The following is a 57,671-nucleotide window of genomic DNA, read 5'->3' as shown; positions in this document are numbered from 1 at the left end:
CCGCGCCCACGGCCGTCAGGGAGGCGCCGCCGGCTATGACGGCCGCCGCGGCTATGCGGGCGACACGCAGCCGCGTGTTGCGCTTGCTCATGAGTCAAGTACCCCCAGTAGATGTCTGCTTCGGGCTGCGCAGGCAGGGTGAGGGTTGTCACTGGAGGGAATCTTCAACGCTCGCCCCCGTGCGCTGACGCCTCAAACATGCGCATGCCGCGCAACACCCTCGCGGCTTTCCCCGGCACCGTCAAGGTCATTAAGCACACAATGTGCCAATTACCCCAGAGTGCCCGGTACTTCTCCACAGGTCTGTGACATGAACAGCGTCACAGCGGCTCAAGCCGCCGTCTTCTCCCGGGACTTGCGCCAGCGGATGCCCGCCTCGATGAAGCCGTCGATGTCGCCGTCGAGGACGCCCTGGGGGTTGCCGACCTCGTGGTCGGTGCGGAGGTCCTTGACCATCTGGTAGGGGTGCAGGACGTACGAACGCATCTGGTTTCCCCAGGAGTTGCCGCCGTCGCTCTTGCCGAGGGAGTCCATCAGGGCCTGCTCCTCCTGGCGGCGGCGTTCGAGCAGCTTGGCCTGGAGGACGTTCATGGCGCTGGCCTTGTTCTGGATCTGCGAGCGCTCGTTCTGGCAGGAGACGACGATGCCGGTGGGGATGTGGGTGATGCGCACCGCGGAGTCCGTGGTGTTGACACCCTGGCCGCCGGGGCCCGAGGCGCGGTAGACGTCGACGCGCAGCTCCGACTCGTCGATCTCGACGTGGTCGCTCTGCTCGACGACCGGCAGGACCTCGACGCCGGCGAAGGAGGTCTGGCGGCGGCCCTGGTTGTCGAAGGGGGAGATCCGCACCAGTCGGTGGGTGCCCTGCTCGACGGAGAGGGTGCCGTAGGCGTAGGGGGCCTTGACGACGAAGGTGGTCGACTTGATGCCGGCCTCCTCAGCGAACGAGGTCTCGTAGATCTCGGTCGCGTAGCCGTGGCGCTCGGCCCAGCGCAGGTACATCCGCTGGAGCTGCTCGGCGAAGTCCGCGGCGTCGACGCCGCCGGCCTCGGCGCGGATGTTGACCAGGGCCTCGCGGGCGTCGTACTCGCCCGACAGCAGGGTCCTGACCTCCATCTCGTCCAGCGACTTGCGGACCTCTTCCAGCTCGGCCTCGGCCTCGGCGCGGGTGTCCGCGTCGTCCTCGGCCTCGGCGAGCTCGAAGAGCACCCCGAGGTCGTCGATACGGCCGCGCAGCGTCTCGACCTTGCGCAGCTCGGCCTGCAGGTGGGAGAGCCGGCTGGTGATCTTCTGCGCGTTCTCCGGGTCGTCCCACAGGGACGGCACGGCGGCCTGCTCCTCAAGCGCGGCGATGTCGTTCCGCATCCGGTCGAGGTCGAGGACGGCCTCGATCGACCCCATGGTCGAGGACAGGGATTTCAGTTCTTCGGATACATCGACGATTGCCACGGGTCCAGCCTACCGGCTGGCCGAAACCTACCGCCCCGGTCGGCACCGGGCGGGCGGTGTCAGGCCTCGCGCCGGGGCCGGGGGCCGGTCATACCGAGGCTGTCGCCCGGCTGAGGGTGCCGGACGGTGTGCGGGTGAAGATCTCCAGCGTGTGCGGTGTGGCGGCCGCCGCGCCCAGCGCGGTGGCGGTGCCGGGCAGCGGGGCGGCCGACCAGTCGGCGTCGGGGGCGACCGCGGCCTGGCCGCCGGGCGCGAAGGCGTAGAGGCGGCCGCCCGCGGCGACCGCGTCGGGGCGGGCACTGGCGTCCAGGCCGCGGACGACGGTGGCGGGCCGCCAGGCGCCTGCGGAGCAGGGCAGCTGCAGGACGGCGCCGTCCGCCTTGCGCACGACGAACGCGTCGAGGGTGCCGCGGGCCCTGGAGACCAGGGCGGGGGCGGCGGTGATACGGCCCGCGGTGGGCACGACGGCCCAGGCGTTCCAGCGGCTGCCGACCAGGGAGGCGGTGACGAGGTCGCCGCCGACCCTGCCGACCAGGTCGATCCTGCCGGGCTCGGAGGACGCGGCGGCGGGGGCGGCGTCGAAGTGGGTGCGCTCGTCGACCTGGGACCAGGAGTTCCAGTGGGTGCCGGTCATGGTCCTGCGGTAGAGCAGGCCGTCGGTGCCGACCGCGAACAGGTCGATGTGCCCGGCCTTGGCGGAGACCGCGGCGGGGTCGTCGGCGACGCTTATCCCGCCGAGCTTGTGCCACGGGCCGTAGCCGGAGCCGTCGCGGACCACGTACCAGATGTTCTTGTCCTGGCCGCGGGCGAAGACGTAGGTGGCACCGTCGGCGACGAGCGCGCGCGGGCCGCCGACCAGCGGGACCCCGGCGGCGGGGACGCCCTGGAAGGCGGACCAGTGCGGCAGCGCGATCGGCTGCCCGGTACGGCTCTGCGGGGCGTCGGCGCCCGCGGTGGGGGCGGCGGGGGTGGTGGCCCTGTGCGTGGTCGCGGGGGCCGTGTCGGTCGGGGGCGGGGCGTCGTCGCGTGACGTGCCGGGGCCTGCGGAGCCTGATGACCCCGCCGAGGCGATGCTCCAGCCGCCGATGCCGGCCACGGCGAGCGCGGCGGCGGCCGCGGCGGCGAACCGGATCCGGCGCTGCCGCACGGCGTCGGACACCGCGCGGTGCCGCGGGCTGGCCGGCCGCCCGGGCGCGGAGGCGCGGCCCTTGGCGGCGGCGCGGGAGGAGGCGCCGAAGCCGGCCAGTTCCTCCGCGGTGGGCAGTTTGATGCTGGTGTGGGTGTCCCGGCTGGAGTCGGGGGCCGCGCCCCGCACCAGCGGAACCGCGCCCCTCCTGCGGTCGCGGCCCGGCGGCGCGGCGGGGGCGGCAGGAGGCGCGACGGGCGGCGGCTCCTCGTCCCCCTCGCCGTACCCGCCCTCGTCGCCCCCGTCACCGGGCGCGGCCACGTCCAGCGCGGGCAGTCCCGCGAGCCGGGGCAGCAGGTCGCGGAGCCTGGCGGCCAGCTCGCCCGCGGTGAGCCGGGAGGCGGGCGCCTTGGCGAGGCAGGCGGTCAGGATCCGCTCCAGCTCGGCGGGCAGGCCCGGCAGCGGCTGTACGGCCTCGGTGACGTGCCGCCGCAGGACGGCGCCCGGGTGGCCGCCGCCGAAGGGTGTGAAGCCGCCCAGCAGTTCGTAGAGCACGGTGGCGAGGGCGTAGATGTCGACCGAGGCGCGCGGCGGCAGGCCCTCGATGATCTCTGGGGCCAGGTAGTCGGGGGTGCCGATGATCCGGGTGGCGCGGGTGCGGCGCGGGGAGTCGACGAGGCGGGCGATGCCGAAGTCGGTGAGCAGCGCGGGCGGCGCCCCGCCGGGGCCGGCGGGGGCGGCGGAGTCGAGCAGGACGTTCTCCGGCTTGACGTCGCGGTGGACGACGCCCGCGGCGTGCGCGGCGGTCAGCCCGTCGGCGACGTCCGCGGCGATGGCCACGGCGGCCTCGGGGGCGAGCCGGCGTTCGCGTTCAAGTCGGGAGCGCAGGTCGGTGCCGCGGACCAGGTCCATCACCAGGGCGAGGTCGGCGCCGTCGACCACCAGGTCGCGGATGCCGACGATGTGCGGGTCGTCAAGCGACAGCAGGGCGGTGCGCTCCTGCACGAAACGGCCGACCAGGTCCCGGTCGGAGGCCAGGTCCTCGCGCAGGAGTTTGATGGCGACAGGGCCCTCGGGGCCGTCACCGAGCCACACCGTGCCCGCGGATCCCCGCCCGAGCACCTGGTGGGCGGTGTAGCGGCTGCCGATCTTCCTGGCCAAGGCTTGCTCCGACTCCTCCGGCGGTCCGTCGCGTGGGCGACCAAGCGTTGGCGACAAAGCTACGCGGATCGGGGGCCGTTCGGGGTACGGGAGGCCGGTGAGTAGGCGTTCTGCACGAGAAATCACCCTTCGGAAGTCGACAAATCCCCAAGGTGGCCGCCGGAACGGGCGCGCGAAGGGGTCCGCCGTACGCGGGCGGGGGTGCGTACGGGCGTACGAAACCAGGGCGGGTGCGGCACGGGACGGGCGGGACGAAGGGGACTCACGGTGCGCCCGTCCCGCCTGCTCCCGGTGCGGCCGATCCCGGTACGCCGGATCCCGGTGCCGCCGCACCGGCTGGGGTGACTCCCGGCGGGGTGACTCCCGGTCAGCCGTTGCCGGTGAGCCCGTTGCCGGGCAGGCCGCCGGTGAGGCCCTTCAGGTCGGGCGTGTTGTTCAGGTCGGGGGTGTTGCTGCCCTGGCCACCGCCGGAGTCGCCGGTGATCGAGGAGAGCTTGTCCCACGCCGAATGGGCCCAACTCGACGTCGCGTCCCACAGGTTGCGCGTGCTGTCGACCCAGTCGGGCAGCGGGGTGGTGTACCAGATGACGACGAAGAGCACGATGATCACCAGGATCACCGTCAGGCAGCCCTTGAGGCAGCCGAGGCCCGGGATCTTGACCGGGTTGGCGCTGCCCCGCCGCGGCTCCCGCTGCCGCGGCTCGGGAGCCGGGGCCGGCGGGCGCTGCTGGGGCTCGTAGCGTTGCGGCTGCGGCTGCTGCCTGGGCTCGTAGGCCTGCGCGGGCCTGGACTGCTGCCGCGGCTGCTGCTGAGGCTGCTGCTGGCGCGGCTGCTGCGAGGGTCCCTGCTGCTGCGGATAGCCGTAGCCCTGGCCGCCGCCCTGCTGCTGGTACTGCTGCTGCTGCTGCGGGTAGCCGTACCCCTGGCCTTGGCCCTGTGCCTGTCCCTGGCCCTGCGCGCCGGGCCTGCCCTGGTCCGGCTGGCTCGGCTGGCCCGGCTGGCGGCGGGGGCGGCGGAAGAGCGGGTCCATCTCCGGCGGCAGGTAGCGCGCCTCGGTCTGGTCGTTGCGCTGCCGGGCCGCGCTGAGCTGCGACTCCCAGGGGTGCGGGCCCTGCGCCTGCGCGGGCTGCGGGTGGCCGCCCGGCACCGGCGGCAGGATGCGGGTGCCGTCGGCGGCGGGCCGCTCGGAGCGGTCGCCGCCCGAGGGCAGCACGCTGGTCGCGGCGTTCGGGTCGTAGGAGCCGCCGCCCTGGCCGGAGGGCAGCACCTGGGTGGGGTCGGCGTCGCCGTGCCCGGCGCCCTGCGGGCCCTGGCCGGTGCCGGGCACCAGCGTGGGCGTCTCGTCGGGGGCCAGCAGCGCGCCCACGCCGAGTGCCGCCTCGGCCGCCGCGGGGCTGGCGTGCACGCCGACGCCCGCCGCGACCACCCGCAGCGCGCGGGCCAGGCTGTCGGCGCTCGGCCGCTGTGCGGGCTCCTTGCGCAGGCAGCGCTCGATGACCGTCCACAGCGGTTCCGGCACGGTGCTGGGGCGGCGCGGCTGCTGGTTGAGATGGGCCTGGAGCACCTCGATGGCGTTCTCGCCGTGGAAGGGGGTGCGCCCGGTGACCAGCTCGTACAGCAGGATCCCGGCGCCGTAGACGTCGACGGCGGAGGTCTGCGGGCGGCCCTGGGCGGACTCGGGCGCGACGTAGGCGGGTGTGCCGACGAACTCGTGGGTCCTGGTGACGCCCGGCGAGTCGGCGAGGCGGGCGATGCCGAAGTCGGTGAGCATCGGGTGCATCCGCTCGCTGCCGTCCTCGCCGGTGTGGGTGGCGAGCAGCACGTTGGCGGGCTTGAGGTCGCGGTGCACGACGCCGTCGGCGTGGCTGGCGGACAGCGCGTCGGCGACGGCCGCCGTCAGCAGGGAGGCGGCGACCGGGGTGAAGGGGCCGTTCTCGCGCAGGTAGCGGTGCAGGTCGGGACCGTCGATGAGGTCCATCACCAGGGCGAGCAGATCGCCCTCGACGACGAGGTCGCGGACCCGCACGATGTGCGGGTGGCGCAGCCGGAGCAGCACCGACCGCTCGCGCAGGAAGCGCATCACCACGTCGGGGTCGCCGGCCAGCTCTTCCTTGAGCACCTTGACCGCGACGGTGGTGCCCGCCTCGTCGCGCACCTGGGCACGCCAGACGGTGCCCGTGGCGCCGCGTCCGAGCGGCTCCTCCAGGAGGTACTTGCTGCCTACCGGCCGCACGTCATGCGCTCCCTGCTCCGTAGTGACCGGGCCCTCGCGGTGCCCGATTCCGGCCAAGCGTAGTGCCGTGCGGCGGACAGTGGCCGGACAGCGCCGCCGGGATTCCCGGGTAGGACGCCGCGGAGGGGTCCGCGGTTGCGTGGCCGCGGGCCCGTCACCGGTGGGACGCCTTCCGCCGGGCCGCCGCACGGGCCTCGCAGGAAACCGCCGCCGGTCCGGCTCGGGCAGGGGCGCTGTCCTGCCCGTGAACGCTCGGCGGCCCGCCGTCGATCCCCCGCCCGGGGACCGCGTGGCGGCCGCGGAACGGCCGGATCAGGTCACTTCGGGCCCGGCCGCGGCCGGTGGGCCTGAGGTGAGTGCCAGGTGAGTGGCCCGTTCCGCGGCAGGGCAAGATCAACGGGGGCGGTACCGGCGTCGGGATGTCGGTGGCGAGTGGGAGGATGCACCCCGTACGGTCCGGTGGGGCGGCGGGGGGCGGTCCTGCCGCTCGTGCCTGCGCGCCGCCGGAAGCGTCCGGTCCGGTACGCGGTCGGTCAGGTGTCAGTGTCAACGCGCTCGTGCGCGGTCCGGGAGGGGTCTTCCCGCCGCGTGCCCGGGCAGAAGGGACCGCGGACGAGATGCAGATCCGGCTGACCGTCCTCGGGCCGCGCAGCGGCCGGGCAGCCCGCGGCAGTGACGTGCTCGTCACCGCGCCCGCGGGCACCGTGCTGGGCTCGGTGGCCGGCGCGCTCGCCTCCGCCGCGGGCTCCGGGCAGCCGGGCCGCTCCGCCGGGTCCTCCGTGGCGCTGTACGTGGGGCAGGAACGCGTGGCACCCACCGCCGTGCTCGGGGTGCCCCCGCTGGTCGACGGCGCCGTCCTGTCGCTGCACGCCTCCACCGGCCGGCCAGGCGAGCCGCACGACCACGGGCAGTACGGCAGCTTCGGGGAGTACGGCCGCCCGTCCGCCGACGTCGCACGGCTGCTGGTGGTCGGCGGGCCCGACGCGGGCGGCGTCCACCTGCTGCCCGGCGGCAGGGCCACGATCGGGCGCTCGGCCGACGCGGACGTACCGCTGGACGACCCGGACGTCTCGCGGCTGCACTGCGAGGTGGCCTTCGGCCCCGACGGCGGGCTCACCGTCGCCGATCTGGGCTCCACGAACGGTACGACGCTGGGCGGCCGCCCGGTCGGCCCGCAGCCGGTGCCGCTGCCCCCCGGCGCGCTGCTGCACCTGGGCGAGTCCACGCTCAGGCTCGAACCTTCCGGCTCGGCCGCCCCGGCTCCGCTGCCGGCAGAGCCCGACTCCGACGGGCACCTGCGGGTGTCGCTGCGCGACGCCCCGTGGCCCGAGGCCGCGACCAGGACCCACGCGGCGGTGCCGGCGCAGCGGGACGGTTCACAGCCGCCCGCGGCGCCGCACGACGTCCACGCCCTTCCCGGGCAGCCGGGCGGCGGCGGCCAGGAGGCCGGGCCTGCCCGCGCCGACCGCAGGCCGCCCGGCGACGGCAGCGGCGGATCGCACACCGGCGGGGCGGCCGGCACGGAGGCCGCAGGCCGCCCGGCGGCCCCGCAGGACGGCGCGGAATCCGGCGAGGTACAGCCGCGGGACGCCCACACCGGGCGGCAGGGCAGTCCCCCGGACCCTCCCGGGGCGGCCGGGCACCCGGACGGTTCCGCGGCGCAGGACGGGCGGCGGGACACCGGGCAGGCGCGACGGCCCGGCACCGGCCAGGGCGGCAGAAACGGCGTCGTGGGCTCGATAGGGGCCTGGGCGAGGCGGCGGCTCGGCGGCGCAGGGCGTGTGGAGGGCGAGGAGGCGTACACCGGGGGTGAGGCGGAGGCGCTGCGGGAGCGCTGGCCCGACCCGGCGGCCGTGCTGCTCATGGCGCTCGGCCCCGGCAGGCGGCTGTGGGAGCGGGCGCCCGGGCACCCGGACGCGATGACCGTGCGGCTCGGCACCGCCGACCTGCCCTCCGAGCACGGCACCCGGCGGCTGGCGGGGGTGCCCTTCACCGTGGACCTGCGCGAGCCCCGCACCTCGGCGCTGACCCTCGCCGGGCCGCGGCCCCGGCTGGCCGGGCTCGCCCGCGCCGTGCTGGCCCAGCTGTGCGCCCTGCACTCCCCCGGCACCCTCGAGGTCGTGCTGCTCAGCGCCGACCGGGCCAGGCCCGCCGACCAGCGGGCCGAGGAGTGGTCGTGGCTGAACTGGCTGCCGCACCTGCGCCCGTCCCGCGGCCAGGACTGCCGGCTGCTGCTGGCCTTCGACCGGGACCAGGCGCAGGCGCGCACGGCCGAGCTGCTGCGCAGGATCGAGGAGGGCTCCGCGGGCGCCGGCGGCCAGGGGGCGTATTCGCTGCTGGTGGTCGACGGCGACCCGGGGTCGGCCGCGCTGCGCGAGAGTGTCGCGCGGATCGCCGCGGCAGGGCCCGCCGCCGGCATCCATGTGCTGTCCCTGACCGAGCCGGGCGAGCGGCCCGTCGTGGACGGCGGGGTGGTCGCCCGGCTGTCGGGTGACGTGGCGACGACTCTGCTGGTCGAGCCCGCGGGCGATCCGCGGGGCCCGGCGGACGCGGAAGGCGCGGACGAGATCGTGCTCGACGCGGTGTCCGCGGCCTGGGCCGAGCATTTCGCGCGGGCGCTCGCCCCGCTGCGTGAGGCCGACGCGGACGCGCCGGGCGCCGGGTCGCGGCACGCGCTGCCCGCCGCCGTGCGGTTGCTGGACGAGCTGGACCTCGCGCTGGCCACACCGGCGAAGATCGCGGCGCGCTGGGCGGCCGCTCCGGCCGCGGCGCCGTCAGCCGCCGCCGTGCTCGGCGCAGGGGCGGGCGCGGGCGGCCGGGTGGCCGTGGACCTCGTCGCCGAGGGGCCGCACCTGATGGTCGGCGGCGCCCCGGGCGCGGGCAAGACGGAGCTGCTGCGGTCCCTCGCGGCGGCGCTCGCCGCGGGCGAGCGTCCCGACCGGCTCGTGCTGATCCTGCTGGACGGCGCGGGGCAGGAGCGCGGCGAGGGGCTGGCGGGCTGCGCCGACCTGCCGCACGTCAGCGCGCATCTGGTGGCCTCCGACCCGGTCCGGATGCGGGAGTTCGCGCAGGCGCTCAGCGCGGAGCTGAAGCGGCGCGAGGGGGTGCTCGGCGGGCGGTCCTTCGCGGCGTGGCACGCGGAGCGGCTGGTCGCGGCGAGCGTGCCGCACCAGGGCGGCCGCCAGGAGGCGCCCGCCGCGCCGCCGCCGGCGCTGCCGCGGCTTGTGGTGCTGGTCGACGACCTCGACGCGCTCGTCGCCCCCGCGCTCGGCGCCCCGGGCCGGCCTGCGGCCGGCAGCGTCGTCCGGGCCGTCGAGGCCGTCGCCAGGGACGGCGAGCGCCTCGGCGTCCACCTCGTCGCCTCGACGGGGCGGCCGGAGCGGACCGCGGGCACGGAGGCGGACGAGCGGGCGCCGCTGCGGGTCGCGCTGCGGATGGCCGACACGGAGTCCGCAGCCCTGCTGGTGCACGTCGAGGACCCGGCCGGGCTCGACGAGGCCGTACCCGGGCGCGGTTATCTGCGCCGCCCTGGCGGCGCGGTGACGGCCTTCCAGGCCGGGCGGGTCAGCGGGCGCATCCCGCGCACGGCGACCCTGCGGCCGACGGTGGTGGGGCTGGAGTGGGAGCGGATGGGGGATCCGCCAGCGCGGCGCCAGGTCCGCGAGCTGGGCAACGGGCCGACTGATCTTGCTTTGCTGGCCAGCGCGTTGCAGCGGGCCGCGGAGGCCGAAGCCGCCCGGTGAATCCGGGTTCCCCCGCGCACCGCTGAGGGCTCCCCCCGCGTGCGACGGGAGGTTTGGGCCAAGATCACGGCGTGGTCACATTGCGCGCCGGCACCCCTACCGGGCCTTGCCGAGGGCAGTTCACCGGGCGTAGTACAGGGCGCAACGGGACTGAGGGGATGCCAGATGCACAGGTTAAAGGGCAAGACGCAGATCGGCGAGAGCGGCGGCCGGCTGGGGCGCACTACGCGCATAGCGCTCGCCGTCGTATCGGCTTCGGCGCTGGCGCTGACCGCGGCGGCCTGCGGCGGAAGCGACGACGGGGACAAGAAGAGCGACGCGCCGACCACCACGGCGTCCGCCACCGGCAGCGGCGACGCCCTGCAACTGCCCGACCTGCACGGCCAGAAGCTGGAAGTGGCCGCTGTGTGGACGGGCCCCGAGCAGAAGAACTTCCAGAAGGTGCTGGACGAGTTCGACAAGCGCACGGGTGCGAAGACCACCTTCGTACCGACCGGTGACAGCCAGTCGACCTTCCTCGGCACGAAGATCCAGGGCGGCGCCCCGCCCGACGTGGCGTTCCTGGCGCAGAACGGCGTGATGCACCAGTTCGCCGACAAGGGCTGGCTCAAACCGCTCGGCCCCGAGGCGCAGGCGCAGTTGACCAAGAACTTCTCCCCCGGCTGGCAGAAGCTGGGTGCGTGGAAGGACAAGCAGTACGGCATCTACGCCAAGGTCTCCAACAAGTCGATGGTCTGGTACAACGCCGCGGCGTTCGACAACGCGGGCGCGACCGAGCCGAAGACGTGGGCCGACTTCCTGAAGACGGCCGAGACCGTCTTCGAGTCGGGCACCCCGCCGGTGTCGATCGGCGGGGCGGACGGCTGGACGCTGACCGACTGGTTCGAGAACATCTACCTGTCGCAGGCGGGCCCTGAGAAGTACGACCAGCTGGCCGCGCACTCCATCAAGTGGACGGACCCGTCGGTGAAGGCGGCGCTGACCACGCTGGGCCAGCTGTTCGGCAACAAGGACCTGATCGCCGGCGGCTCCAAGGGTGCCCTGGGCACGGACTTCCCGAAGTCGGTGACGCAGACCTTCGGCAACCCGCCGGCGGCCGCGATGGTCTACGAGGCGGACTTCGTCTCGGCGTTCATCTCGGCCAACACCAAGGCGAAGGTCGGCACCGACGCCAAGGAGTTCGCCTTCCCCGCCGTCGGTACGGGCAAGGCGCCGGTGGTCAGCGGCGGTGACGTGGCCGTGGCGCTCAAGGACGGCCCCGGCGCGCAGGCGCTGCTGACCTTCATCGGGTCGACGGACGCGGCCAAGATCTGGGCGCAGGGCGGCGGTTACCTGTCGCCGAACAAGTCGCTCGACATGTCGGCGTACCCCGACGACGTGCAGCGCAACATCGCCAAGTCGCTGATCGCCGCGGGTGACGACTTCAGGTTCGACATGTCGGACCAGGCGCCCGCCGCCTTCGGCGGCACCAAGGGCGAGGGCGAGTGGAAGGACCTCCAGGACTTCCTCGCCAAGCCGAACGATGTGGCGGGTGCGCAGGCCAAGCTGGAGGCGGACGCCGCCAAGGCGTACGGGAGCTGAGGCAGGTGGCCCCGGCACAGGTGGCTGGTGCCACCGCGGGGGCGGGGGGCGGCGGTTCAGCCGCCGCCGTTCCGCCCCCGCCGGGTCCCGGCAAGGGATCCGGCCCCCGTCGCAGCGTCATGGGCACCCGGCCGTGGGTGGCCGCGCTGTTCCTGCTGCCCGCGCTGGTGCTGCTGGGTGCGCTGGTGGCGTATCCGATCGTCTACACCATCAAGCGCAGCCTGTACGACGCCGACGGCGGCGCCTTCATCGGGCTGAAGAACTTCGGGACGGTCTTCAGCGACCACGGCATCCTCACCGCGGTGCGCAACAACGTCGTCTGGGTGGTGGTCGCGCCGGCCGTGGCGACGGCCCTCGGGCTGGTGTTCGCGGTGCTCACCGAGAGGGTGCGCTGGGGCACGGCGTTCAAGCTGATCGTCTTCATGCCGATGGCGATCTCGATGCTGGCCGCGGGGATCATCTTCCGGCTGGTCTACGAGCAGGACCCCTCGCAGGGGGTGGCGAACGCGGTGGTGGTGGCGGTGCACGACACCTTCACCGACAACGCCGCCTACCCCGGGGCGAGACCGCGGCCCAACAGCGATCTCGCACCGACCAAGGGCGGTTCCTTCACCTCGAAGTCGACGGCGAGCGCCGGCGCCCCGGCAGACCTGCCGCTGGTCGGCATCCCGAAGGACAAGGTGCCGTCCGGCGCGCGGGACGCGAAACCCGCGGCCCCGCAGCCGGGTGCGGTGACCGGGACCGTGTGGCTGGACTTCCGGCCCGGCGGCACCGGCAAGCCGGGGGTGATCGACCCGGGCGAGAAGGCGCTGTCCGGGGTGAAGGTCCAGGCGGTCAAGGACGGCAAGGTCGTCGCGTCGGCGAAGTCCGGCAAGGACGGCACCTACCGGCTCCCCGCCGAGGCGATCGGCGCCCGACTGCGGCTTCCGGCGTCGAACTTCGCCGGGAAGTACGAGGGCATCAACTGGCTCGGCCCGAGCCTGGTGACCCCGTCGATCATCGCGTCCTACATCTGGATGTGGGCCGGCTTCGCGATGGTGCTGATCGCGGCGGGTCTTGCCGGGGTGCCCAGGGAGCTGATGGAGCAGGCCCGGGTGGACGGCGCCAACGAGTGGCAGGTCTTCCGCCGGATCACGGTGCCGCTGCTGGCACCGGTGCTGGTGGTGGTCACCGTCACGCTGATGATCAACGTGCTGAAGATCTTCGACCTCGTCTACATCATCGCGCCGGGCAGCAGCCAGCAGAACGCCAACGTACTGGCGCTCCAGCTGTACCTGTCGTCGTTCGGCGGCGGTGACGACCAGGGCGTCGGCAGTGCGATCGGCGTGATCCTGCTGCTGCTGGTGCTGCCGGTCATGATCTTCAACATCCGGCGGCTGCGCAGGGAGGCACGGCGATGAGCGCGGACGCGACCGCGGGGCCGGGTCCGACGGGGGCGGTGGCGCCTGTCGGAACCCCGGGGGAACCCGTATCGGTACGGCCGAGGGAGAGCCTGGGCACACGACTGGCCGCACTGGCCGGCGGTGGGGTGGTGCGGGTCGTCCTGCTGGTGGTGGGCCTGTTCTGGCTGCTGCCGACGGTGGGCCTGCTGCTGTCGAGCCTGCGGACCCCCTCGGACATCTCGGCGAGCGGCTGGTGGAAGGTCTTCACCTCGCCCTCGCAGCTGACGGTGACCAACTACCGCACCCTGCTGGACAACCACGCCATCACCGACTCGCTGGTGAACACGGCGCTGATCACCATCCCCACGACGCTGCTGGTGGTGGTGATCGGCTCGCTGGCCGGCTACGCCTTCGCCTGGATGGACTTCCCCGGCCGGGACTGGTGGTTCATCGCGGTGGTCGCGATGCTGGTGGTGCCGGTGCAGGTGGCGCTGATCCCGGTGGCGAAGCTCTTCGGCGACATCGGGATCTTCGGCGACATCTCCGGGGTGGTGCTCTTCCACACGGCCTTCGGGCTGCCCTTCGCGATCTTCCTGCTGCGGAACTTCTTCGCGGAGATCCCCCGGGAGCTCCTGGAGGCCGCCCGGCTGGACGGCGCGGGCGAGCTGCGGCTGTTCACCCGGGTGGTGATGCCGCTGGGCGGCCCGGCGATCGCCTCGCTCGGCATCTTCCAGTTCCTGTGGGTGTGGAACGACATGCTGGTGGCGCTGATCTTCGCGGACAGCGACTCGCAGCCGGTCACGGTGGCGCTCCAGCAGCAGGTACGGCAGTTCGGCAACAACATCGACATCCTGGCGCCCGGCGCCTTCGTGTCGATGGTGATCCCGCTGGCGGTCTTCTTCGCCTTCCAGCGGCAGTTCGTGTCCGGGGTGATGGCGGGCGCGGTGAAGTAGCGGCATCCGCACCCTGCCGCGGCGGCACCGCGGCGAGCGGGTGACACGGTGACGCGGCGGACAAATCCGGCCGCGGGGGGCGTTTACACTGACGCCCCCCGCAGCCGGGAGCCGCCCGTTCCAGGGGCTCCCACCGTTCGAACGGATCCCCATGACGCTCACCCCCACCGCCCCCGATCCGGCCGGCGAGCAGCTTCCCGCGCCCACCTCCCTCGACGAGGTCAAGGGCTGGTTCTTCCCCTCCGACCAGGTGCTCTTCGACTGGTTCCTGACCCGCCAGCACGAGCTGACCGAGCCGGGCGACCTGCTGGAGATCGGCGCCTACATGGGCAAGAGCGCGATCTTCATGGGCAGCTATCTGCGGGACGGCGAGACCTTCACGGTCTGCGACCTGTTCGATTCGCCGGCGCAGGACGACGCGAACTCGGCGGAGATGCGCTACTCCTACGCGACACTCACCCGTCGCTCTTTCGAGGCCAATTACCTGTCCTTCCATGACGAGCTGCCGCAGGTGGTCCAGGGCCTGTCGTCACTCGTACGGGACCGGGTGCAGGCCGCCAGCTGCCGCTTCGCGCACATCGACGGCTCGCACCTCTACGAGCACGTGCGCGGCGACATCGAGGACACCAGGTCGCTGCTGCACCCGCACGGCATCGTCGCACTCGACGACTACCGCTCCGAGCACTGCCCGGGAGTGGCCGCCGCGGTCTGGGGGGCGGTCGCCGGCGGCGGCCTCAACCCGGTGTGCGTGACCGGCACCAAGCTCTACGGCACCTGGGGCGACCCGGCACCGGTGCGCGAGCAGCTGCTGGAGTTCCTGGCCGGCCGCGACGACCTCTGGCACGGCGTGGAGGAGGTGGCCGGCGGCCCGCTGGTGCGGGTCAAGGGCGTCAAGACGGTGCCGCCCGCCCAGCCGCTCTCCCGGCACCGGCGTGCGGAGCCCGTCGTCGAGGCGGTCCCCGAGACCCCCCCGGCGGAGCAGCCCGCGCCGGTCGTGCGGCGGCGCTCCCCGTTGCGCCGTCTGGTGCTCAACGTACTGCCGCCCTTCGTGTCCAAAGGCTTCGTCAGGCTTCGCGCCGCGCTGCGCCACCAGGCGTAACCAGCGGGGCGGCCGCGCGTTCGCAGGATATATAGCGTCACATGCCGCATTCACCGCGGATGTGGTCGTAGTGTCCCGTGTCCCCGCGTCGAACCTGGATGTGCTGCTGTGCCCCGCTTCAGCGTCATCGTGCCCGTCTACCACGTGCAGGCGTATCTGCACGCCTGCCTGGACTCCGTGCTCGACCAGTCCTTCGGCGACTTCGAGCTGATCGTGGTGGACGACTGCTCACCGGACGGCAGCGGCGAGATCGCCGACGACTTCGCCGCCCGCGACCGCCGGGTGAGCGTCCTGCACCTCGCGGAGAACGTCGGTCTTGGCCGGGCCCGCAACGCCGGTCTCGCGCGGGCCACCGGCGACTACGTGCTCTTCCTCGACAGCGACGACACCTACGCCCCCGGCGCGCTGCGGGCCATCGCCGACAGGATCGACCGGACCGGCCGCCCCGACCTGCTGATCTTCGACTACGACCGCACCTACTGGAACGGGCGGGCGGAACGCAACCAGTTCTCCGCGCTGCTCGCCCAGACCGACCCGCAGGTCTTCTCCCTCGACGAACGCCCCGCCCTGCTGCGGCTGATCATGGTGGCCTGGAACAAGGCCTACCGGCGCGACTTCCTCGCCCAGGTCGGGGTGGTCTTCCCTGCCGGCTACTACGAGGACACGCCGTGGACGTACCCGGTGCTGATGGCCGCGGAAACGATCGCCCTGCTCGACCAGGTGTGCGTGCACTACCGGCAGCGCCGCAAGAGGGGCATCCTGCACACCACCAGCAGGCGGCACTTCGAGATCTTCAAGCAGTACGACCTGCTCTTCGCCTTCCTCGACAGCCGCCCCGACCTCGAGCGCTGGCGCACCGTCCTCTTCCGCCGGATGCTCGACCACCTCACCACGGTCTTCAACCTGCCCGACCGGCTGCCCGGGTCGTCGCGCCCCGAATACTTCCGGCGCTGCCGCTCGCAGTACCGCAGGCTGCGGCCCGACGGCTTCCGGCTCGCGCTCGGCCGGCGCAGCGGGGTGCGCTACCTGCTGGTCGCGCTCGGCGCCCGGCGGACCTTCCGCGCCCTCGGCGGGCTGCACCGGCTGCGGCTGCGCACCGTACGCAGGGCCAGGACCGCACGCGGCCGGCTGCGCACCGCCGCACTGCACGCGTACTACCTGCTCCAGCGGCGCCGGCCGCTCGACCCCGACCTCGCGGTCTTCTCCGCCTACTGGGACCGCGGCTACCTCTGCAACCCGGCGGCGATCGAGGCCGCGCTGCGCGATCTCGCCCCGCACATGCGGACTGCGTGGGTCACCACAGCGGAGCACGCCCACACCCTGCCGCCGGGGGTGCGCCGGCTGGAACCCGGCTCGGCCGGCTTCTGGAAGGCCATGGCGCGCGCGTCGTACCTGGTCAGCAACGTCAACCTGCACCGCCGCTACGCCAAGCGGCCGGGCCAGATCAACGTGCAGACCCACCACGGCACCCCGCTCAAGCACATGGGCGTCGACCTGCTCCAGCACCCCGCCGCCGCGCACGGCATGGACTTCGACCGGCTGCTCCGGCACGTCGACCGCTGGGACTACAGCATCTCGGCCAGCCGGCACTCCAGCCTGGTCTGGGAGCGCGCCTACCCCTCCGCCTTCACCTGCCTGGAGTACGGCCAGCCGCGCACCGACGTCTTCCACCGGGCCACGGCCGACGACGTGCTGGCGCTGCGCGACCGCCTCGGCATCCCGCGCACCACGACCGCGCTGCTCTACGCACCCACCCACCGCGACTACCAGCGCGGATACCTGCCGGCGCTCGACCTGCCGCGGCTCGCCGAGGAGTTGGGCCCCGGCGTCACGCTGCTGCTGCGCACCCACTACCTCTACCCGCCGGGGGACCCGGCCGGCGCTGCCCACCCGCGCGTCATCGACGTGTCGGGGCACCCGTCGGCCGAGGAGCTGTGCCTCGCGTCGGACGGGCTCATCACGGACTACTCGTCGCTGATGTTCGACTACGCGGGACTCGACCGGCCGATCGTGCTGCACGCGGCGGACTGGGAGACCTACCGGGCCACGCGCGGGGCCTACTTCGACGTCACGGCGCATCCGCCCGGCCCGGTCTCCCGCACCCAGGAGGAGCTGACCGACATCCTGGCGACCGGTTCCTGGTCGGGCCCCCGCTCGGCCCAGCTCCGCGCGGCCTTCAGGGCGCGCTTCTGCCCCTACGACGACGGGCACGCCGCGGAACGCGTGGTCCGCCGGGTCTTCCTGCGGGAGGACGGCGGGCTGCCCGCCGTCGTGCCCCTCCCGGACCGCCGCCCGGCGGCCGCACCGCACCGCCCGGCTCCCCGCCCGGCCGCGCGGCCGCTGCCCTGAGGGAGGCCGCCCGCAGCGGTGGCGCCGCCGGTTCCGCGCCGCCCGCGGCCTGCCGGGGCGGCGCGCGATCGGGCCCGAGGTCAGGGAGCGGGTACGGCGGCGGCCGGGGCCGGGTCGGTCAGGGTCGAGGGCGACGGGGCCGGGCGGCGGTCCCCGAGGGGGCGGTAGGGCACCAGGCCGTCCTCGCCCAGGAAGACCCGGCGGACCACGCGTTCGGCCGCGAGCCCGTCGTCGTAGCCGCAGAAGCGCTCGCGGAAGGCCGCCCGCAGCGCGGCCGCGGTGCCGTCGGACCACGCGCCGCCGCGGAACACCTCGGCCAGGGACGCCTCGTCGTGGGCGACGGCCCCCGGTGTCTCGCCGGGCCGCCCCGACAGCAGGTCGAAGTAGACGCCGCGGGCGGCCCGGTAGGCGGCCCAGTCGGCGGCGTGGACGACGATCGGCCGGTCGAGGTTGGCGTAGTCGAACATCAGCGAGGAGAAGTCGGTGACCAGGGCGTCGGACGCGAGGCACAGCTCCTCCACACAAGGGTGCGCGGAGACGTCCACGACGGCGCCCGCGGCGTGCAGCGCCTCGAGCTGCGGGCTCTGCCCGTAGAAGTAGTGGGCCCGCACCAGCAGGGTGTGGCCGGGGCCGAGTTCGCGGGCGAGGCGTTCGAGGTCCAGCGGGAGGACGAACTCCCGCTGGTAGTCGCGGTGGGTGGGGGCGTAGAGGATCGCGGTCGTGCCGGGGGCGAGCCCGAGTGCCTGCCGGGCGCGGCGGACGTCGTCGGGGCCCGAGGTGTAGAAGACGTCGTTGCGCGGGTAGCCGGTCGGCAGGGTCTGGTAGCCGCTGGGGTAGACGCGGTCGAAGACCTCGGCGGAGTGCTGGTTGGCCACCAGCGAGTAGTCCCACTGGTCGGCGTGGTCGAGCAGCCGGCCGAAGCTCATCCCCTTGCCGACCGCGGGCCGTGCGCGCAGGTCCATGCCCATGTGCTTGAGCGGGGTGCCGTGGTGCGTCTGCACATAGGTCTGCTCGGGCCGCTTGGTGACGTTCCCGGTGAAGTTGGCGTTGTTGACCAGGTGGCCCGCCCTGGCCAGGACGTCCCAGTAGCGGCGCGAGTTGACGACGACGTGGTCGACGCCGGGCGGCAGCGCCTCCCGGTCGCGCTTGTTGACGACCCACACGCCGTGCAGATGCGGGGCGATCTCCGCGGCCTTGCGGTAGATCGCGGCCGGATTGCAGGACACCCCGCGGTTCCAGTAGGCGGCGTAGACGACCAGCCCGGGGTCGACGGGCCGGCGCAGCCGCATCCGGTAGTAGCGCTGGTAGACCGCGCGGGCCACGCCGTTCTTGCGGGCCCTGGCCTTCTTGACGATCCCCATGGCGAACGCCCTTGCGCCGAGCGCCGCGCGGTAGCGCCCGTAGGAGCCGGTGCCCGCGGCCCTGACCCATCGGGCCTCCTTCGGCTCGGGCGCGGACCAGCCGGCGGGGCGGTGCTCGGTGAGCAGCCGCCCCGCGCTGCGGACGAAGTCCGGGGCGGCCTCGGGGGTGAGCCGCTCCTCGCCGACGGCCATCAGGACCGCCGCCATCTGCCCGTAGAGCGCGGCCCGCGCGGGCTCGCCCGGCAGGTCCGCGAAGAGTTCCCGGTAGCGGTCGACCACGGCCAGGTGGTGGGCGCCGCGGGTGGTGGTGAGGCTGCCGGAGCGGCGCTTGCGCCAGCGGACGCACACCCGGTCCAGGCAGCCGACGCGCGCGGCGGCGGTGAGCACCCGGGTGGCGAGCGCCAGGTCGGCGTAGGGGGCGTCGCCGAAGGCGAAGCCGCGGGAGGTCCAGAAGTCCCTGCGTACCGCCCGGTTCCAGGCGGCGGGGTAGCAGGCCAGGCAGTCGGGGAGGTCGGCGGCGCTGAAGACGCGCGTGCCCGCGGCGGCCAGGAAGTCGCCGTCACCGCTCTCCTGGACGTTCTCCCACACGGTGAAGCGCTCGTGGTCGTAGAGCAGCACATCGGGGTCGCCGGTGCGGCCGAGCCGGGTGTCGAGGGCGGCCAGGGCGCCGGGCGCCATCAGGTCGTCGGCGTCGAGGAAGAGCAGGTAGTCGCCGGTGGCGCGCGCGGCGCCCGCGTCCCTGGCCGGTCCCGTGCCCGCGGTGCGGTCCAGGCGCACCGGTACGACACGGGGGTCGGCGGCGGCGAGGTCCGCGATGATCGCGCCGCATGCGTCGGGTGAGGCGTCGTCCACCGCGATCACCTCGAAGTCGCCGCAGGACTGCTCGAGCACGGACTGCAGGCAGGGGCGCAGGAAGCCCTGCGCGCGGTGGGCGGGGACGACGACGCTGAAACGGGGCATGACCATCCTGGACAGATCGGTGGTTACCGGTACGGGATAACGTCCGAGGGTAATTGCCCGCGCACGCTGTGTCGATCCGCGGGGGCGTGTCCCTCGTTCGGCCTACCTTCGGTGACCGCTGCGGGCGGGGCGAGTTGAACACACGGCATGGTCTGCCACCGCCGTCCCGGAAAGGAGCGTTGTCCCCCATGACGCCCCGTCTGACCGTCGTCGTCCCCGTCTACAACGTCGAGCAGTACCTGGAGGAGTGCCTGCGGTCGATCGCCGCGCAGACGCTGGCAGAGCTTGATGTGGTGATGGTGGACGACGGCTCGACCGACGCCAGTGCGGACATCGCACGGGCGTTCGCCGCCGCCGACCCGCGCTTCCGGCTGGTCGCGCAGGACAACGGCGGCCTCGGCCACGCCCGCAACACCGGTGCGCGCAACGCCGACCCCGAGACGTCGTACCTGACCTTCATCGACAGCGACGACGTGCTGCCGCCGCGCGCGTACGAGCAGCTCACCGGCCTGCTCGACCGGTCCGGCTCGGACTTCGCCACCGGGAACGTCTACCGGCTGACCACCGCGGGCCGCAGCCAGGCCTGGCAGCACCGCGGCATGACCAGGACCGTCAGCCGCACCCACATCACCCGCGACCTGAACCTGCTGTCCGACCGGGTGGCCTGGAACAAGGTCTTCCGCCGCACCTTCTGGGACAAGCACGAACTCGCCTTCCCCGAGGGCGTGCTGTACGAGGACACGCCGCTGACCATCCCCGCGCACTTCCTCGCCGACGCCGTCGACGTGCTGCACGAGCATGTCTACTACTGGCGCATCCGCGAGGGCTCCATCACCCGGCGCCGCACCGACGTCAAGGGCGTACGCGACCGGATCGCCGCGGTCGACGGGGTCTCGCGCTTCCTCGCCGACCCCGCCAACACCCGCTGGAGCACCCACAAGCGGGACTACGACCGGTCGGTGCTCACCGACGACCTGCTCTACTTCATCGAGGCCCTGCCGATGGCGGGACCCGAATACCACCGGGTCTTCATGGACCGCGCCGGCGACTACCTCAGCCGCGTCGACCCCACCCTCTACCCCGGGCTGCCGGTCGAACTGCGGCTGCGCTGGGAGCTGATCAGGGAGGGCAGGCTCGACGACCTGCTGACCGTGCTGGGCCACGAGCGGCAGGGCGGCCGCACCGTCTTCGACCTGGCCGGGCTGCCGCTGCGCAAGCGTGCCGTCGTCGTACGCCCAGACGGCTCGCCGGTGCCGCTGTCGCGGGCGGCCACCGCGACCGGTTCGACCGACCTGCCGGTCGTCGCCCGGCTGCGTGACCTGGAGTGGCGCGACGGCAAGCTGGTGCTCAAGGGCTTCGCGTACATCCGCAACGTCGACGCCCGCAGCCGGCGCTCCTCGCTCAAGACCGCCGTCGCCACCTGCGGGCGGCGCAAGCTGCTGCTGCCGGTGCGGTCGGTGAAGGCACCCGACGTCACCGACGAGCAGACGCAGGAACGCCACTGCTACGACTGGTCCGGTTTCGAGATCACCGTCGACCCGGCACGGCTGCGGACGGACGGCGGCTGGAAGGCGGCTCAGTGGCGCGTCGGCATCGTGGTGGCGGGCGGCACCGCGGTCCGCCCGGCCGCGCTGCGTGCCGCGGAGGCCGGCGCCGGATCGTCGCCCGTGCCCTTCCCGCTGGACGACGACACCCGGCTCGTGCCGTGGTACAAGGACGGCCGCCTGCACCTGTCGGTCGAGCCGGTCACCCGCCGCCTCACCGCCCACCAGCCGGCAGGCGACGGGCTGCTCCGCCTCGACCTCGCGGTCCGCGACCGCACCCTGCCGGTCGCCCTGCGGCTCACCCAGCAGACGACCGGCGCCGTCCTCGACCACCCGCTGGCCCCGGCGACCCCGGCCGGCTCGGACTCCCCGGGTGGCTCCGGCGCCCCGGGTGACTCCGGCGGCTGGACCGCGCTGGCCGCGGACGTCACGCTCGCCGACCTGGGCGGGGCGCGGCCCGCGATGACCGGGCTGCCCAAGGAGGTCGCCCCCGAGACGACGGCGACCTGGACCGCGGAGGTCGTCTTCCCCGACGGCGGCCGGGCCAGGGTCGCCCTCGACCGCGACCTGCCCCCCGGGCGGTACGCGCTGCCCCCGGACGAACGGCTCGGCGGGAGCGCCCCGCGCGAGCTCTCCGTCGAGGGAACCGCGGCCGGCAACCTGGTGCTCCGGGACCGCACCCCCCAGGCCGTCGCCGACCGCCTCTCCTTCACCCCGGACGGCCGCCTGCTCGTCTCCGGTGAGCTCCCCCCGGCCGCGGCCGCCCCCCCGGCCGATCCCGGCCGGGACACCGGCGCCACCGACGGCGGCCAGGACACCGCGGGCGCCCGGCTGATGCTGCGGCACGGCACCTACGCCGCCGAGACCGGCACCGGCATCGTCGCGGAAGGGGACGCGGGGCGCTTCTCCGCATCCGTCGACGTCGGCGCGCTGCCGCACGCCGGGCGCTGGTATCTGCACCTGCGGGCCGGCGGGACGGACACACCCGTCCGGGTCGCGCCACAGGCGATGGGCGGGCTGCCGCTCGAACTCGCGGTGGCCGACGGGCAGCGGCCCGTCCGGCTGGACCGCCGCTTCCACGACCACCTGTTCGTGGCCGCCGGCTCCCCCGTACCCCCCGCGGACCGCGGCCCGTACCGGCAGCGGATGCTCCGCGAGCAGCACTACCCGGTGCTCGCCCGGCGCCGGCTGACCGGCACCGTCCTCTACAGCAGCTTCGACGGCCGCCGCTGCGACGACTCGCCGCGCGCCGTGCACGACGAGCTGGTGCGGCGCGGGACCGCGCTCGAACACGTGTGGGTGGTCGCCGACCGTGCGACGCCGGTGCCGGCCACCGCGACGTCCGTGCTGCTCGGCAGCCACGCCTGGTACGAGGCGCTCGGCCGCAGCCGGTACATCGTCACCAACTCGCACCTGCCCGCCTTCTTCCGCCGCAGGGACGGGCAGCACGTGGTGCAGACCTGGCACGGCACCCCCGTCAAGCGATTCGGGCAGGACCTGGCGGGCACCCTGTGCGCCGACCTGACCCACATGTGGCCGCAGCCGCGGCTCGGCGGCCAGTGGACCGTACTGCTGTCGCCCGACGCGCAGAGCACCCCGGTGCTGCGCCGCGCCCTGGCCTTCGACGGCGAGGTCGCCGAGACCGGGCTGCCGCGCGCCGACCTGCTCAGCGGCGAGGACCGCGACAAGGTCACCGAGGACGTCCGGGCCCGGCTCGGCCTGCCGCAGGACCGCACCGTCGTGCTGTACGCCCCGACCGTGCGCGACGACGAGGCGTACGACGCCGCCCACCAACGGCTGCACCTGACCGCCGACCTCGCCGCGCTCGAAGCGGAACTCGGCGACACCCACGTGCTGCTGGTCCGCGCGCACCCGCTGGTCGCCGACAGCGTCCCGGCGGCAGGACCCTTCGTGCACGACGTGTCGGGCCATCCCGACCTGGCGGAGGTGCTGCTCGCCGCCGACGTCCTGGTCACCGACTACTCCTCGCTGCTCGCGGACTTCGCCGTCACCGGCCGCCCGATCCTGCTGCACACCCCCGACCTCGCCCACATGCGCGACACCCTGCGCGGTTTCGCGTTCGACTTCGAGGCGCAGGCGCCCGGGCCGCTGCTGTCGACCACCCCCGAGCTGATCGAGGCGCTGCGCGACCCCGCCGCCGCGGTGCAGCCGCACGGCGCGGCGTACGACGCCTTCCGGGCCGCCTTCTGCCATCTGGACGACGGCCGCGCCGCCTCCCGCGTGGCGGACCTGATTCTGCGCGGACCGCGCATCTGATGAAGCGGGGCGGCCCGACCGGCAGGGCACAGCCCGCGACAGCGGAACGACGGAAAAACGGAATCCCCGCAGCACCCGCAGGACCCCCAGGAGGCCACCACCGTGCACCTGTCCGTGATCACCTCGCTCACCGGACTGGCCCTGCTGGCCTGCATCCTGGAACTGCTGCGCCGGCACCAGCTGCGGGAGAAGTACGCGGCGCTGTGGCTCGCGGTGGGCTCGGCGGTGGTCCCGCTCGGGCTCTTCCCGCAGATGCTGGACTCGCTGGCGCGGGGCCTGGGCATCGTGTCGGGCGCCAGCCTGGTGCTCTTCGCGGGGATCGTGCTGCTGCTGCTCGTCTGCCTGCACCTGAGCTGGGAATCCAGCCGCCTGGAGGAGGAGACCAGGACCCTCGCCGAGGAGATCGCGCTGATCAGGACGGCACTGGAGGAGCAGGCCCGGCCGTCGGGCGCCGCCCCGCGCACGGAGGGCGGCACCGGATGACGCCGGGTGCGGGCCTCGCCGCGGGCGCCCGGCGGGTGCTGGTGATCGTGCCCGCGTGGAACGAGGCGGAAGGCCTGGCCGCCGTGCTGGCCGAACTGCGGGCCGCCGTCCCCGGCGCCGATGTGCTGGTGGTCGACGACGGCTCCACCGACCGCACCGCCCAGACCGCCCGCACCGCCGGCGCCACGGTCGCCCGGCTCCCGTACAACCTGGGCGTCGGCGGCGCCATGCGCACCGGATACCGCTACGCCCTCGACCACGGCTACGACGCGGCCGTCCAGGTCGACGCCGACGGGCAGCACGACCCCCGCTACGTCCCCGTGCTGCTGGCCGCGCTCGACACGGCCGACCTGGTGGTCGGCGCGCGCTTCGCGGGCGTGGGCGACTACCGGGTGCGCGGCCCGCGCCGCTGGTCGATGCGGCTGCTGTCCCTGGTGCTGTCCGGGATGGCGGACACCCGGCTCACCGACTCGACCTCCGGCTTCCGGGCCTGCAACCGCGACATGATCGCCTTCTTCGCCCGCTGGTATCCGGCCGAATACCTGGGGGACACCGTCGAGAGCATGGTGGGCGCGCTGCGCCGCGGCTACCTGGTGCGGCAGGTGCCGGTGGCCATGCGGCCGCGCACCACCGGCGCGCCCAGCCAGTCGCCCGCCAGGGCGCTGGTCTACCTGGCCAGGACCGCGCTGGTGCTGCTGCTCGCGCTGACCCGCCGGGTCCCGGCGCCGCAGCGCACCGAGGCCGCCCGGGTGCCCGAGCCCGCGGGGGCCGCCAGATGAGCCCGGTGCTCTTCGACCTGATGATCCCGTACTACGGCGATGTGCCGCTGCTGCACGCCGCGGTACGCAGCGTGCAGGCGCAGGACGGCGACGACTGGCGGCTGACGGTGGTGGACGACGGGCGCGAGCCGGGGGTGCCCGAGTGGTTCGCCGCGCTCGGCGACCCCCGGGTGATCTATCTGCGCAACCCGCGCAACCTCGGCGTGACCGGCAACTTCAACCGCTGCGTGGAGTTGGCCAGGGCGCCGTACCTCGTGCTCATGGGCTGCGACGACCTGATGCTGCCCGGCTACCTGCGGACCGTGCGGCGGGCACTGCGGCGCGCCCCGGGTGCGGCGATGGTCCAGCCGGGCGTGCAGGTCGTGGACGCCGAGGGGCGGCCGTGCGGGACGCTGGTCGACACCGCGAAGAAGCGGCTCTACGCGCCGGCCCGCATCCGCTCGGGCCCTGCGCTGCTCGGCGGCGAGGACCTGGCCGTCAGCCTGCTGCGAGGCAACTGGCTCTACTTCCCCTCGGTCTGCTGGCGCACCGACGCGCTGCGCCGCCACCCCTTCCGCGCCGACCTCGGCGTCATCCAGGACCTGGCGGTCGTCGTCGACCTGCTGCTCGACGGCGGCCGGCTCGCCACCGACCCCGAGGTCTGCTTCCGCTACCGGCGCCACGCCGTCAGCGCGTCGGCCGCGCAGGCGGTGACCGGCGCACGCTTCGACGAGGCCCGCCGCTTCTTCCTCGCCACCTCCACCCGCCTCGCCGCCCACGGCTGGCCCCGGGCCGCGCGCAGCGCCCGCCGCCACTGGTCCTCCCGCCTGCACGCCCTCACCCTCCTGCCCGCCGCCCTCCCCTCCCCCGCGCCGACCGCCGCCCTCCTCCACCACGCCTTCGCCCCCCGCCACGCACCCCCGCTTCCCGCTGCGGCGGCCGCGGCGCCGCCGGGCGGACCCACCGCCCACCCCGACCTCGCGGGGCCCGGGACCCCCGCCGGCGCCCTGCCGCCGACCGCATCGGTGTCCGGCACCGGCACGGACGCCGCCCCCGTGCCGGAGGCGGGGGCGTGAGGGGCGGGGTGCCGCGGGGGACGGGGCTGGTCGGGGCGGGGATGATCGTCAACGCCGGCGGGGCGTACGGGCATCTGGCCCTGGCCGGGCGCGGTCTCGGCACCGCGGGGATGGCCGGGCTGTCCGTGGTCTGGGCGGTGGCCTTCTCGGTCGGGATCGGGCTCTTCTTCCCGCTGGAACAGGAGCTGACCCGCACCGTGGCCGCCCGGGTCGCGGCCGGCACGGGTACGGGGCCGCTGCTGCGCCGGGGTGCCGCGGTGGCCGCGGGGCTGCTCAGCGCCGCCGTGCTGCTCCTCGCCGCGGCCCACCGCCCGCTGGCGGAAATCGCCTTCGACGGCAACTCCGCCCTGCTGTGGCCGCTGGGCGGCGCCCTGTCGGCGCTCGCCGCCGCCCACACGCTGCGCGGCCTGCTCGCCGGCCACGCCCGCTTCGCCGCGTACGCCTGCCAGCTCACCCTCGACGGGCTGCTCCGCCTCGGATCCGCCGCCGCCCTGCTGCTCACCGGGACCCGCTCCCCCACCGCCTTCGCCCTGGTGCTGACCACCTCCCCGCTGCTCGCCTGCCTCCCCGCCCTCGCCCCGGCCCTCCGCGCGGCCCGCGCGTCGGCGGCACCACTGCCCGACGCCCCCACCCTCCCGTCACCTGCGCCCCCGGGCGGACCGCACCGCCCCGCCCACGGGACGCCGACGATCACGTCACCCGCGCCGGCCCCCGCTTCAGGACCGCACGCCGTACCCGCCCACCCGGCGGCGGCAATCGCGCCGGGGCCCGCCGACCCCACGACGCTCGTGCCGGCACTCACCGACGAACCGCAGGCCCACACCGGGGTGCCGGCCGCGGCGACGCCCGCCCACACCGCAGCGGCGACCATGCCCTCACCGCCGACACCCGCCGGCGAACCACACGACCCGACCACCCTCACTGCGGCCCCGCCCGTCCACTCAGCGGTGAACACCATGCCGCCCGCACCGGCGCCCGCCGGCGAACCGCACGACCCGACCGCCCACCCGGCGGTGCCGGCCGCAGCGGCGACCACGCCCTCACCGCCGACACCCGCCGGCAAACCACACGACCCGACCACCCTCACCGCCGCCCCGCCCGCCCACACCGCGGCAGCGACCATGCCCTCACCGCCGACACCCGCCGGCGAACCGCACAGCGCACCCGGCAACCCGGCGGTGGCCACCGCGCCCGTACCCGCCCACCCCGGGGCCGCGGCCGCCACCGCGGCCGCCGGGAGGCCGGGCGGTGCGCCGCCCCCGGCGGCGGGCGAGATCGGCCGAGGGCTGGTCGCGCTGGTCGGCGGCGCCGTCTTCGCCCAGGTGCTGGCCAACGCCCCGGTACTCGGGGCGAAGGGGCTCGCCCCTGGGGACGCGGCCCTGGTGACCGCGCTGCTGTGCGCGCTGACCCTGGTGCGGGTGCCGCAGTTCGCGGTGGGCGCGCTCCAGGCGGGCCTGCTGCGGGAGCTGACCGTACGGCAGCAGCGCGGCGACCGGGCGGGCGTGGCCCGCGGGGTGCGGCGCAGCGCCGGCGGGATGGCCGCGATCGGGCTGGCCTGCACGGTGCCGGCGGCGCTGGCCGGACCGTGGGTGACCGAGCGGCTGCTCGCGGCGCCCCCGGTGCTCGGGCACCTGGACTTCGCCGCGCTCGGCCTGGGCACCACCGGCTACCTGGTGGCGTATCTCCTCGGCAACGGCACCCTCGCGACCGGCGGCCACCGCCCGCAGGCGCTGGCCTGGGCGGCCGGTGCGGCGGTGACGGCGGCCGCGCTGGCCCTGCCGGGACCCACCGGCCCCCGCGTCGAGGCGGCCTACGCGCTCGGCTCCTGGACCGCCGCCGCCCTGCTCGCCGCCCGCCTGATCCGTACGCTCAGACCAGACACACCCGCGAAAGGCGCCCTGATGTCCGACACCGCGACCCCCGACTACACCGCCCGACTGCTGGCCCGTCGGCTGCTGCCCACCCAGGCGCCCTACCGCTGGAATCTGCGCCGGCTGCGGCTCGGCAAGGTGCTGGACGTCGGCTGCGGGGTGGGCCGCAACCTGCGGCACTGCGCCCCAGGCAGCGTCGGGGTGGACCACAACGCGCACTCGGTCGCGGCGGCCAGGGCCCGCGGACTGACCGCGTACACCCCGGAGGAGTTCGCCGCCGCGGACTTCCCGCCGGGCTCCTTCGACAGCCTGCTGTGCGCGCACGTGCTGGAGCACTTGGAGGCGGCGAAGGCGTCGGCACTGCTGTCGACCTACCTGCCGTATGTGCGGCCGGGCGGCCGGGCCGTACTGATCACCCCCCAGGAGGCCGGCTTCGCCAGCGACGCGACGCATGTCCGCTTCGTCGGGTTCGCCGAGCTGACCGAGGAGGCGCGGGCCGCGGGCCTCGACGTCCGCAGGGCGTACTCCTTCCCACTGCCGCGGGCAGCGGGCCGGCTTTTCCGGCACAACGAGTTCGTGCTGGTCTCCACCGCTCCGCAGGCCCCCGGGGGGCAGGCGTGAAAGCCCTCGTCCTGGCCGGCGGCTCCGGCACCCGGCTGCGCCCGATCACCCACACCTCCGCGAAGCAGCTCGTGCCGGTCGCGAACAAGCCCGTCCTCTTCTACGGCCTCGAAGCCATCGCGGACTGCGGCATCGAGGAGGTCGGGATCATCGTCGGCGACACCGCCGCCGAGATCATGGCGGCGGTCGGCGACGGCTCCGCGCACGGCGTGCGGGTCACGTACATCCGGCAGGAGCAGCCGCTCGGCCTGGCGCACGCGGTCCTGATCGCCCGGGACTTCCTGGGCGACGACGACTTCGTGATGTATCTGGGGGACAACTTCATCGTCGGCGGCATCGGCGACCACGTCGCCGCCTTCCGCGCCCACCACCCGGCCGCCCAGCTGCTGCTGACGCGGGTGCCGAACCCGTCGGACTTCGGCGTGGCGGAACTGGACGCGCGCGGCCGGGTCGTCGGGCTGGAGGAGAAGCCGGCCGTGCCGCGCGGCGACCTGGTGCTGGTCGGCGTCTACCTCTTCTCCGCTGCCGTCCACGAGGCGGTCAGGGCGATCAAGCCGTCCGGGCGCGGCGAGCTGGAGATCACCGACGCGATCCAGTGGCTGATCGACCAGGGCGGGGACGTCAGGTCCACGGTCATCGACGGCTACTGGAAGGACACCGGGAATGTCACCGACATGCTGGAGGTGAACCGCTCGGTGCTGGAGACCCTCGAACGGGGGGTGCACGGCGACGTCGACGCGGCCAGCGAACTCGTCGGCCGGGTCAGCGTCGGCGCGGGCGCCAGGATCACCGGGTCGCGGATCGTCGGCCCGGTGATGATCGGCCCCGGCACGGTCGTGGAGGGCTCCTACGTCGGTCCCTTCACCTCGATCGGCGCGGACTGCCAGGTGCGCGACAGCGAGATCGAGTTCTCCATCGTGCTGCCGGGCTCGTCCATCCTGGGGGTGCGGCGCATCGAGGCGTCGCTGATCGGCCGCAAGGTCGAGGTGACACCGGGTCAGCGGACCCCCGCCGCCCACCGGCTCGTACTCGGAGACCACAGCAAGGTGCAGATCTCGTCATGACCACTCGCATCCTGGTGACCGGCGGCGCCGGCTTCATCGGCTCCCACTACGTGCGCGCCCTGCTCGCGCAGGACGACGGCCGGGTCGAGGTGACCGTGCTCGACGCGCTGACCTACGCCGGCCGCCGGGTGAACCTCGACGCGGTGCGCGGCGACCCGCGCTTCTCCTTCGTGCACGGCGACATCGGGGACGCCATCCTGGTGGACCGGCTGCTGGCCCGGCACGACCAGGTCGTGCACCTGGCAGCCGAGACGCACGTGGACCGCTCCATCGCGGGCGCCGCCGACTTCGTCACCACCAACGTGACCGGCACCCACACGCTGCTGGAGGCGGCCGTACGGCACGGCATCGACGTCTTCGTGCAGGTGTCGACCGACGAGGTCTACGGGTCGATCGAGGCCGGCTCCTGGCCGGAGACCGACCCGCTGGACCCCAACTCGCCCTACGCGGCCTCGAAGGCCTCCGCCGACCTGCTGGCGCTGGCCCAGCACCGCACCCACGGCCTGGACGTCAGGATCACCCGCTGCTCCAACAACTACGGGCCGCGGCAGTTCCCCGAGAAGCTGATCCCGCTGTTCGTGACCCGGCTGTTCGAGGGCCGCCCTGTGCCGCTGTACGGCGACGGGCGCAATGTGCGCGACTGGCTGCACGTCACCGACCACGCCCAGGGCATCGAGCTGGTCAGGCGCGGCGGCCGGGCGGGCGAGGTCTACAACATCGGCGGCGGCACCGAGCTGTCCAACCGCGAGCTGACCGGCCTGCTGCTGGAGGCCTGCGGCGCCGACTGGGACCTGGTCCAGGAGGTCCCCGACCGCAAGGGCCACGACCTGCGCTACTCGGTGGACTGGGGGAAGATCCGCTCCGAGCTGGGCTACACCCCGCGGGTCGACTTCACCGCCGGCCTCGCCGCGACGGTGGACTGGTACCGGCGGCGGCGCGACTGGTGGGAGCCGCTGCTGCCCGCGTCGTCCGCCGGGGTGGTGGGGCAGCGATGACCTGGCTGGTGACCGGGGCCGGCGGGATGCTGGCACGCGATCTGCTGCTGCGGCTCGCCGAGGCCGGCGAGGCGGCCGTCGGCGTCGACCGCGCGGCGCTGGACATCACCGACGAGGACGCGGTCCGCGCGGTCTTCGACGACCACCGGCCGGATGTCGTCGTCAACTGCGCCGCCTGGACAGGGGTGGACGACGCCGAGACGGCGGAGCAGGCCGCGCTGCGGGTCAACGGCGAGGGCCCGCGCCATCTGGCCGCGCTCTGCGCGAAGTCCGGCGCCCGGCTGCTGCACCTGTCCACCGACTACGTCTTCGCGGGCGACGCGACGACCCCCTACCGGGAGACCGACAGGCCCGACCCGCGCAGCGCCTACGGGCGCGGCAAGCTCGCGGGCGAGCACGCGGTGCTCGACCTGCTCCCGGGCGACGGCTACGTGGTGCGCACGGCCTGGCTCTACGGGGCGGGAGGGCGGAGCTTCGTGCGGACGATGATCCGCCTGGAGCGCGAGCGCGACACCGTCGACGTGGTCGGCGACCAGTACGGCCAGCCGACCTGGACCGCCGACCTGGCCGGGAAGCTGGTCGCGCTGGGCACCGGCGGCGCCCCCGCCGGCGTCTACCACGGCACGAGCGCGGGTCAGGCCAGCTGGTACGACCTGGCCCGCGAGGTCTTCCGGCTGCTCGGCGCCGACCCCGACCGGGTACGCAGGGTGCCGACCTCCGCGGTGCCGCGGCCGGCTCCCAGGCCCGCGTACGGCGTGCTGGCCCACGACGGCTGGGCCGCGGCGGGCATCGAGCCGATCCGCGACTGGCGTCAGGCGCTGGCCGCGGCCTTCCCCGCGCTGCGCAACCTCTCGTAGTAGGCGGTGCAGTCGGAGTACGCCGGCAGCAGCCCCGCCCGCTCCGCCTCGGCGAGCGACGGGGCGGCGGCGTCCTTCGCGGACAGCAGCGGCGCCAGGCCCGCGGGCCATGCGATGCCCAGCTCCGGGTCCAGCGGGTGCACCCCGTGCTCGCGGCCCGGCGCGTAGCCCTGCGAGCACAGGTAGACGACGGTGGCGTCGTCGGTCAGCGCGAGGAAGGCGTGCCCGAGGCCTTCCGCCAGGTAGAGCGCCCGATGGGCGGTGTCGTCGAGCGTCACGGCCGCGTGCCGCCCGTACGCGGGTGACCCGGTGCGCACGTCCACGACGACGTCGAGGACCGCGCCGCGTACGCAGGTGACGTATTTCGCCTGCCCGGGCGGCACGTCCGCGAAGTGCACCCCCCGCAGCGTGCCGCGCCGCGACACCGAGCAGTTGGCCTGCGCCAGATCCAGCCGGTGGTCGGTGGCCCCGGCGAAGTCGGCGCCCCTGAACCACTCGTGGAAGCGCCCGCGCTCGTCGGGGAAGACGGCGGGTTCGTGGACCCACGCCCCGGGGATGCCGGTCTCGCGCATGCGGGTGCCTCTCGGGTCGCGGGATGGTCGCGTGTGTCCCAACGCGGCCCACCGGGTGCCGGTCACCGGACATCCCGCCGCTCTCCGCCGAACGAGTGGCGTACGGGGCCGTCCGCGCGGAGGGGCGAAACCTTTGCGGGCGGGCCGCGTTGGAATCCGGTGACCACCATCAGCCGCTTCACCGGTGCCCGCTTCCTCCCACCGGTTCCGGCGCTGCGCCGTGCCGCGGCCCGGCTTCCCGAGCGGGCGCGGCTGCCGGTCGCGGTGGCCCTGGTCTGCGAGGCCGTCCTGCTGCTGTGGTGGCTGGCCTTCCACCCGGGCCTGATGAGCTTCGACTCCGTCACCTACGTCTGGCAGGTGACCACCGGGCACTGGCGCAGCGACCACGCGGTGGCCTACGACGTCCTGGTGTGGCTGTCGCTCCAGATCACCGGCGGCCTCGCCGCACTGACGTTCGTCCAGACGGTGGCACTGGCGGCGTCGCTGGGCTACGTGTGCCACGGGCTGCGGGCGCTCGGGGTGCGCGGCCGGTGGGCCGCCGCCGCGCCGCTCGCCGTCGTCCTGGTGCCGTCCACCGGCACCTTCGGCATCTTCGTGTGGAAGGACAGCGCCTACGCCGTCGCCGCCGTGCTGGCCTTCGGCGCCTGCGCCCACCTGGCCGCACGGCAGCGGGACATCCTGCACTGGTGGCTGCTCGCGGCAGCGATGACCGGCCTGTCGGTCTTCCGCAACAACACCTACCCGGCCGTGGTGACCGCGGGCCTGATGCTGCTGATCGCGATGCCGCGCCGCTGGCGGGCGATCGCCGCCGCCACCCTGGTCCCGACCGCGCTGGCGCTCGGCCTCAACTTCGGCGTCTACCCGGCGATCGGCATCCAGGAGCCGCGCACCAGCTCCTACTACGCCTTCAACTACGCCGACATCGCGGTCGCCTACCACCGCGCCCCGCGCGACTTCCGCCGCTCCGACCTGGCGGTGATGTCGCAGGTCGCGCCGCTCACGCACTGGTCGTCCGGCGGCGCCAACTGCGCCTGGGTCGACCCGCTGATGGGGCGGCCCTTCGACCGCCCCGCCGCGGAACGGCTCAACGGCAGGCTGCTCGACGTCTGGGGGCACGTCCTGTCCAAGCGGCCCGACCTGATGCTGTCGGCACACCTGTGCAGGGGCAGGATCGCCTGGGCGCTGCCCCGCAACGACAGCGACATCTTCGTGCAGCCGCCGGTCATCACGGCCGACCGCTTCGGCTACTCCCGGCCCGGCGGGCTGATGGAGCACAGCCGCTTCCTGCCCGCCCTGCGCACCGACCCGCCGTCCGCCTCGCTGCACCGGGCGGGGGTGTGGGCGTACACCGCCGCGCGCGCCCCCGAGCTGACCTGGTTCCTGTGGACCGGCTCGCTGTGGTGCTGGGCCACCTATCTGATCGTGCTGCGCCTGGTGCGGCGCCGCCCGCTGCGGGCCGCGCTCGCTCTGGCGGCGACCACGGCGGGGCTCCAGGTCGCGGTGCTGGTCGCCACACCCGCCGGACTCTTCCGCTACATGGCCGCGCCGGTGCTGCTCGGCTTCCTCGCGCTGCCGCTGCTGACCGCGGCCCACCCCGCCGACCGGCCGCCGGGCAAGGGGCGGGCTCGCGGGTCCGCACGCCGGGCCGCACCCGACGAACCGTCGCCGCCGCGCTCCGGGGCCACCGCATGACCGGCACCGCGCAGGTCGCGGTCGGCGGCCGGGCCCGCGCCAGGACCTGGCGGCCGTCACCCTACGCGGTCGTGGGCACCGGCTTCTGGCTGCTGCTCGCCGTCGTCGCCTGGCACACCCCCATCGCCTCCGACTTCGGCCAGCACGCCTCCGCCGTGCAGCGGGTCGCGGACAACCCGCTGCACCCGGCCAACCCGCTGCTCAAGGAGCCCGGCAACGGCAGCCCCTACTACTCCCCCTACATCGTCACGCTCGGCCTGACCGCCCGGCTGACCGGCGCCGCCGGCTGGCAGATGGTGCGCTGGTGCGGGCCGCTGAACCTGGCGCTGCTCGTCGTCGGCGTCGGCGCCTACGCCAGGACGCTGAGCCACAGGCGGACGGCGCCGGTGTACGCGCTGCTGGCCTTCACCCTGCTGTGGGGGCCCGAGGCCAAGGAGTGGAGCGGCTTTTGCGGGGTGTGGTCGCTCACCCGGGGGGCGTCCTACCCGAGCACCTTCGCGGTCGGGCTGGCCTTCCTGCTGTGGGCGTGGACCGACCGGCTGGCCCGGCGCGGCGGCACCGCGTGGGAGTACGCCGGGCTCGGCGCCGCGGCCGGGGTGCTGCTGCTCGTCCACCCGATCACCGCGCTGGCCGCGACCGTCGGCATCGCGGCGACCGTGGCCGGGCGGCAACGGGGCTGGTCCCGCGAGGTGGCCGGGATGTGGGCGGTGTGCGGCACCGCGGCGGTGGTGGTCGCGGCGGCCTGGCCGTACTTCGACGTCTTCGCGCTCGCCGGCGACACCACCGTCGACGAGGTGCACCGCCGGCTCTACATCCACCCCTGGCAGTGGTACGGCCTCGCCCCAATCGGGCTGCCCGCGCTGGCCTGGCGGGCCAGGCGGCGGCTGCGGGACCCGCTGGTGCTGATGTTCGCGGCGGACGGCGCCATCGCCGCGTACGGCTGGTTCAGCGGCCACTACACCTACGGCCGGGTCTTCGCGCTGCTGCTGGTGCCGCTGCAGTTCGCGCTCGCGGTGGAAGTGGCCGGCGCGCCGCCCTGGACCCGGCTGCGCGCGGTGCTCGCGCCGACGGCCGCGGTCGTGCTGTGCTTCGCGCTCGCGGCGCAGGTCGGCTCCGTGGTCCCGCAGCGCTGGCTGCCGGTGGCCACCCCGCACCCGCAGCGCTGGCCGGACTACGCCTGGGTGGCCGACCGGGTGCCGGTGGGCCAGGTCGTCCTGACCGACGCGTCCATCCCGATGCACGTGCTGCCCGCCTACGGCCTCTACCTGGTCGCGCCGACCTGGCCCGATCCGTCGACCCCCGCCGCGGACCGCGACCGCCGCTGGTCCGACATGACGGCCTACTTCGCCCCCGCCACCCCTGCGGCCCGGCGCACGGCCATCGCCCGCCGCTACGGCGCGGCCTGGCTCCTGCTGCCCCCCGGCCGCCCCGCCCCGACCCCGGCCACGGTGGTGGCCACCTCCCCCCGCACCGGCGAGCGCCTCCTGCGCCTCTCCCGCTGACCGACGCACCGCGCTTGTCAGCGGTGCGGCCCGGCTGCCGCGACCCTTCCGCGCGGGCTGGGGCGGCCCGCACCGGCCCCGGCGGCCGGGCGGGACGCGCCGAGGAGGCCGGGGTGGACACGCCGGGGCGGCCGGGCGGGACGCGCAGGGGCGGCCAGGCGGGACGCGCCAAGGTGGCCGGGGGACGCGCCGAGGCGGCCGGCACTCCGGGAGTGCCGCGCGACCGCCCCGGCGTCCCGCGGGCTCAGCGGGGTTTGCGGAGCAGCGTCCTGAAGGTCCGCATCGCCACCGACAGGCTGGCCAGGTCGAACTCCTCCGCCCCCTGGATCTCCTCCAGGGTCGTCCGCGCCCGTCCGATCAGCCCGGAATTCTGCTCCTCCCAGGCGTGGTAGCGCTGCTCCGGTGTGGCCAGGTCCTCGCCGGCCGCCAGCACGTCGGCGGTCAGCGCCGCGTGCGCGGCGAAGAGGTCCTCACGGATCGCGGCCCTGGCCATCGACTGCCAGCGGTCGGCGCGCGGCAGCAGGATGATCCGGTCGAGCAGCTGGGTGATCTGCAACCGGTCGGCGAGGTCGAAGTAGATCTCGGCGACGTCCAGCGGCTGCTTCCCGCTGCGGTGCGCGACCTCCACGATGTCCAGCGCGGGGAAGGCGGAGGAGAACCCGGCGACCCTGACAGCCAGGTCGTCCGGCACCCCGCCCGCGGTCAGCTCCTCGTGCAGCGACCCGTACCACTCCAGGTCCGCGCCTCGCAGCAGCTTCGGCAGCTGCGACCAGACCGCGGCCACGCCCTCCGTGAAGTCGTCGATGGTCTCGGCGATCTGCAGCGGCTGCGGCCGGTTGTTGAGCAGCCAGCGGGTGGCGCGCTCGACCAGCCGCCGCGAGTGCAGCCGGATCCGGGTCTGCACGGCGGCGTCGACCGTGTTGTCCAGCGACTCGACCTCGTCCCAGATCCCGCCGAGCCCGAAGATCGTGCGGGCCGCGGTGTGCGCCCTGACGATCTCCTCCGTGGTCGCGCCGATCTCCTCCCGGAAGCGGTGCAGGAAGGTGCTGCCGCCGGTGTTGATCGTGTCGTTGACCAGCACGGTGGTGACGATCTCGCGGGACAGCGCGTGGGCGATGATCTGCGGCGCGAACCGCTCCCGCAGCGGCACGGGGAAGTACGCGTGCAGCAGCCTGATCAGATACGGGTCGTCGGGCAGCCCGGTGTGGATCAGCTCCTCGGCCGTGGTGATCTTGGCGTAGGCGAGGATCACCGCCATCTCCGGCTGGCTGAGCCCCTGCCCGGCGTTGAGCCGCTCGCGGATCTGCCGGTCGGTGGGCAGGAACTCCAGCGCCCGGTCCAGATGCCCGTCGCGCACCAGCTTGCGGATGAAGCGCTGGTGGGCGAGCAGCAGGCTGTCGGACTGCGCCATGCTGTTGGCGAGCGCCACGTTCTGCGCGTAGTTGTTGCGCAGCACCAGGTCGCCGACCTCGTGGGTCATCTCGGCCAGCAGGCTGTTGCGCTGCTTGACCGTCAGGTCGCCTTCGCCCACCACGCTGTTGAGCAGGATCTTGATGTTGACCTCGTGGTCGGAGGCGTCGACCCCGGCGCTGTTGTCGATCGCGTCGGTGTTGATCGCCCCGCCGGTGCCCTCAGGGCCGCCGGAGCGGGCGAACTCGATCCGGCCCAGCTGGGTGAAGCCCAGGTTGCCGCCCTCGCCCACCACCTTGACCCGCAGCTGCGAGCCGTCGATCCGGATCGCGTCGTTGGCCTTGTCGCCGACGTCCGCGTCGGACTCGCTCGACGCCTTGACGTAGGTGCCGATGCCGCCGTTCCAGAGCAAGTCGACCGGGGCCTGGAGGATGGCCTTCATCAGCTCGGCCGGGGTGATCTTGGGGGCACCGGGCGCGATGCCGAGGGCCGCGCGCACCTGCGCGCTGACCGGGATCGACTTCGCCGTCCTGGGGTAGATCCCGCCGCCCGACGAGATCAGCGAGCTGTCGTAATCGGCCCAGCTGCTGCGCGCCATCTCGAACAGCCGCCGCCGCTCGGCGTACGAGGTCGCCGCGTCGGGCTTGGGGTCGAGGAAGATGTGCCGGTGGTCGAAGGCGGCCACCAGCCGGATGTGCTCGGACAGCAGCATCCCGTTGCCGAACACGTCACCCGACATGTCGCCGATGCCGACGACGGTGAAGTCCTCTTCCTGGGTGTTGTGGCCCGTCTCCCTGAAGTGCCGCTTCACCGACTCCCACGCGCCGGACGAGGTGATGGCCATCTTCTTGTGGTCGTAGCCGACGGAGCCGCCGGAGGCGAAGGCGTCACCCAGCCAGAAGCCGTAGGAGACGGCCACCTCGTTGGCGATGTCGGAGAAGGACGCGGTGCCCTTGTCCGCCGCGACCACCAGGTAGGTGTCGTCCTCGTCGTGCCTGACCACGTCACGCGGCGGGACGACCTCGCCGGCCACCAGGTTGTCGGTGATGTCGAGCAGGCCTGAGATGAAGGTCTTGTAGCAGGCGATGCCCTCCGCGAGCCACGCGTCCCGGTCGGCCGCGGGGTCGGGCAGCCGCTTGCCGACGAAGCCGCCCTTGGCGCCCACCGGCACGATCACCGTGTTCTTCACCATCTGGGCCTTGACCAGGCCCAGCACCTCGGTGCGGAAGTCCTCCCGGCGGTCGGACCAGCGCAGCCCGCCGCGGGCGACCTTGCCGAAGCGCAGGTGCACGCCCTCCACCCGCGGCGAATACACCCAGATCTCGAACTTGGGCCGGGGCGCGGGCAGCTCCTGGATGGCCTGCGGGTCGAACTTCATCGACAGGTAGCGGTGCGGCTGCCCGTCCTGGGCGCGCTGGAAGTAGTTGGTGCGCAGGGTGGCCTTGATCAGGCTGAGGAAGGACCGCAGGATACGGTCCTCGTCCAGGCTGGCGACCTGGTCGAGCGCGCCGTCCAGCTCCTCCAGGATGCCGTCGGTCAGCTCGCTGCCGGCCCGCTGGTGGTCGGGCGAGAGCCGGGCCTGGAAGAGGTTGACCAGCAGCCGGGTGGTGTGGACGTTCGTCCTGAGGGTGTCCTCCATGTAGTCCTGGCTGAAGGTGGATCCGGCCTGGCGCAGGTATTTGGCGTAGGCGCGCAGCACCATCGCCTGCCGCCAGTCGAGGCCGGCCCGCAGCACCAGGGAGTTGAACCCGTCGTTCTCCGCCCGGTCGGTCCAGGTGGCGGCGAATGCCTCCTGGAAGCGTTCCCTCGCGTCGTCGCCGAGATCGCCGAGCGCGGGGTCGAGCCGCAGCCCGAAGTCGTAGACCCAGACCCTGGACCGGTCGGAGCGGCGCAGCTCGTAGGGCCGCTCGTCGACCACCTCGACGCCGAGCCGCTGGAGCACCGGCAGCACCGCGGACAGCGAGACCGGCGCCCCCGTGCGGTAGATCTTGAACCGCCGCTCCTCGGGTGCGGCCCCCACCGGCTCGTACAGGCTGAGGGTGAAGTCGTCGGCCCCCAGGTTCTCGAAGTGCTGGAGGTCGGCCACCGCCACCCGGGGCGGGAAGTCGGCGCGGTAGCCGTCCGGGAAGGCCTGGCCGTAGCGGCGGACCAGCTCGGCGGCACGCTCCTCGCCGCATTCCGCGGTCAGCGCCTCGGCGAAGCCGTCGGCCCAGGAGCGGGTGGCGTCGGAGAGCCGGCTTTCGATGCGCTCGACGTCGGCGTCATCGAGGTCGCGCAGCGAGCCGCCGGGGTCGATGCGGATCACGAAGTGCAGCCTGGACAGCACGGACTCGGTGTTCCAGGCGGTGAAGTCGACGCTGTGGCCGCCGAGTTCCTCTTGGAGGATGTTGGTCAGCCGCAGCCGCACCGCGGTGGTGTAGCGGTCCCGCGGCAGATACACCAGGGCGGAGAAGTAGCGGCCGTACTCGTCGTGCCGCAGGAACAGCCGGAGCTTGCGGCGCTCCTGGAGATACAGCACGGAGGTGGCGATGGAGCGCAGCTCGTCGACCGGGGTCTGGAACAGCTCGTCGCGCGGGTAGGTCTCCAGGATCTGCAGCAGGTCGCGGCCGTCGTGGCTGTCGGCGGAGAATCCCGCGCCCTCCAGCACCTCCTCGACCTTGCGGCGGACCACCGGCACCCGGCGCACCGACTCGGTGTAGGCGGCCGACGAGAACAGCCCGAGGAAGCGCCGCTCGCCGACGACATTGCCGTCGGCGTCGAACTTCTTCACCCCGACGTAGTCGAGATACGACGGCCGGTGGACGGTGGAGCGGCTGTTGGCCTTGGTCAGGATCAGCAGCTTGTGCTCCCGGGCCTTGGCCCGGGCGTCGGCCGGCAACCGGCTGAACGACGGGGAGTTGGGATGCCCCGGATGCGTGCTGTCGGTGTGCGGGTGCCGCGGGTCGGAGCGCAGGATGCCGAGACCGGTGCCGGGCACGGCGACCAGGACGTCCTCGGGGCCGCTGCCGTCGGTGGACTCGGTGGTCAGCTCGTACTCGCGGTAGCCGAGGTAGGTGAAGTGGTCGCCGTCGAGCCAGCGCAGCAGTTCCAGGGCCTCGCTGGTCTCCTGGGCGGGCAGCGGCGGCGGGTCGGCGGCCAGCTCGTCGGCGATGGACTGCGCGGCCTGCCGCATCTTCGCCCAGTCCTCGACGGACTCCCGCACGTCGGACAGCACCCGGCGCAGGTCGGCGGTGATCTCCTTGAGGTCGGCCCGGTCGGTCTCCCGGTCGATCTCCACGTGGATCCAGGACTCCACCAGCATGTCGTGCGGCGGGGTGCCGTCGCCGTCGCCCTGCTCGGGGGCGCCGGCCAAGACCTCGAGCAGCTTGCCCGTGACATCGCGCCGGACGGTGAACTGCGGGTGGACGACCACGTGGATGGCCCTGTTGGCCTGGGTCAGCGCGTTGGTCACCGAGTCCACGAGGAAGGGCATGTCGTCGGTGACGACCTCGACGACGGTGTGGCTGCACTGCCAGCCGTTCTCCTCGACCGTCGGGGTGTGCACCCGCACGTTCGCGGTGCCCTGCGGGCGTACCTCGGCGAGCCGGTAGTGGGACAGCGCGGCGCCGAAGATGTCGTCCGGATCGCGGTCGACGAGGTCTTCCGGTGCGCTGTGCAGGTAATACCGCTGGAGAAACGCGGTCATCGCCTCTGCGTCGAGGCCCTGACCAGGCAGTCGCCCCTTCTGGCTGTTCTCACCGACCCGCGCTGCCTGTTCCAGCCGCTCGGTCTTGGTTTCGTCCAGCTTGGTCTGCATGTCCTCTGACTCCTGTCGCGCGCCATTGCGTGACGTCGGTGGGTGGCACGACGTACCGCGACGCGGGGTTTCCGCTACGGGACGACGCTATGCCGGAAATGGGGTTCGCCGTGCCCGTCGGCACGAACCTGCCCCGGGAGAACGGATCAACGTTGATCACGACGTCCAGGCTATCGCTCTGTCCGGGGTGGCTGTCAGGAGACGTCTTCGTACAAATGCACCAGACGCCTTTGGCCCGAATGGACAGGAACCGGCCGGGAACGCCCGCGTGACGCGGCGCGATCCGTCAGGCGGCTATGCGCTCCGCCTGCTCGACGGCCTCGGCCAGACTGTCCACCACCGGCACCCCGGCGGACTCCAGAGCGGCCCTGCTGTGCGAGCCCCCGGTGTACAGCACGGCGTGGGCGCCGACGTGCGCGGCGGCGGCCGCGTCGTCCAGCGCGTCGCCGATCACCACGACCCGCTGCCGGTCGAGGGGGCCCAGCGATTCCAGGTGCCTGACCATCTGGGCGGCCTTGCCTTCCGTGGACGTGCCGGTGCGGCCGTCGACTCGCAGGAAGTGCTCGGTGATGCCGTGCGCGTCCACGATCGGCACCAGTTGTGCGTGCGGGGCGAGCGAGCACAGCGAGTGCGTGAGTCCCGCGGCTCTGCGTGCGGCCAGCAACTCGGCGGCCCCCTCGGCCAGCCGGCAGGATTCGGCCAGCGTCCAGTAGTGCCGGTGGAAGGTCGCGTCCATGACCTCCCACTCGGCGTCCGACGGCAGCCGGCCGATCAGCCGCTCGTAGAACCGGGGCACGGGCACGCAGTACAGCTCGCGGTAGCGGTCGAGGGTGATCGGGGGCAGGCCGAGTTCGGCGAAGGAGGCGTTGGTGGCCTCGATCACTGCGTCGATGTCGTGGAAAAGGGTGCCGTTCCAGTCCCACACGAGATGCGTGCTCATGGAAAGAACCGTACTCGGAGGGGATGTCACCACGTCCTGCGGCCTGTGGATAACTCGCCACTTACTCCGACAATACGGTGATCGGCCGGTCGGCCGTTCAGCCGATCAGATTGGGGATCTCCTGGGTGGCGTACCAGAGCAGTTCGTGGTCCTCCGCGCCGTCCACCGTGAACTGCGCGTCGTCGTCGCCGGTGTCCGCCGCGCCCAGGGCATCGGCCGCTGCGGCCACGTCACGCTCGGCGTCGTCCGCGTCGAGGTGGACCGCCGCGGCCTCCGAGAGCGGCACCGGCCGGGAGAGCCGGACCTCGCCGAGCGCGCCCGGGTCGAGCCCGCGGTCCGGGTCGAAGCGCACCGCCGCGTCGGGCACGTCCACCGCGACGACCGTACGGCGGCGCGGCACATCCGGGTGAACGGCGAGCAGCCGCAGCGACGCCTGGGCGGCCCGGGTCAGCGCGGCGTACTCGAGTTCCTCTATGTCGTCGGAGACATACCACTCGCGCAGGCTGGGGGTCACCGCGAAGGCGTCCAGCGGCACCGGACCCACCTCACCGGCCTTGTACGCCTCGGCCAGCCCCGTCAGGGTCGTCGGAATATAGACGCGCATGGCGTGAAGCATACGTGCGCAACCACGCTGATAGGTGAATTCCGCGGCCCGTTCGAACAGCGCCCTCCGCGGTTGCCCGGCTCCCGTGGCCGCCCCTAGAACCGGACTACCAGCCGGTAACGATCTTGGGGAGCCACTCGTGCAGCCACCGCAGCCACCCGCCGTACCCGCGTCGGGCGCCGCCCCTGACCCGCGCCGCAGGCGCGCGCCGGGGCGGGTGCCGCCTGCCGCGCCCGCACCCCCGCGCAGGCCCGGTGGCGCGGGCTCCGCGCCGCCCGGCCGCCGGGACATCAGGCGCCCCCAAGCCGGGCGGCCGCAGCCGGTCAGGCCGCCGGGCGGAGCCGTGCCGCCGCTGTCCGCGCACGACTGGTTCGCCGGCCGGCTGCTCGACGTGCTGACCGGGCGGCAGCCGCTGACGATGCTGGCCGGCAAGGTGAGGGACGAGGCGTACCAGCAGCTGTGGGAGCTGCACGGGCAGCGGGCCGACTGGCGCCCGCGCGGCAACCGCGGGCGTACCCCTTTCGTGTACCGCTGCCACGCTTACCGGACCTATCTCGGGGCGCTCGAAGTGTCCGCGGTGGTCTGCCTCGACCACGACGTCTTCCGCGCGCTGGCCTTCCGCCTGGAGTCCGGCGGCGCCCGTGCGACCTCCGGCTACGGTCCCGAGCGCTGGCACTGCACCGCGGTGGCCGCGCGGTGACCGGCCATCCCCGCGCGGCGCCGGGGCAGCACGCGGCCGGGGGGCGGGCCCCGTCCGGGGCGGCCCCCCGCCGGGGTGCAGACCCCGCCCCCGGCGGGGCCCGGGGGGCATTTTTTCGGGGGGGGGCCCCCGTGGGGGGCCTGGGGCGGGGCGCGCGGGCGGGCCCGCCCCCCCCGCGGGGGGGGGCCGCCCCCCGCGGGCGGGGGGCCCCGCCCCCCCCCCCCCCCCCCCCCCGGCCGGTGTCCTCAGCCGCCCCGCTGCGGGCAGCGGGGCTACTTCTTGCGGCGGCGGCCGCCCTTGGCGGCCTTGCGGCGCTCGGCACGCGTCTGGCCGACCTCGTCGTCCTCGACGGCGGCGTCCGCGGGCTCGCCCGCGAAGTCGCCCTCGACCACGCCGCCCTCGCCGTCGACCGACGGCGCGGAGAAGTGCAGCCGGTCGGCCCGCTTGGGGGCCTCCAGGCCCTTGGCGCGGATCTCGGGGCGGTCCTTGACCAGCGACGGCGCAGCGTTCTGGACCTCGGCATCGGCCATCACCGGCACCTCCTCGACCTGCTGCTCGACCTGGACCTCCAGGTTGAACAGGTAGCCGACGGACTCCTCCTTAATACCGTCCATCATGGCGGTGAACATGTCGAAGCCCTCGCGCTGGTATTCCACCAGCGGGTCGCGCTGCGCCATCGCACGCAGCCCGATGCCCTCCTGGAGGTAGTCCATCTCGTAGAGGTGCTCACGCCACTTTCGGTCCAGCACCGACAGCACCACGCGCCGCTCCAGCTCGCGCATGATGTCCTCGGTGAGCTGCTTCTCGCGCTCCGCGTACTGCTCGTGGATGTCGTCCTTGACGGTCTCCGCGATGAACTCGGCGGTGATGCCGGCGCGGTCGCCGGCCTCCTCCTCCAGCTCCTCGATCGTCGCCTTGGCCGGGTAGAGCTGCTTGAAGGCGCCCCACAGCCGGTCGAGGTCCCAGTCCTCCGCGAAGCCCTCGCGGGTCTCCGCGTCGATGTACGCGTCGATCGTGTCGTCCATGAAGTGCTGCACCTGCTCGTGCAGGTCCTCGCCTTCCAGGACGCGGCGGCGCTCGCCGTAGATGACCTCGCGCTGCCGGTTCAGCACCTCGTCGTACTTCAGGACGTTCTTGCGGATCTCGAAGTTCTGCTGCTCGACCTGCGACTGGGCCGAGGCGATGGCGCGGGTGACCATCTTGTTCTCGATCGGCACGTCGTCCGGCACGTTGGCCATGGACATCACGCGCTCGACCATCTGCGCCTTGAACAGCCGCATCAGGTCGTCGCCGAGGGACAGGTAGAAGCGGGACTCGCCCGGGTCGCCCTGGCGGCCGGAACGACCGCGCAGCTGGTTGTCGATCCGGCGCGACTCGTGGCGCTCGGTGCCCAGCACGTACAGGCCGCCGAGGTCGACGACCTCCTCGTGCTCGGCCTTGACCGCCTCCTCGGCGCGCTCCAGGGCGGCGGGAAGGGCCGCAGCCCACTCCTCGACGTGCTCCAGCGGGTCGAGGCCGCGCTGCCGCAGCTCCGCCTCCGCGAGGTCGTCGGGATTGCCGCCGAGCTTGATGTCCGTACCGCGGCCTGCCATGTTCGTCGCCACGGTGACCGCGCCCTTGCGTCCGGCCTGGGCGACGATCGACGCCTCACGGTCGTGCTGCTTGGCGTTCAGCACCTCGTGCGGCACCCCGCGCTTGGACAGCTGCGCCGACAGGTACTCGGACTTCTCCACCGACACGGTGCCGACCAGCACCGGCTGGCCCTTCTCGTGCTTCTCGACGATGTCCTCGACCACGGCGGCGAACTTCGCCTCTTCCGTGCGGTAGATCAGGTCGGGCTTGTCCATCCGGGCCAGCGGCCGGTTGGTCGGGATCGGGACGACGCCGAGCTTGTAGATCTGGTGGAATTCGGCGGCCTCGGTCATGGCCGTACCGGTCATGCCGGAGAGCTTGTCGTACAGGCGGAAGAAGTTCTGCAGGGTGATCGTGGCGAGCGTCTGGTTCTCGTCCTTGATGTCCACCCCTTCCTTCGCCTCGATCGCCTGGTGCATGCCCTCGTTGTAGCGGCGGCCGGCGAGGATACGGCCGGTGTGCTCGTCGACGATCATGACTTCGCCGTCCATGACGACGTAGTCCTTGTCGTTCTTGTAGAGCTCCTTGGCCTTGATGGCGTTGTTCAGGTAACCGACGAGCGGGGTGTTGACCGACTCGTACAGGTTGTCGATGCCCAGCCAGTCCTCGACCTTGGCGACACCGGACTCGTGGATGGCGACGGTGCGCTTCTTCTCGTCCACGTCGTAGTCGCCGGTCTCCTCCTTGCCGAGGCTGCCGGCCTCGCCGCGGTTGAGCCGGCGCACCAGGCGGGCGAAGTCGCTGTACCACTTGGTGGCCTGGTCGGCGGGGCCGGAGATGATCAGCGGGGTACGGGCCTCGTCCACCAGGATCGAGTCGACCTCGTCGACGATCGCGAAGTTGTGGCCACGCTGTACGAGTTCATCCCTGGACCACGCCATGTTGTCCCGGAGGTAGTCGAAACCGAACTCGTTGTTCGTGCCGTACGTGATGTCGCACGCGTACATCGCCCGGCGCTCCGCCGGCGACATGTTCGCCAGGATGCAGCCGACCTCCAGGCCGAGGAATTTGTGCACCCGGCCCATCCACTCCGAGTCGCGCTCGGCGAGGTAGTCGTTGACGGTGATCAGGTGCACGCCCTTGCCGGACAGCGCGTTGAGATACGCCGGCAGCGTGCCGACCAGGGTCTTGCCCTCACCGGTGCGCATCTCGGCGACATAGCCGAGGTGGAGGGCGGCGCCGCCCATCAACTGGACGTCGTAGTGCCGCTGGCCGAGGACGCGCCTGGCCGCCTCGCGGACCGTCGCGAACGCCTCGGGCAGCAGGTCGTCGAGGGTTTCGCCGTTCTCGTACCGCTCTTTGTACTCGTCGGTGAGCGCCCGCAGCTCGGCATCGGAAAGGCTCTCGAAGTCCTCTTCGATGGAATTGACCTGGTCCGCGATGCGGTGCAGCTTGCGCAGGATCTTGCCTTCGCCTGCACGCATGATCTTGTTGATGACGGACACGTAGGCTGGCTCCTTGCCGGTCGGGCCTGGCGCGGTTGCCGCGCGGGGCACAGCGGGGTTTTCTGTCTGCCTCGGCCCTGCTGCAACGGCCATCGTAAGCGAGGAGACCAGCGCGCCGGGAGGCCCGGCGGCGGCAAAACGGTTTTCCCCGCCGACAGTCGCCCGGCGATACTCGGCCGGAGGGTCCCCAGACCCGCGCTGTCACACCATTGTCTTCCCCGCGGAAGGTGCGCCGAGTATGCAGCCCATCACTCTGACCACCGGGCGCCTGCTGCTGCGCGCGCTGGAGTCCTCCGACGTCGACGCCGTGCAGGCCGCCTGCCAGGACCCCGACATCCCGCGCTGGACGACCGTCCCGTCGCCCTACACGCGGGCGCACGCGGCGGATTTCGTCGAACGGATCAGCGTCGAGGGCTGGCGCGACGACACCCTCTACAACTTCGGCGTTTTCACCCGGGAGAACGGCGTCCTGGTCGGCTCGATGGGGCTGGTCAGGCTGGCGCAGCTGCCCGCACCCGGCCGGCAGGCGGAGCTGGGCTACTGGACGGCGAAGGAGCAGCGCGGCAAGGGGTACACCGCCGAGGCGGGGCGGGCCGTGTGCGACTGGGCCTTCGCCGCGCTGGGCGTGGAGCGCCTGGAGTGGTTCGCGGAGGCGGGCAACGAGGGCTCCCGGGCGGTGGCGCTCCGCATCGGCTTCGTGATGGAGGGCACCGTGCGGGCGAAGATCGTCCAGCACGGGACCCGCCGCGACGCCTGGAGCGCGTCCCTGCTGCCCTCGGACCTGGGCCGGGAGTCGGCAACCGCGTACCTGCCGCACGCCACCGCCGAGCCGGCCGCCTGACCCCCAGGAGCCCGCGGTTCCCGCAGGTCAGCGCCGATTGTCAGTGGGGCGTCCTACGCTTGCGGCCATGACAGCGCTGCCGCCGCCCCAGCTCTCCCTGTCCGCAGACGAGGCCCGCAGGATCGCCCTGCGCGCCCAGGGATTCCTCGGCGCCGCGGACCGGCGCGCCGGCACCCGCGGAGTGCTGCGCGCGCTGGGAGCCGTGCAGCTCGACACGATCTCGGTGCTGGCCCGCTCGCACGAGCTGATCCCCTACGCCCGGCTGGGCGCGGTCGGCAGGCAGGCGGTGGAGGAGGCGTACTGGTCGGACAACCACGCCTTCGAGTACTGGTCGCACGCCGCCTGCATCCTGCCCATGGAGGAGTGGCCGCACTTCGCCTTCCGGCGGCGGGCCCGGCGGGCGCGCGGCCACCGCTGGCATGTGCTGGCGGACGCCGAGAGGTCGTGCGCCGCCGTCCTCGACCGGCTGCGGGCCGACGGGCCGCTGACATCCACCGAGCTGGGCGGGGCGAAGAACGGCGGCCCGTGGTGGGACTGGTCGGAGACGAAGATCGCCGTCGAGTGGCTGCTGGACACCGGCGAGGTGGTCTGCACCCGGCGCCGCGGCTGGAAGCGGGTCTACGACCTGGCGGAGCGCGCCGTCCCGGAGGCACTGCTGCACGACGACATCGACGACGCCGAGTGCATGCGGCGGCTGGTCGCCCAGGCCGGCGCAGCCATGGGGGTCGCCACCCGGGCCGACCTGGCCGACTACCACCGGCTCAAGGGCGAGGACGTCTCCGCGGTGATCGCCGACACCGGCCTGGTCCCGGTCGAGGTCGCGGGCTGGGGCAAGCCCGCCTGGGCCGACCCGGCGGCGCTGGCGAGCGAGCCGCGCGGCAGGCACCGTACGACCCTGCTCTCGCCCTTCGACTCGCTGATCTGGGACCGGCCGCGTACGGAGCGGATCTTCGGCTTCACCCACCGACTGGAGGCCTACACCCCCAAGCCGAAGCGGATCCACGGCTACTTCGCGATGCCGCTGCTGGCCGGCGGCCGGCTGGTGGGCCGGGTGGACCCGGCCCGCGAGGGCACCACCCTGGTCGCCCGGCAGGTGACGCTGGACGGCCCGAAGGCGGTGCAGCCCGCTGCCGACGCCCTCGCGGAGGCGGCCGGCTGGGTCGGCTGCGTGGAGGCCCGGGTGGAGCGGGTCCTGCCCGAGACCCTGCGTGAGCCGCTGGTCACCGCGGTGAAGCTCACCCACGACCGCCGCTAGGGCCTGTCGCCCGCGGACCCGCAGCGCCGGGCCCGCGGGCGCCGGAAGCCGCGGGCGCCGGGTCAGCGGATCTCGAGGATCTTCTCCCGCATCGCGTAGACCACGGCCTCCATCCTGGAGTGCAGCTGGAGCTTCTCCAGGATGTTGCGAACGTGGTTCTTCACCGTGTTCTCGCTGATGAAGAGTTCCTTGGCGATGTCCCGGTTGTTCAGCCCGGTGGCCACCAGCTTCAGCACCTCGAGCTCCCGGTCGGTGAGCTTGGGCGCGGGCACCAGGCGCCGCTCGTCGGTGCGCTGGATCATCGACTTGAACTCGGTCAGCAGCTTGGACGCCATCGACGGGCTGATCTGCGACTGCCCGTCCGCGACCGCGCGGATCGCGGTGGCCACCTCGTCGGTGGAGATCTCCTTGAGCAGGTAGCCGGTCGCCCCGGCCTTGATCGCCTCGTAGAGGTCGGCTTCCTCATCGCTTATGGTCAGCATGATGATCTTGGCGCTGGGGGCCACCTCCTTGATGGAGGTACAGGCCTCGATACCGCCGCGGCGCGGCATCCGCACATCCATCAGAACGATGTCCGGCAGCAGGTCGGCCGCCTTGTCCACCGCCTCGGCGCCGTCCCCCGCCTCGCCGACGACCTGGATGTCCTCCTCCTGCGCGAGCACGATCTCCAGGCCGCGGCGGAAGAGCGCGTGGTCATCGACCACCAGCACCCGGATCGGCTCGGCCGGTGCCGGCTCGTCCGGACGTTCGTAGGGGCCCGGTCCGCTCCCGCCGGCAGCCCGGTGCGCGAAGTCCGGCATCAGATCCTCCCCCTCAGACCAGAGTCCACCACTGCTGGTCCAGCATTTCACGTCCGGGCGTGCTGGTGCCCCCAGGACGAACCCGGGGGCACCACAGCGCCCGCACTACCGTCAGGCGGCCCGGCTCACCGGCCCAGCGCCCCTCCGGCGCCCGCCGGGGCCTCGGAACCCGCCTCGTCCGCGTTGAGATGGATCACGCCGTAGTCGTAGCCGTGCCGCCGGTAGACCACGCTCGGCTGCTTGGTGTCGACGTCGACGAACAGATAGAAGTCGTGCCCGACCAGCTCCATCTGGTAGAGCGCCTGGTCGAGCGCCATCGGTGCTGCCGCGTGCGTCTTCTCCCTGACCACCAGCGGGCCCTCGCCCCGCACCTCGAGCGGGCCGAACCGCTTGGTCGGCACGCCGTCGGTCGAGGGGTCGCCCACCGGCTCGCCCTCGGCGTTCATGTACGCCGCGTCCGGAACCGCGGAGGCGACGTCCGATGCCGGGGTCCGTCCGTTCCCCCGGCGGGTGTGGCGCTTGCTCGCGGCCTTGCGCAGCCGCGCCTCCAGCTTGGTCACCGCGACGTCCAGTGCGGCGTACGGGTCGGCGGCCGCCGCCTCGGCCCGGACCACCGGGCCCCGGGTGTTGAGCGTGATCTCCACCCGGTCGGAACGGTCCGCCTGCCGCGGGTTGAGCTCCTTGGACACCTCGACGTCGAGGCTGATCACCTTGCCGTCGAGCTTCTGGATCTTGTCCAGCTTCTCGGCCACGTGCTTCCGGAACCGCTCAGGCACCTCGGTCTTGCGGCCCTTGACGACGATGTCCACGCAGAACTCCGTTCCCGGATCGCACCGGCTGACCGGCGGCGATCCCTTTCGCTGAGGCCGGCCCGGGTGCCAGTCCCGTCCGGCGCTGCGTTGGCTGCCGCTTCGCCCCCCGGGCTGACCGGGTACCGCGAAGCTGCGGCTTTCACCTCCTCCTGCCCCACTGGGAAGATCAACACCCCATGGTGTTGGCATCCCTCTCCCCCGAACATAGTCCCGGAGTGCGGAACTCGGCATCCGCAGCGGCGCGGTACGTCCGTTCGGGTGAACACGGGCCCGCGTCACCTGCGGCGATGCGCAAAGGAGTGGACTTCGGGGACATCAGGCCCCGCCACCACCGCCGCTCCCGCCACCACGCCTCCCGCCACCGTGACCGCCTGCGCGGCCACGCTCAGTGACGTCCCGGTCGTCATCAGATCGTCCACCAATACGACCGGTGCCGCCGCGAGCAGCACCGCCGAGCCGCCTGCCGCTTCCACGGCGCCGGCCAGATTCGCCAGCCGCCCGGCCGCGTCGAGGCCCGACTGGTCGGCGACCGCACGCCGCTGCCGCAACACCGTCACCGCTCTGGCGGGTGTCCCCTGGCGGCGCAGCTCGGCCGCCGCGGCATGGGCCATCCGTGCGGTGGCGTCATGGCCCCTCCGCGCCACTGCCCGCCGCGCGGAGGGCACCGGCACCAGCAGCACCGTGCCGGCGACGCCAAGCGGCCGTACAGCCGCGGCAAGGGCCGTTCCCAGCGGCCGGGCCAGGCCCAGCGCGCCTCTTTCCTTGTGCGCGAGGAGTACGGCGCGCACCTCGTCGCCATAACGCCCCGCCGCGAAGACCGGTGGCAGCCCCGCGGGCTCCGGCACCGGGCGCACCCGCCTTACCGAGGACGCGCCGCCCAGCAGCCCCCTGCACCGCTCGCACAGCTCCGTACGCGGGCACCCGCAGCCCGCGCAGTCCGCCGGCAGCACCAGTCCGGCGATCTCCCGCCACCAGCCCCGCATGACTCCACTGTGGCCACTGCGCGGCTCTGGCCGCCAGTCACCCGTCCGGGGCTGTGGACAACCCCGGACGCCGGCTGCCTCGCAGGTCAGCCCGGGTAGACCGGGCCGATGCCCTTGGGGGTGACCCTCTTCCAGTTCGAGTCGTCCGGCAGCCAGTAGACGCTGCCGTTGTAGGACGCCAGCAGCGGCCTGCTCTGCACCTCGGACGCCGCCACCGCAACCGCCTCACCGATGCTCTCCAGCGCGGGCGCCGCGGAGCCGTCGGTGTTCACGTACTGGATCTGCTGCCCGCCGCCGACGTCGCTGCCCAGCACCACCAGCCGGCTCGCGCCCGCCCAGGACACCGAGCCGACCGTCTCGCCCGCCGGTGTGAGATCACGCAGGTCCGTCACGCTGAACTGCGGCTTTTCCAGCGTGCCGCCCCGGTCGATCCGGCCGAGCTGAAGCCTCTTGACCCCGTGCTCGTCGACGACGAGCACGATCCGCACCCCGTCGGAGGCGACCCGCAGCGATTCGACCCGCCCGTCCAGCTTCGGCACGTCGACCAGGTTCGGCGCCCCGGTGCCGTCCCGCAGGACGTACAGCTTGGAGATCGCCGAACTGCGGTCGGCGATCCACAGGTCGCCGAGGCCGTCCCAGCTCGGTGCGCTGAGGCCGTTCTTCGGGTCCTGCGCGGAACTCGTCAGCTCCGACGTGCTGAGGGGATCGCCGTCGGTCAGCGAACCGACCACCAGCCGTCGCCCGTCGGTCTTGACGCCCGCGGCCATCTGCTCGTCGCGCCGCACCGCGACCGACGCCAGATCGGCCTTGGCCGAGCCGAACGGCCCGTGGACCGGATTGGCGTTCGAGGTGCCGTCCATCAGCTCGTAGAGCTGGTGGTGCTCGGAACCGATGAAGTACTGCCCGGCCTGCCCCGCCACCGGCCCGACCAGGTTCGCGGGACCGAAGTCGGCGGCCTGCGAGGCGGACAGCGAGCAGATGGTCGCGCCGTTCGCGCGCTGCACCTCGGCGGACGCCAGTTTCGCGGACGCCTGCCCCTGCACGGTGGCGAAGAGCTGGGCGGCCAGCCGTACGCACTGGTCCGTCTTCAGCCGGTCGGCCGCCCCGTTCAGCCGCACCTTGAGGCGCTGCGAGTCGTCGAGCGTGACGCCCTGGCCGGGGCCCTTGCCGTAGATCTTCAGGCCGGTGGGCGCCGCGGACGCGACCGCGGGAGCCAGCCAGTCGGTGGGGCCGCCGAGCAGCGTCGAGACGGTGGCGGCCAGCGAGTCGGTCTGCTGCTGGCGCAGATAGACCGGATCGGCGACCAGCGTCTGGTGGCGGGTGCCGGACCGATCGGCGTCGGAGCCCAGTTCGGCGAAGTAGTACATGTTGACGGAGTGGTATATCCGCTGGAAGTCGGAGGCGGACAGGATCAGCCCGTTGGGGAGCGCGCTGATCCGCCACTCGTCGCCCTGTCTGACCAGGTTGAAGGTGGTGTGGAAAGCGCCGTGGTCGGGCAGGTAGGCGTGCTTGGCGTCCACCACCGCGGCCTTGGACCCCGACACGCCGACGATGCTGCTCTTCGCGCTGGGACCGCTGTCCGTGCTGTCGAGGGCCTGCGGGCCGGCGGACAGCACGGTGATGCTGGAGAGCGGATTCCAGCGGTCCTTGAACTTCGTGGCCAGGTACTTCTTGGCCGTCGCGAAGTCGGGTTCACCGCTGGTGGTGGCCTCCAGGAAGCCGCTGACGATCTCCTCGGCGCTCTCGTCGGGGTGCGGCGGGATGCCGAAGACGCGCACCTGCGCGTCGGCGTCGGCCTGCTGCCCGTTGTCGACCTTGCGGACCTCGCCGCTGCTCGGCATGGAGGCGCATCCGGCCAGCAGCAGCGCCGCACACGCCGGCAGCGCACCGCCCCTGAGCACCCGCAGCGCCCGTCCCCCCTTCGCACGCATCAGACGTCGTCCTCCCGAACCGCTTCCTTGCGCTCCACCACTCGTGCCCCGTTGCCCGGCAAAGCCGCCGGATCCGCGGTCGCCGGGCGGGCCGGGGCCACACTCGGCATCGGCGGTATGAGCGGCGGCCGCAGCCGGCCGCCGTCCCTGCCATGGCCTTCGCTACCGATAGCGCCGCCGGCGCCGCCCACCCGCGGTACGGGAACGGTCGGTGTCGCCGAGGCCTGCGCCGCCGACGCGATCAGGCCGCGGTTGCGACGCGAGTCCTCGGGCTCCAGCGCTATCGGCGAGCCGCGCAGGCTGTCGCCCGCTGTCCGCGGCAGCGTCATGCGGAACTGCGACCCGCCGCCCGGCTCGCCCCATGCCTGGAGCCAGCCGCCGTGCAGCCGCGCGTCCTCCACCGCGATGGACAGGCCGAGGCCGGTGCCGCCCGTGGTGCGTGCCCGGGCGGGGTCCGCCCGCCAGAACCTGTTGAACACCCGCGTCGCCTCGCCGGGCTTGAGCCCGACGCCGTAGTCCCGCACCGCGACCGCGACCGCCCCGTCGGCCGTCGCGAGGCGTACCACCACATCGCGGCCGTCGCCGTGCTCGATCGCGTTGACCACGAGATTGCGCAGCACACGCTCGACCCTGCGCGAGTCGGCCTCGGCGATCACCGGCTGCGCGTCGCCGCGGATCACCACCCGGCTCCCCTTGCGCTCGGCCAGCGGCTCCGCCGCGTCCACCACGTGCCGTACGACGTCCCGCAGGTCTATCGGCTCCGCGGACAGCTCCGCGGCGCCCGCGTCGAACCTGCTGATCTCCAGCAGGTCGGACAGCAGCGACTCGAAGCGGTCCAGCTGGTTCTGGAGCAGCTCCGCGGACCTGGCCGTCACCGGATCGAAGTCGTCGCGACCGTCGTGGATGACGTCCGCCGCCATCCGCACCGTCGTCAGCGGGGTCCGCAGCTCGTGCGAGACGTCGGAGACGAAGCGGCGCTGCATCCTCGACAGGTCTTCGAGCTGCTGGATCTTGACCTGCAGATTCTGCGCCATCTTGTTGAACGACTCACCGAGCCTGGCGATGTCGTCCTCACCCGAGACCTGCATGCGCTCCTGGAGGCGTCCCGCCGCGAGCCGCTCCGCGATACCGGCGGCCATCCGCACCGGCGTGACCACCTGCCGGGTCACCAGCCAGGCGATGGCGCCGAGCAGCACCACCACGAAGATGCCGGCCGTCGCCAGGGTGCCCTTGACCAGGCCGAGGGTCTTCTCCTCCTGGTCGAAGGGGAAGAGGTAATACAGCTGATAGGTATTGCCGTTGGGGTCCGTGAGGCGTTTGCCGACCGCGAGCGCGGGCCGCGGCGGGTTGCCGTCATCGGTCATGAGCATCGTGTACTGCTTCAGGGCGCCGGTGTGCGTCTCGACCGCGTCGCTCAGCGACTTGGGGACGCTGGAGGGCAGCACATGGCTCGAGCCGCGCGACCCGCGGGCGTCGGCACTGCCCTCGCCGAGCCCGCCGCCCGCGTCGGCACCGGGGCTGAGGGTGACGATCCCGTAGACGCCGTTGCCGCCGCTCGCGAACTGGCTGACCAGGTTGTTGAGCCAGCTGCCGGGGTCGACCGGGGTGGGTGACGCCCCCGATGCCGAGCCGTCCTGTGCCTGACTGCCCTGGGCCGCCAGGTTCTGCGCGATGGAGAAGCCGCCGGCGGCTTGATTCTCCGCGGCCTTCTCCTTGGCGTCGAGCAGGCCGTTCTTGACCTGCCCGATGACGACGAAGCCGAGCAGCAGCACCACGCCCACCGACATCAGCAGGGTGAAGGCCACCACCCGCAGCTGGAGATTGCGCCGCCACAGCCGGGCAGCCGGCTGCAGCGGACGCCGTGCCCAGCGCACGCACGAGCGGATCACCGGCTGCAGACCGCGCATCGGGTCCGCAAGCCGGCTCTCCAGCCGCTCACGCTCGTACGACGCACACATCTCAGCCCGGTCCTGCCTTGTAACCGACCCCACGGACGGTCACCACGATCTCCGGGCGCTCAGGATCCTGCTCGACCTTGGAGCGCAGCCGCTGCACATGCACGTTGACCAGGCGGGTGTCCGCCGCGTGCCGGTAACCCCACACTTGCTCCAGCAGCACCTCACGGGTGAAGACCTGCCAGGGCTTGCGGGCGAGCGCGACCAGCAGGTCGAACTCCAGCGGGGTGAGCGCGATCGGCTGGCCGTCACGCTTCACCGAGTGGCCGGCCACGTCGATCACCAGATCGCCTATGGTCAGCTGCTCAGGCGTGGGCTCCTCGGCCCGGCGCAGCCGAGCCCTCACCCGCGCCACGAGCTCCTTCGGCTTGAACGGCTTGATCACGTAGTCGTCCGCACCCGACTCCAGGCCGACGACCACGTCCACGGTGTCGCTCTTCGCCGTGAGCATCACGATCGGCACACCCGACTCCGCCCTGATCTGCCGGCAGACGTCGATACCGTCCCGCCCGGGGAGCATCAGATCGAGCAGCACGAGATCCGGCTTGGCCTCCCGGAAAGCGGCAAGCGCCTTGTCACCGTCGGCGCAGAACGACGGCTCGAAACCTTCTCCGCGCAGCACGATGCCGAGCATCTCTGACAGCGCGTTGTCGTCGTCGACGACCAGGACACGTCCCTTCATACCGACCATCATCCCATTTGCATATCGATACTGGTGACCTTTCGTGATCAAGGTCACGCTATGCGACTATTGTCCCTGGTTGTACGTGGATGCGCTGCCCCCCAGTTGCAGCCTGTGGATAACTTGTGGACCAGTCCGCTCACAACGCACCACGGAGCGTCACTGAGCGGCCTTCTGGGCACACACCGACGCGAGGCTCTCGGCAGTCACCGGCGACACCACACCGTTCTCCGTGACGATCGCGGTGATCAGTTCCGGCGGTGTGACATCGAATGCCGGATTATAAGCCTGCGTACCGAGCGGTGACGGCGCCAGATCCGTCACCTCGCTCCCGGGCCGCTGTTCCACCTCGATCGCCGCACCGTCGGGAGTGGCCAGATCGACCGTCGTCGTCGGCGCAACCACGACAAAAGGCACCCCGTGGTAGCGGGCGAGCACCGCCAGCGGATAACTCCCCACCTTGTTCGCCGTCGAACCGTCGGCGGCGATACGGTCCGCCCCGATCAGCACCGCGTCCACCTCACCCGCCGTGAACAGCGACCCCGCGGCATTGTCGGCCAGCAGCGTGTACGGCATCCCGGCCCGCGCCGCCTCCCACGCCGTCAACCGCGCGCCCTGGAGCAACGGCCGGGTCTCATCCACCCACAACCGCCGCAGCTGCCCTGCCCGGTGGGCGGCCATGACGACGCCCAGCGCGGTCCCCTCGCCACCGGACACCAGGGCACCGGTGTTGCAGTGCGTCAGGATCCGGTGGCCGCCGCCAGGCGCCAACTCCGCGAGCAGCCGCATCCCGTGCGCCGCCATCGCCGTGCTCGCCGCCGCGTCCTCCGCATGCAGGCGCCGGGCCTCGGCCAGCGCGGTCTCGGCCCCCCGGTGCGGCGGAGCGGTGCGGAAAGCCGTCAGCGCGCGCTGCACGCCGTAGCGGAGGTTCACCGCCGTCGGCCGTGCGTGCGCCAGCACTTCGGCCGCATCGTCCACGTCGTAGCCGCGAGCCGCCGCAAGCGCTATCCCATAGGCCCCCGCGAGCCCGAGCAGTGGCGCCCCGCGCACCGCGAGGGAACGTATCGCCTGTACGAGCGCCGGCACATCGGTGCAGACCAGCTCGACCTCTTCCTGCGGCAGCCGCGTCTGGTCGAGAAGCACCAGGACGGGACCGTCGGGCGGCTCCTCCCATCGCAGCGCAGGGACCGTGCCATGACCGGATTCCGCGAGGTGATCACCCATGCGTCCAGTCTGCCCTGCCAGGCCCGACCTGCGGCAGCCCGTGACACGATGGCGACGAGTACCGACAGGACATACGAAAGGGCAGCCTCCGATGACCAACACTCCGGGCTGGGCCTCGCCCGGATCCTCCGACTCCCCAGAGCCGGACGGCGGCGACAGCCCCGAAGACACCCCCTCCGCGGCACGGGAGGAGAGCGACAGCACGCAGGAAGCACCGGCCGCCCCCGCGGCACCGCCGGTCAGCGGCGTCTGGTCGCAGCAGCAGCCCCCGCCCGCCCGGTGGCACACCCCCTCAGGCACCGACCCGCACACGACGGCCCCTGCGGCCCCGCGACCCGACGCGCCCGCGCCTCCGCAATCCGCGATTCCGCCGGACCCCGCCGCGTCCGGCGGAACGGCACCGCACCAGGCGCCCGCGCCGCCGCCCGACGGCGCCGGGCGTCCTGGCGGGGGTTGGGGACAGCAGTGGGCTCCTCCGCCGCCCCCGCCGCCGGAGCAGGGCGGTCCCCGCTGGGGACCCGCCGTGGGTCAGTACGGCGTCACGCAGCCCGGATACGCCACCAAGCCGCCCGCGCCGCAGCCCGGCGTGATCCCGCTGCGTCCGCTGGACGCGGGGGAGATCCTGCGAGGTGCCACCGCCACCCTGCGGCTGCACTGGCGGGCCGCCATGCTGCTGGCCTTCGCCGTCGGACTGGTGACCGAGAGCGTCAACGCGCTGATCAGCGGACTCCTTATTGATGACACACGAATTGATGACCTCAACCGCAATTCCAACCCCAGCGTCCACGACATCCTGCACGCGATCAGTGGCGCCGCCGCGGGATCCACGCTGGTCGTCGTGACCAGCATGGTCGGAATGATCCTCACCGCGGGGCTGCTCACCGTCGTCATCAGCCGTGCGATCCTCGGCCGGCCGGCCGCGCTGTCGAACGTCCGTCAGGAAGTCCGCCCCCGGCTGGCACAGTTGGTCGGCCTCGCGGTGCTGCTGCCCCTCGGGCTGTGCGCGATCATGGCGGTGCCCGCCATCCCCGGCCTGCTCGTCGCGCTGGCCGGCGGCGAGTCGAGCGGTGCCTCGCTCGCGTCGCTCGGGATGCTGGTCGGAGTCGTCGTCGCGATCTGGCAGTGGAACCTGTGGAGCCTTGCCGCGCCGGCGCTCATGCTCGAGAAGCAGGGCGTCAAGGCAGCGGTGAAGCGCTCGATGAAGCTCGTCCAGGGTTCGTGGTGGCGGGTCCTCGGCGTGCAGGTGCTCATGCTGCTGCTCGCAGGAATCGCGTCGCTCGTCATCCAGCTGCCCTTCGCCTTCATCGCGGACGCGGTGAGCGGCGACAGCATGGACAGCGTCTTCTCCGCGAGCGGGGACAGCAGTTGGACCACGATCATCATCGTGGCCATCGGCGGTGTCGTCAGCTCGTCTCTGACGCTGCCGATCAGTGCGGGCGCCGTCTCCCTGCTCTACGTCGACCAGCGCATCCGCCGTGAAGCCCTCGACATCGATCTGGGCCGTGCGGCGAAGGTCCCCGGATACGAGGCTCCCGCAAAGGTCGCCGCCGAGCGCTGAAAGCGGACCGGGAAACCGGACAACGCAGAAAGGCCCCGGCCCCCGAGACGAAGCTCGGGGGCCGGGGCCTTCTTCAATAATTGTTCGGCGGTGTCCTACTCTCCCACAGGGTCCCCCCTGCAGTACCATCGGCGCTGAAAGGCTTAGCTTCCGGGTTCGGAATGTAACCGGGCGTTTCCCTAACGCTATGACCACCGAAACACCATGAAACACACACCACACCCCCAGCACACCCGAACAAACGGGTGGGGGTGTGTGGTGGCTGGTTGTTTCAGAACCACACAGTGGACGCGAGCAACTGAGGACAAGCCCTCGGCCTATTAGTACCGGTCAGCTCCACCCCTTACAGGGCTTCCACATCCGGCCTATCAACCCAGTCGTCTACTGGGAGCCT

General features: G+C 73.2%; 36 protein-coding genes, 2 rRNA genes and 1 pseudogene (1 of these 39 running past the window's edge). 20 read left to right on the top strand and 19 right to left on the bottom strand.

Annotated features, from left to right (window positions below):
* The 4 genes and pseudogenes from ACGFMP_RS05130 to ACGFMP_RS05115 all read right to left on the bottom strand — a co-directional run.
* Positions 1-91, bottom strand: partial view of an LPXTG cell wall anchor domain-containing protein gene (locus ACGFMP_RS05130; protein WP_393670379.1) — the 5' portion only. It extends 602 nt beyond the left edge of the window; 91 of the gene's 693 nt are visible here — the first part of the coding sequence; it begins with the start codon at positions 89-91; its stop codon lies beyond the left edge, outside the window.
* Between the two features lie 239 nt (positions 92-330).
* Positions 331-1,449: a peptide chain release factor 2 gene (prfB, locus tag ACGFMP_RS05125; RefSeq protein ID WP_393670377.1), complete on the bottom strand. Its 1,119-nt coding sequence runs from the start codon at positions 1,447-1,449 to the stop codon at positions 331-333.
* 1,012 nt (positions 1,450-2,461) lie between these two features.
* Positions 2,462-3,736 (bottom strand): annotated as a pseudogene (locus tag ACGFMP_RS05120) (serine/threonine-protein kinase); the annotation flags it as partial.
* Positions 3,737-4,103: 367 nt separating this feature from the next.
* Positions 4,104-5,969 carry a serine/threonine-protein kinase gene (locus tag ACGFMP_RS05115; protein WP_393670376.1) on the bottom strand — a complete coding sequence of 622 codons (1,866 nt, stop codon included), beginning with the start codon at positions 5,967-5,969 and terminating at the stop codon, positions 4,104-4,106.
* A 617-nt stretch (positions 5,970-6,586) separates the two neighbouring features.
* On the opposite strand from ACGFMP_RS05115, the gene ACGFMP_RS05110 reads away from it, so the two are divergent.
* From ACGFMP_RS05110 to ACGFMP_RS05085, 6 genes are all read left to right on the top strand, one after another.
* Positions 6,587-9,712, top strand: coding sequence for an FtsK/SpoIIIE domain-containing protein (locus ACGFMP_RS05110; protein ID WP_393670375.1), 3,126 nt, complete (start codon positions 6,587-6,589; stop codon positions 9,710-9,712).
* A gap of 165 nt (positions 9,713-9,877) precedes the next feature.
* On the top strand, positions 9,878-11,293 hold the full coding sequence (locus tag ACGFMP_RS05105) for an ABC transporter substrate-binding protein (RefSeq protein WP_393670374.1): 1,416 nt from the start codon (positions 9,878-9,880) through the stop codon (positions 11,291-11,293).
* Positions 11,294-11,412: 119 nt separating this feature from the next.
* Complete coding sequence (locus ACGFMP_RS05100) at positions 11,413-12,693, top strand: carbohydrate ABC transporter permease (RefSeq protein WP_393670373.1); 1,281 nt, start codon at positions 11,413-11,415, stop codon at positions 12,691-12,693.
* Positions 12,690-13,628, top strand: coding sequence for a carbohydrate ABC transporter permease (locus ACGFMP_RS05095; protein WP_393670371.1), 939 nt, complete (start codon positions 12,690-12,692; stop codon positions 13,626-13,628). The genes ACGFMP_RS05100 and ACGFMP_RS05095 overlap by 4 nt, the downstream gene beginning before the upstream one ends.
* A gap of 151 nt (positions 13,629-13,779) precedes the next feature.
* Entirely contained in the window at positions 13,780-14,727 is a 948-nt protein-coding gene (locus ACGFMP_RS05090; protein ID WP_393670370.1) for a class I SAM-dependent methyltransferase, read from the top strand.
* 108 nt (positions 14,728-14,835) lie between these two features.
* On the top strand, positions 14,836-17,076 hold the full coding sequence (locus tag ACGFMP_RS05085; RefSeq protein ID WP_393670369.1) for a CDP-glycerol glycerophosphotransferase family protein: 2,241 nt from the start codon (positions 14,836-14,838) through the stop codon (positions 17,074-17,076).
* 80 nt (positions 17,077-17,156) lie between these two features.
* Here the strand turns inward: ACGFMP_RS05085 and ACGFMP_RS05080 are convergent, their stop codons facing one another.
* Positions 17,157-19,397 carry a CDP-glycerol glycerophosphotransferase family protein gene (locus ACGFMP_RS05080; RefSeq protein WP_393670368.1) on the bottom strand — a complete coding sequence of 747 codons (2,241 nt, stop codon included), beginning with the start codon at positions 19,395-19,397 and terminating at the stop codon, positions 17,157-17,159.
* Positions 19,398-19,585: 188 nt separating this feature from the next.
* On the opposite strand from ACGFMP_RS05080, the gene ACGFMP_RS05075 reads away from it, so the two are divergent.
* The 8 genes from ACGFMP_RS05075 to rfbD all read left to right on the top strand — a co-directional run bounded on the left by ACGFMP_RS05075 (position 19,586) and on the right by rfbD (position 30,943).
* Positions 19,586-23,218: a CDP-glycerol glycerophosphotransferase family protein gene (locus ACGFMP_RS05075; RefSeq protein ID WP_393670367.1), complete on the top strand. Its 3,633-nt coding sequence runs from the start codon at positions 19,586-19,588 to the stop codon at positions 23,216-23,218.
* A 102-nt stretch (positions 23,219-23,320) separates the two neighbouring features.
* Positions 23,321-23,701: a DUF2304 domain-containing protein gene (locus tag ACGFMP_RS05070; RefSeq protein WP_393670366.1), complete on the top strand. Its 381-nt coding sequence runs from the start codon at positions 23,321-23,323 to the stop codon at positions 23,699-23,701.
* Entirely contained in the window at positions 23,698-24,480 is a 783-nt protein-coding gene (locus tag ACGFMP_RS05065; protein ID WP_393670365.1) for a glycosyltransferase family 2 protein, read from the top strand. The genes ACGFMP_RS05070 and ACGFMP_RS05065 overlap by 4 nt, the downstream gene beginning before the upstream one ends.
* A complete protein-coding gene (locus ACGFMP_RS05060; protein ID WP_393670364.1) occupies positions 24,477-25,535 on the top strand; it encodes a glycosyltransferase family 2 protein in 1,059 nt (352 codons plus the stop codon). Before ACGFMP_RS05065 ends, ACGFMP_RS05060 begins: the two co-directional genes overlap by 4 nt.
* A gap of 41 nt (positions 25,536-25,576) precedes the next feature.
* The gene (locus ACGFMP_RS05055) at positions 25,577-28,027 is read left to right on the top strand and encodes a methyltransferase domain-containing protein (RefSeq protein WP_393670363.1); all 2,451 of its coding nucleotides are present in this window, start codon (positions 25,577-25,579) and stop codon (positions 28,025-28,027) included.
* Entirely contained in the window at positions 28,024-29,091 is a 1,068-nt protein-coding gene (locus tag ACGFMP_RS05050) for a glucose-1-phosphate thymidylyltransferase (protein ID WP_393670362.1), read from the top strand. The genes ACGFMP_RS05055 and ACGFMP_RS05050 overlap by 4 nt, the downstream gene beginning before the upstream one ends.
* Positions 29,088-30,086 (top strand): dTDP-glucose 4,6-dehydratase, encoded by a 999-nt coding sequence (rfbB, locus tag ACGFMP_RS05045; RefSeq protein ID WP_393670361.1) that lies wholly within the window; start codon positions 29,088-29,090, stop codon positions 30,084-30,086. The genes ACGFMP_RS05050 and rfbB overlap by 4 nt, the downstream gene beginning before the upstream one ends.
* On the top strand, positions 30,083-30,943 hold the full coding sequence (gene rfbD, locus ACGFMP_RS05040; RefSeq protein ID WP_393670360.1) for a dTDP-4-dehydrorhamnose reductase: 861 nt from the start codon (positions 30,083-30,085) through the stop codon (positions 30,941-30,943). The genes rfbB and rfbD overlap by 4 nt, the downstream gene beginning before the upstream one ends.
* On the opposite strand, the gene ACGFMP_RS05035 is transcribed toward rfbD, so the two are convergent.
* On the bottom strand, positions 30,898-31,515 hold the full coding sequence (locus ACGFMP_RS05035) for a dTDP-4-dehydrorhamnose 3,5-epimerase family protein (RefSeq protein ID WP_393670359.1): 618 nt from the start codon (positions 31,513-31,515) through the stop codon (positions 30,898-30,900). The two genes, rfbD and ACGFMP_RS05035, sit on opposite strands and share 46 nt — an antisense overlap.
* Positions 31,516-31,674: 159 nt before the next feature.
* On the opposite strand from ACGFMP_RS05035, the gene ACGFMP_RS05030 reads away from it, so the two are divergent.
* Together ACGFMP_RS05030 and ACGFMP_RS05025 are read left to right on the top strand one after the other, a co-directional pair.
* Positions 31,675-33,207: a DUF6020 family protein gene (locus ACGFMP_RS05030; protein WP_393670358.1), complete on the top strand. Its 1,533-nt coding sequence runs from the start codon at positions 31,675-31,677 to the stop codon at positions 33,205-33,207.
* Positions 33,204-34,709: a hypothetical protein gene (locus ACGFMP_RS05025; protein ID WP_393670357.1), complete on the top strand. Its 1,506-nt coding sequence runs from the start codon at positions 33,204-33,206 to the stop codon at positions 34,707-34,709. The genes ACGFMP_RS05030 and ACGFMP_RS05025 overlap by 4 nt, the downstream gene beginning before the upstream one ends.
* Positions 34,710-34,953: 244 nt before the next feature.
* Here the strand turns inward: ACGFMP_RS05025 and ACGFMP_RS05020 are convergent, their stop codons facing one another.
* From ACGFMP_RS05020 to ACGFMP_RS05010, 3 genes are all read right to left on the bottom strand, one after another.
* The gene (locus ACGFMP_RS05020; RefSeq protein ID WP_393670356.1) at positions 34,954-39,915 is read right to left on the bottom strand and encodes an NAD-glutamate dehydrogenase; all 4,962 of its coding nucleotides are present in this window, start codon (positions 39,913-39,915) and stop codon (positions 34,954-34,956) included.
* Between the two features lie 286 nt (positions 39,916-40,201).
* Positions 40,202-40,855 (bottom strand): HAD family hydrolase, encoded by a 654-nt coding sequence (locus tag ACGFMP_RS05015; RefSeq protein ID WP_393670355.1) that lies wholly within the window; start codon positions 40,853-40,855, stop codon positions 40,202-40,204.
* Between the two features lie 97 nt (positions 40,856-40,952).
* Positions 40,953-41,459 (bottom strand): DUF6912 family protein, encoded by a 507-nt coding sequence (locus tag ACGFMP_RS05010; RefSeq protein ID WP_393670354.1) that lies wholly within the window; start codon positions 41,457-41,459, stop codon positions 40,953-40,955.
* A 139-nt stretch (positions 41,460-41,598) separates the two neighbouring features.
* Here ACGFMP_RS05010 and ACGFMP_RS05005 point away from each other — a divergent pair, with 139 nt between their 5' ends.
* The gene (locus tag ACGFMP_RS05005) at positions 41,599-42,159 is read left to right on the top strand and encodes an Rv3235 family protein (RefSeq protein WP_393670353.1); all 561 of its coding nucleotides are present in this window, start codon (positions 41,599-41,601) and stop codon (positions 42,157-42,159) included.
* A gap of 272 nt (positions 42,160-42,431) precedes the next feature.
* Here ACGFMP_RS05005 and secA read toward each other — a convergent pair whose 3' ends face one another.
* A complete protein-coding gene (gene secA / locus ACGFMP_RS05000) occupies positions 42,432-45,236 on the bottom strand; it encodes a preprotein translocase subunit SecA (RefSeq protein WP_393670352.1) in 2,805 nt (934 codons plus the stop codon).
* A 238-nt stretch (positions 45,237-45,474) separates the two neighbouring features.
* Here secA and ACGFMP_RS04995 point away from each other — a divergent pair, with 238 nt between their 5' ends.
* On the top strand, positions 45,475-46,077 hold the full coding sequence (locus tag ACGFMP_RS04995; protein ID WP_393670351.1) for a GNAT family N-acetyltransferase: 603 nt from the start codon (positions 45,475-45,477) through the stop codon (positions 46,075-46,077).
* Positions 46,078-46,144: 67 nt separating this feature from the next.
* Complete coding sequence (locus ACGFMP_RS04990; RefSeq protein WP_393670350.1) at positions 46,145-47,332, top strand: winged helix-turn-helix domain-containing protein; 1,188 nt, start codon at positions 46,145-46,147, stop codon at positions 47,330-47,332.
* A 62-nt stretch (positions 47,333-47,394) separates the two neighbouring features.
* On the opposite strand, the gene ACGFMP_RS04985 is transcribed toward ACGFMP_RS04990, so the two are convergent.
* The 7 genes from ACGFMP_RS04985 to mtnA all read right to left on the bottom strand — a co-directional run bounded on the left by ACGFMP_RS04985 (position 47,395) and on the right by mtnA (position 55,719).
* Positions 47,395-48,132 carry a response regulator gene (locus ACGFMP_RS04985; RefSeq protein WP_393670349.1) on the bottom strand — a complete coding sequence of 246 codons (738 nt, stop codon included), beginning with the start codon at positions 48,130-48,132 and terminating at the stop codon, positions 47,395-47,397.
* Positions 48,133-48,257: 125 nt separating this feature from the next.
* Positions 48,258-48,941: a ribosome hibernation-promoting factor, HPF/YfiA family gene (hpf, locus tag ACGFMP_RS04980; RefSeq protein WP_393670348.1), complete on the bottom strand. Its 684-nt coding sequence runs from the start codon at positions 48,939-48,941 to the stop codon at positions 48,258-48,260.
* Positions 48,942-49,219: 278 nt separating this feature from the next.
* Entirely contained in the window at positions 49,220-49,927 is a 708-nt protein-coding gene (locus tag ACGFMP_RS04975; protein WP_393670347.1) for a ComF family protein, read from the bottom strand.
* A gap of 86 nt (positions 49,928-50,013) precedes the next feature.
* Positions 50,014-51,858, bottom strand: coding sequence for an LpqB family beta-propeller domain-containing protein (locus ACGFMP_RS04970; protein ID WP_393670345.1), 1,845 nt, complete (start codon positions 51,856-51,858; stop codon positions 50,014-50,016).
* Complete coding sequence (mtrB, locus tag ACGFMP_RS04965; RefSeq protein WP_393671325.1) at positions 51,858-53,765, bottom strand: MtrAB system histidine kinase MtrB; 1,908 nt, start codon at positions 53,763-53,765, stop codon at positions 51,858-51,860. The genes ACGFMP_RS04970 and mtrB overlap by 1 nt, the downstream gene beginning before the upstream one ends.
* Before the next feature lie 52 nt (positions 53,766-53,817).
* A complete protein-coding gene (gene mtrA, locus ACGFMP_RS04960; RefSeq protein WP_274037345.1) occupies positions 53,818-54,507 on the bottom strand; it encodes an MtrAB system response regulator MtrA in 690 nt (229 codons plus the stop codon).
* A gap of 147 nt (positions 54,508-54,654) precedes the next feature.
* A complete protein-coding gene (gene mtnA, locus ACGFMP_RS04955) occupies positions 54,655-55,719 on the bottom strand; it encodes an S-methyl-5-thioribose-1-phosphate isomerase (RefSeq protein WP_393670344.1) in 1,065 nt (354 codons plus the stop codon).
* Positions 55,720-55,810: 91 nt separating this feature from the next.
* Between mtnA and ACGFMP_RS04950 the strand changes: the two genes are divergently transcribed.
* Positions 55,811-57,277, top strand: coding sequence for a hypothetical protein (locus ACGFMP_RS04950; RefSeq protein ID WP_393670343.1), 1,467 nt, complete (start codon positions 55,811-55,813; stop codon positions 57,275-57,277).
* An 82-nt stretch (positions 57,278-57,359) separates the two neighbouring features.
* Here the strand turns inward: ACGFMP_RS04950 and rrf are convergent.
* Positions 57,360-57,476: ribosomal RNA gene (rrf, locus tag ACGFMP_RS04945) — 5S ribosomal RNA — on the bottom strand.
* 101 nt (positions 57,477-57,577) lie between these two features.
* Positions 57,578-57,671 (bottom strand): 23S ribosomal RNA (locus tag ACGFMP_RS04940); the annotation flags it as partial.

Origin of the sequence: Streptomyces sp. NPDC049040 (assembly GCF_043197715.1) — a bacterium.
Taxonomy (GTDB): domain Bacteria; phylum Actinomycetota; class Actinomycetes; order Streptomycetales; family Streptomycetaceae; genus Actinacidiphila.
The sequence above is the reverse complement of the archived record's forward strand: the minus strand, read 5'-3'. Positions and strand labels throughout refer to the sequence as shown.

Coding starts and splice junctions, on each gene's coding strand:
- mtnA (WP_393670344.1), bottom strand. CDS start 55,719: ATGGGTGATCACCTCGCGGAATCCGGTCATGGCACGGTCCCTGCGCTG.
- ACGFMP_RS04975 (WP_393670347.1), bottom strand. CDS start 49,927: ATGCGGGGCTGGTGGCGGGAGATCGCCGGACTGGTGCTGCCGGCGGAC.
- rfbD (WP_393670360.1), top strand. CDS start 30,083: ATGACCTGGCTGGTGACCGGGGCCGGCGGGATGCTGGCACGCGATCTG.
- ACGFMP_RS05075 (WP_393670367.1), top strand. CDS start 19,586: ATGACGCCCCGTCTGACCGTCGTCGTCCCCGTCTACAACGTCGAGCAG.
- ACGFMP_RS05080 (WP_393670368.1), bottom strand. CDS start 19,397: ATGCCCCGTTTCAGCGTCGTCGTCCCCGCCCACCGCGCGCAGGGCTTC.
- ACGFMP_RS05100 (WP_393670373.1), top strand. CDS start 11,413: ATGGGCACCCGGCCGTGGGTGGCCGCGCTGTTCCTGCTGCCCGCGCTG.
- ACGFMP_RS05015 (WP_393670355.1), bottom strand. CDS start 40,855: ATGAGCACGCATCTCGTGTGGGACTGGAACGGCACCCTTTTCCACGAC.
- mtrA (WP_274037345.1), bottom strand. CDS start 54,507: ATGATGGTCGGTATGAAGGGACGTGTCCTGGTCGTCGACGACGACAAC.
- ACGFMP_RS05035 (WP_393670359.1), bottom strand. CDS start 31,515: ATGCGCGAGACCGGCATCCCCGGGGCGTGGGTCCACGAACCCGCCGTC.
- ACGFMP_RS05065 (WP_393670365.1), top strand. CDS start 23,698: ATGACGCCGGGTGCGGGCCTCGCCGCGGGCGCCCGGCGGGTGCTGGTG.
- ACGFMP_RS05095 (WP_393670371.1), top strand. CDS start 12,690: ATGAGCGCGGACGCGACCGCGGGGCCGGGTCCGACGGGGGCGGTGGCG.
- rfbB (WP_393670361.1), top strand. CDS start 29,088: ATGACCACTCGCATCCTGGTGACCGGCGGCGCCGGCTTCATCGGCTCC.
- mtrB (WP_393671325.1), bottom strand. CDS start 53,765: ATGCGCGGTCTGCAGCCGGTGATCCGCTCGTGCGTGCGCTGGGCACGG.
- ACGFMP_RS05010 (WP_393670354.1), bottom strand. CDS start 41,459: ATGCGCGTCTATATTCCGACGACCCTGACGGGGCTGGCCGAGGCGTAC.
- ACGFMP_RS05105 (WP_393670374.1), top strand. CDS start 9,878: ATGCACAGGTTAAAGGGCAAGACGCAGATCGGCGAGAGCGGCGGCCGG.
- ACGFMP_RS05025 (WP_393670357.1), top strand. CDS start 33,204: ATGACCGGCACCGCGCAGGTCGCGGTCGGCGGCCGGGCCCGCGCCAGG.
- ACGFMP_RS04995 (WP_393670351.1), top strand. CDS start 45,475: ATGCAGCCCATCACTCTGACCACCGGGCGCCTGCTGCTGCGCGCGCTG.
- ACGFMP_RS04970 (WP_393670345.1), bottom strand. CDS start 51,858: ATGCGTGCGAAGGGGGGACGGGCGCTGCGGGTGCTCAGGGGCGGTGCG.
- ACGFMP_RS05110 (WP_393670375.1), top strand. CDS start 6,587: ATGCAGATCCGGCTGACCGTCCTCGGGCCGCGCAGCGGCCGGGCAGCC.
- ACGFMP_RS04990 (WP_393670350.1), top strand. CDS start 46,145: ATGACAGCGCTGCCGCCGCCCCAGCTCTCCCTGTCCGCAGACGAGGCC.
- ACGFMP_RS05055 (WP_393670363.1), top strand. CDS start 25,577: ATGATCGTCAACGCCGGCGGGGCGTACGGGCATCTGGCCCTGGCCGGG.
- ACGFMP_RS05060 (WP_393670364.1), top strand. CDS start 24,477: ATGAGCCCGGTGCTCTTCGACCTGATGATCCCGTACTACGGCGATGTG.
- ACGFMP_RS05020 (WP_393670356.1), bottom strand. CDS start 39,915: ATGCAGACCAAGCTGGACGAAACCAAGACCGAGCGGCTGGAACAGGCA.
- ACGFMP_RS04950 (WP_393670343.1), top strand. CDS start 55,811: ATGACCAACACTCCGGGCTGGGCCTCGCCCGGATCCTCCGACTCCCCA.
- ACGFMP_RS04985 (WP_393670349.1), bottom strand. CDS start 48,132: ATGCCGGACTTCGCGCACCGGGCTGCCGGCGGGAGCGGACCGGGCCCC.
- ACGFMP_RS05090 (WP_393670370.1), top strand. CDS start 13,780: ATGACGCTCACCCCCACCGCCCCCGATCCGGCCGGCGAGCAGCTTCCC.